Source organism: Vibrio sp. CB1-5 (genome assembly GCF_059412285.1).
In genome coordinates this window covers 57,341-102,122 of sequence record NZ_JBJHPB010000016.1, presented here as the reverse complement: position 1 = coordinate 102,122, position 44,782 = coordinate 57,341, and the positions used below count along the sequence as shown (strand labels likewise).

Genomic DNA, 44,782 nt, shown 5'->3' with positions numbered 1-44,782 from the left:
CACTCAGTAAATCAGAGTTAAATGATTAAGTTGAGCTATGTTGCCGTAAGCTCACTGTATACTGCAAAAATATAGTCGCTGAAATTTAGTTGGTGAGTGAGAGAGTACTTAAGACCTGTGAGTGAAATAACTTCCAGTTGTTCAAAGCGGCGATGAATGTTGGGGGCTGTCCATTTGCATCCATCGCTCTATCTCAATAAATTGCGGTCGCTATAGAAACTTACGCTTTAATGATACGAGCGCGGAAGTTACGCCCCTTCATCTTACCGTTAGTGATTTTACCCAGCGCTTTCTTAGCAATCGATGTTTCCACTGCAACATAAGCGCTCATTGGGAACATGTTGATCTTACCAATTTGGTTGCCTGACAGAGTTTTGTCACTCGTCAACGCGCCAAGAATATCGCCAGGGCGGAGTTTCTGCTTCTTACCACCTTGGATCTGAATCGTGGTCATCTTCGCTTGATAAGGGCGATTTGATGATGCTGGTGGCAGCGTACTTGGTTCAATAGGCATATCTAAGTACTCATCGATACGCGCCACACGATAGAACTCTTTCTCGCTGTAGAAGCTAAATGCCAAGCCTTTGTTCCCCGCACGACCAGTACGACCGATACGATGCACATGCACTTCAGGGTCACGTGATAGCTCGTAGTTGAATACGGCGTCTAGGTTGTCAACATCAAGGCCGCGTGCAGCAACATCGGTTGCGACTAGGATAGAGACACTCTTGTTAGCAAACTGAACCAGCGCTTGGTCTCGGTCGCGCTGCTCAAGGTCACCATGAATATCAATGACACTAAAGCCGCGATGGTGAAGCTCGTCCGCCACATTTTGCACTTCTTTCTTAGTGTTACAGAACACAACCGCAGATTCTGGTTGGTGTGTCAGTAATAGATTCTCTAGCGCGTTGTCACGCTCTTCTGTGGTATCCGTCTGATAGAAGAACTGCTTGATGCTTGAATGATCGTGCTTGCTCTCTACCTTCACGATTTCTGGCTGCTTCATAACCGTTGATGCAATAGTTTTAATTTGCTCAGGGAATGTCGCGCTAAACAGAAGCGTTTGACGATCGCGTGGTGCTTCACCAATGATGGCATCAAGCGCGTCTTTAAAGCCCATTTCTAGCATGCGATCGGCTTCATCCAACACCAATGTATTGAGCTCTTCAAGGTTGATGCGACCTTTCTCAAGGTGATCAAGGATACGACCGGGCGTACCAACGAGAATGTGTGCACCGTGCTCCAGAGAGCCAATTTGCGGCCCCATTGGCATACCACCACAAAGCGTTAGCACTTTAATGTTGTGGATACCACGAGCTAGGGTACGGATTTCTTTTGCAACCTGGTCAGCAAGCTCACGCGTTGGGCAAAGTACCAATGACTGAACGCGAAAACGCTTTACGTTTAGGTTGGCAAGTAGGCCAAGTGAGAACGCCGCTGTTTTACCTGAACCGGTTTTACCTTGACCGATGATGTCTTTACCATCAAGGATTTTTGGTAGTGAGTCTGCTTGAATTGGTGTCATTTTGGTGTAGCCAAGGCTATCCAAAGTGCTCAGTAATTCAGAAGGTAGATTTAGTGTGGAAAATGCCGGAGTGGTCACAAGGTATCCTCAGTCAGCGTTAGGGAGCGAGTATTATCAACATTATGGTCGATGTTACCAGCAAAAACATGGCTGACTGAGGACATTTATCCAGCGGAGTGGTTGGGATAGCGAGACGGTTAAGCTGGGAGCGCTGTTCTCATCCAATCGCGGTACTCATCAGCACCGTCTTCACCTTCAGCAGGTGACCAAGGTGCGAAATCTTCTTGAGGCGTTGGAATGTATGCCCCTTCTTTGATTTCGAGGCCGACAGTGCCAGACTCCATACATGCATAACCGTGCCAAGTGCCTGGTGGGATCTCGATAGCGCGGTTGGTTTCTGGAGATAGGCTGTGACGCTGAGTTACATTACCTTCATCATCGAAAATAAGCAGATCGAGTTGGCCTTTGAGTACCAAAAACAGCTCCCACTTGTGCTCTTCACTGTGACGGTGTGGGCGCATATAAGTTTCTGGCTCAGTTGAGATGAATAGGCGTTGTACACCTGCGTCCAATTGTTCGTGTAGATTATGGTGGCTACGCTTGCGCGGTGCTTGTTTCGCGTTTTCAGAAAACGTGTCGAAGTCTTGGTTACTGATGATTTTCAACATTGCTTTTACTTTATTGGTTGGTGTGCCGTTATTGTACAGTGGCAACAAAAAAGTTCAGTACAAAAATAGCGCTATCGTCCGAGTGGCGTTAAGTTTTAGAAAAAACCATGAAAAACGTAGGTAAAATGTGACTGCAGTTCCAGAGGTGACTAAAAAAGCTGTACGATCTGATCAGGATGGTATGATGCCAAAGCATCGGAGTGTCTTAAACGTAAGGTGGAACAGCAGTGGAAGCAGTGATCAGCCAATTAAAAAAAGACTTTTACGCGCATCTTCAATCTTCAAATGGTGCTAGCGCATCGAGTAACTCGAAAACCATGTCTTTGCTAACAAAAGAAGAATTGGCAGAGCTGGAAAACGTTTGGGTACAGCTTGCAGTATGGAAGCAAAAGCAAGCATAATCAGCGTATTAACTCCAAAAAATTCTAAGCCCTGAGTGATTCACTCGGGGCTTTTTTCATTTTACAAAAGCACTAAATGTTATAATATAACATTTTTCTTGGTGATCTTATTGTTGAAAAGTGCGGTATTAGCCCCCATAGTTCCCATATTGGAGAAACAGACTATGGCTGAGATAAGCTCACTGATAGCCTCAGAAAATCTAGTAGGAAATACGATGGCGGAAGTACGTGCCAGAATACAATTAAAAGTCGGTGCAAAAAGCGACATCGATGCGGAAATGCTCTCTTTTCGCGGCTTAGAGACCGACAAAGAACACGTTGCTATTATCTTTAAAGCAGCAGACAAAGACCAAGCGCTACCTCTAGTGCGAATGCACTCCGAATGTTTGACGGGGGATGTATTCCACTCGTCGCGATGTGACTGTGGTGAACAGCTTGAAGAGACCATCCAAAAGATGGGGTGTGAAGGCGGCATCATTTTATACTTGCGCCAAGAGGGGCGTGGTATTGGTTTGTACAACAAGCTAGATGCCTACAAGCTTCAGTCTGAAGGTATGAACACATACGAAGCGAATAATCATCTTGGGTTTGGTGACGATTTACGTGATTTCACCGAAGCGGCACAAATGCTCAAAGCATTAGACATTTACTCAATTCGCTTAGTGACCAACAATCCAAAGAAAATCCGTGAGCTGCGCGAGCATGGCATCAATATCGAAGATGTCGTTAACACCAGTGCTCACGTGAAAGATGGCAATGAAAATTACTTAAAGGCCAAAGTGTCACACGGTAAGCATCATCTTGAGTTGTAGAACAGATTGTTAAGTACTTGAATAAAAAACCTCACTTATGTGAGGTTTTTTTGTATTCGTTGTTGAAAAGAAATTGTAACCAGGTATTATCGCGGTTGATAGCGCTAATGATAACGATTCGCACTAAATAATAAGAATTAAGCTCAACAAGGATACTTTCATGAATGTAACAACCGCAGTGAAGGGCGCCATTGCCGCCTCGTTTCTTATCACCTCTACTTCTGCTTTTTCAGCAGTCACTAAAGATCAAGTTGTTGAACACTACGCTGATCTTGCTCATGCCGTGTTTACTGATGCGCGTATTACCGCGCAAGAGCTAGACACATCAATTAACACATTTTTGGCTTCGCCATCGGAAAAAGGCCTTGCTGACGTGAAACAAGCTTGGCTTGCTTCACGCGTGCCATACCAGCAAACAGAAGTGTTCCGTTTTGGTAACGCGATTGTTGATGACTGGGAAGGTCAGCTTAATGCTTGGCCTCTTGATGAGGGACTTATCGACTACGTTAGTAGTGACTATCAATACGAACTCGGCAATGAAGGCGCACAGGCGAACATCGTTGCTAACAAAACGCTTAAGATCGGTGCAACGACATTAGATGTTGCAAGTATTACTCCTCAATCGATTGCTGATCTTAACGAAGTCGGCGGCTCAGAAGCCAATGTGGCGTCTGGTTATCACGCCATTGAGTTTCTTTTGTGGGGGCAAGACCTGAACGGCACTAGTGCTGGAGCTGGTGAGCGTCCTTACACGGATTACGTTGTTGGTGAAGGCTGTACAAATGGTAACTGTGATCGTCGTGCTGAGTACCTAAAATCGGCTTCTGCCCTTCTGATTCAAGATCTTGAGTGGATGGAAAAGCAATGGTCTGCATCTGAAAAAGGCAATTACCGTTCTGAGCTTCTTGCTGACAAAGCGGACAACGGTCTGCGTAAAATGCTATTTGGTATGGGCTCGCTATCGCTGGGTGAATTGGCAGGTGAACGTATGAAGGTGGCACTAGAGGCAAACTCTACTGAAGATGAGCATGATTGTTTCTCTGATAACACTCATAACTCTCACTATTATAACGAGCAAGGTATCTACAACGTCTATACCGGTACTTATGTCCGCGTTGACGGCACTTTCGTGGATGGTCCAAGCATTGCTAACCTAGTTGAGCAAAAAGACAAAACGGCAGCGAAAGAGATCCAAAAACAGTTTGATTTAGCTCGCGCTCAAGTAGGCAAACTTGTCACTTCTGCAGAAAAAGACAACCAGTACTTTGACCAACTGATCGCTTCAAACAATCCACAAGGCAACAAACTTGTGAACGAGACGATTATTGCACTTGTTGCTCAAACAGGTTCAATCGAACGCGCTGCGGGTATTGTAGGCATTGATAGCCTTAGCCCAGACACAGCTGACCACGAGTTCTAATCATAATAAAAATCTATGAAATGGGGGCACTTGCCCCCTTAGTTGTTCTATTTGTGAGTGCTGTATGTCTAGATCAAACACCATTTGGGTTACGCTTTTAGCGTTAATCTCTACTTCCGTTATTGCTGAGTCCACACCGAGCCGACTTTCTGGTGGCAAGACCACTGTCAAAAAAGACGGTGCCAACGCTTTTTCCATGCCAGCGGCTAACTTGCCGATGAGCAAGCGTCTCGATTTTAGTGTTGGAAACAGTTCCTTTCGAAATCCTTGGGTTCAAGCACCAGCGTCAACCGATGCTCGTGATGGTCTTGGTCCTCTATTTAATACCAACGGATGCCAAAACTGCCACATTAAAGATGGTCGTGGACATCCCCCAGAAGAAAACGACCAGCATGCAGTATCGATGTTAGTTCGTTTGAGTATCCCTGCGAAGACAGAGGCACAAAAACAAGCGGTTAAAACGTCAGGTGTTATCCCTGAGCCGACCTATGGTGGTCAACTCCAAGACTTCGCACTTCCAGATATGGCGCCTGAAGGTCAAATAAACATCACATACGATGACGTCGCAGTACAATTTGAAGATGGTACTGCGGTCATGCTTCGCAAACCAAACTTAAAGATCGTTGAACTTGCTTATGGAGACATGCATCCAGATGTCATGATGTCAGCGCGTGTCGCTCCCCCAATGATTGGCCTTGGATTACTTGAGTCGATCCCTGAATCGACCATCCTAGAGTTTTCAAAGCAGCAGCAACAAGACACAACGTCTGTTGCCGGAATTCCTAACTATGTGCTCGATGTTCGAACCAAAGAGATGACCTTAGGCCGATTTGGCTGGAAAGCAGGACAGCCAAATCTAATGCAGCAAAATGCCGCAGCATTTAACGGTGATGTTGGCTTAACGAGTGCATTGTTCACCGAAGAAAACTGTACCGATAAACAAGATTTGTGTACCGAGAGCCTTAGTGGCGGCAATCCAGAGGTGAGCGACAACATTCTGAACTTTGTCGAGTTCTATACACAGCACCTTGCCGTTCCCCAGCGTCGCAACATTGATAACCCAGAGGTGCTGGCCGGCGAAGCCCTGTTTAAAAAGGTGGGCTGTGATAACTGCCATCGAACCAATATCCAAACAGCGCAACGCGATGGCTTACCTGCTTTGTCGAATCAGACAATCCATCCCTATACAGACATGTTATTGCACGATATGGGAGAGGGGCTTGCTGATGGTCGTCCGGAATACGCTGCATCTGGCTCGCATTGGCGAACGCCACCACTATGGGGTATTGGATATACCCAAGAAGTGAATGGTCACACCTATTTTCTTCATGATGGCCGTGCTCGTAACCTAACCGAGGCGATTTTGTGGCACGGGGGTGAAGCCCAAGCTTCAAGAAATCATGTGCTAGCAATGAGCAAGAAAGAGCGTGAAGCGCTGATTGCATTCTTAAATTCTCTATAGGGCGCGACGATGTACTATCAAAAATCAGTAGCCATTGCCGCTTTTGCTATGCTGGCCGGGTGTCAAGCATCTACCCATGCCGAGAAACCGCGTCCGTCGCCGAGCAATCAACAAAGCCAAAGCGTGTATGAGATTCAATTTAAATCAGCCCAGCGCTTTAGTGATTCGATGCTAAAACTTCGCGATCAATCTGTACGTTATTGCGATTCTCAAAGCAGTCTAGAAGATGTGAAAATTGCTTGGCAGCAAGGCATGGAGAGCTGGATGCATCTACAAGGGCAGGAGCGTGGTCCCTCAGAAGCGCTTGAACAAAACTGGAACATACAGTTTTGGCCCGATAAGAAAAATACCACAGGCCGTAAAATGGCTACGGCGGTCAAAACCAAGACTTGGGATATGACGTCGATACAGTCTCAGAGTGTGACTGTGCAAGGACTGGGCTCTGTTGAGTGGCTGTTGTACGACAGGTCATCGACCATCAGTAAAGGTGAGCGTGTGGATTGTGTTCTGCTTTTGGCGATCACAGACTCTTTGGTTGACCGATCTGATACTGTTTTTCAGGCTTGGAGCACCAATCCTTGGATTGAGCTAGATACGGCGAGTTGGCATGGAGAGTACTTGGCTCTACTTACTAATCAACTTGATTACAGCATGAAAAAACTGTCCCGTCCGCTTGCTAAAATAGGGGCGCCACGTCCGTATTTCGTGGAATCTTGGCGTGCTAAAAGGTCTTTGTCGAACCTGAAAGAAAACCTAGAGGCAATGCAAGCCTTGTATTTGGCTCAAGGAAACGGTCTTGACGCCATATTACGAGTCAACGGTGAAGAAACGCTCGCAGATGATATAGCTCAGCAGTTCCAGGACACGCTAGAAACATGGCCACAAGAGTCAAGCCTATTTGATATGTTGCAAAGCAAAGCGGGTTATCGAACTGCGCTAGCACAGTTCAATAAACTGGAGCAGCTCAAATACTTGATCGGTGAAGAAGCCGCGATCAAACTGGGTGTAGTAATAGGGTTTAACGCAACTGATGGCGATTGATAGAGCTAAGCGCAATCTCGCTAAAGCATTAGCAATGGGGACGCTGTCGCCCTCATTGCTTGCTGGCTGTGCAACGAGTAAAACCGCTCCGAAAGCGCTCTCGATATCGGGGCACGTAAGTGGCGATCAAGTTCTAGTTGGTGGCGCCATTCGACGCCAAGGTCAGTTTGAAGCCGTGGTGTATTCACAGCAGGGTCAACATCATATCCCATTACCAGCAAGGGGGCATGGCGTTGCGATAGCAACATCGAGGCACCATGCAGTCATGTTTGCTCGTCGCCCGGGCAACTATGCGATGGTTTTTGATTATCGCGATGAGGAAGTAAAGGCGCTAATTCCGGCGGCACACAATCGTCATTTTTACGGGCATGGTGTGTATTCAAATGATGGGCGTTGGTTATACGCCACGCAAGGCGAACGTGCGACGAGCCTTGGGATTATCGGCGTTTACGATGCTGATAACAACTACAGCAAGGTTGCAGAGTTTTCTGGGTTTGGAGTTGGGCCCCATGAAATCATCACCATGTCGGATGATCGGTTAGTTGTGGGTGTTGGCGGGGTTCAGACCAATGGGAGAACACCGGTGAACCTAGAAACCATGACCCCAAGTCTTAGCTATTTGTCAGCTGATGGTGAGCTATTGGACCAAGCGACATTGTCAGATCGCCACAAAAGTATTCGTCACTTAGCCCATGACGGTGAACAGGCCGTATTGTGCGGCCAGCAATATCGGGGTGAGCCCGACGATTATGTACCATTAGTCGCCATGCATCGAATGGGTGAGCCCCTTATTGAGTTGGGTGGCGAGCCTGAACAGTGGGCGCGCTTTCACCATTATATTGCAAGTATTGCCACAACGGACTCCCATATTTTAGCGACCTCACCAAGAGGAAACTGTTATGGTATTTGGGACAAATCATCTCTCGAACTTATAGAGATCGATGTATTACCAGACGCATCCGGAGTGGTGGTCAAAAATGGCGAGTTTTTTGTCAGCTCCGGAGCTGGAAAGATCGTAAAAATAAATGCAGAGCTCGCCAAACAAGCCTTTGCTTCGGGTATTCAATGGGATAACCATTGGAGTGCTATCACATAAATGAGACGTTAACGGGTTTACACTAAAATAGCACTTTCCGAAGTGTGATTTCTGCCATACTTAAGATCCGGTCTAAGGAGGTGGGTAAATGCGAAACTGGTTAGTATTGCTGAGCGTATTGGTCTCGGCATTGTCAAGCTCAGTCGCCGTCACAGCGGCGCCCGATCAGCTCGTCTCGGATTCTAGCGAGCTTACCTCTTATTCTGTTAAACATATTGAACCAATCCTCAAGCCAACTGCACTAGAGGCACATAAGCAAGGCGAGCTCACACCTGCAACAGAGAGTGTTTTTCTCTATCCTCAGCTCGTTGAATATGTCTATTCCCGACTGGAGCGCGCGACACTCTGGGCGGATCTAGAGCTCAATGGTCAAGTTAACTTGCAGCTTGATGTGGTAAGACTGGCTGGCTTCAGCCCGGTGTTTGAACGCCGTGTCGAGTTAATGCAAGCCGCTTATCAAAAACAAGACTTAGCCCTGTACGATAAGCTCACAACCGACACATTTCTTCTCTATATGAGTTACGTCGCTGCTTCCGCAGACAAAGGTAAAGAGTGGTATTTCATCTCTGATTTAAATGAGGTCATGCCAAGACCTTCTGCGACGGAAGTGGACTTGCTAGTCTCCGCTTTTGAAACAGGAAAACAGGCGGAATACGTGAAAAGTCTCGCCTCACCAATGCTGAAACAGCCGGGATTTGAAAATGTGTATATTGATTTGGTAGTTAAGTCGCAATTGGACATGCCGCTATACGAACAAGCTGGATTTTTGCGCAAGGGCGATGTGTTATTACCACAACAATATGCGTTGTTGGTAGAGCGGCTGCAAGCAGCGGATGTTGAGGTCTTGGTTCGCGAAGATTATCTCTTTGATAAATCGCTCGATTTCTCCGTGCGCGAGTTTCAGCGTCTCTACGGGCTCAATGATGATGGCATTATAGGGCCAAACACCATCGAATGGCTTAACAAGTCTGCCAATGACAAGTTAAGGATTTTAGCCTTGAACTCAGAGCGCTCACGTTTGTGGCCAGAGCAGCGTCAGAATATCATTTTGGTCAATGTGCCTAGCTTTCAGCTCAAGTATTGGGATGAAGGAGAAACGCGTTTCGAGACTCGAGTCATCGTTGGAAAAACCAGTCGCCAGACGCCGATCTTTGAAACCAAAATGGATTCATTGATCCTTAACCCAACATGGAATGTGCCTTGGAAGATTATGGTCAAAGACATCATTCCAAAAGTGAAACGCGACCCAACCTACTTATTCTCGCAGCGCTTCGAGATATTGGAAGGGTGGGCAAGCCAAAACCGTATTGACCCGACCATGATCAATTGGAGCGAAGTGAATGCGAAACGCTTTCCTTACCGCATGCGCCAAAAGGCAGGTGAGTTAAATGCGCTAGGGCAATACAAGTTCAACACGCCGAATGCTCAAGCGATATTCCTCCATGACACACCAAGTAAGCACTTGTTCGATGAAAGCTTGCGCGCCTTTAGTTCAGGTTGCGTCAGGGTAGAGCATGCTGATCAGTTTGCAGAGGTGCTATTAGAGGTACAAGGAAAAAGCTTAGAGGATGTTGCTTCATCGATGCCTAATAAAGCCATCGCGTTCAAAGAGCGCGTTCCTGTGCACATCATCTACCAGACTGCTTGGTTGGTTGATGGCAAAGCACATTTTCGAGGCGATGTGTATCGTTACGACGATAAGCGTGACCCAGCAGAAGAGGCTGCGTTATCAAGTAATCGATAGAATACACACTTTAGCAAAGCCACTGTGGAGATTAGGTCACGGTGGCTTTTTTATTTTTAGAAGCTTGTGTTTCTAGAGAATAGCGTTGTATCTATAACCTAGAGTTTTCACTGCTTTGAATTTCATTGTGTGGCGTGAGTCAGAGACTTGTTATTCTTCTGGGACAGTGTCATAGTCGCCACAGTTTACAAAATATAGGGTTTATCATGAGTCTTAAGTATCAAATCGTACCGGTCACTACCTTCGCGCAGAACTGTTCTATTGTATGGTGTGACGAAACTATGAAAGGTATTGTGGTTGATCCAGGCGGCGACGTAAAACAGTTGTTAGCTTTGGTTGAACAGCTTGGCGTAACGGTTGAAAAATTGGTATTAACTCACGGTCACCTTGACCATGTCGGTGGTACGGTAGAAATGTCTGAGTCTCTCAAGGTTGACATTATCGGCCCTCATAAAGCCGACAACTTCTGGCTGCAAGGTTTGGAAGGGCAGAGCCAGATGTTTGGCTGGCCACTAACGGAGGCGTTTGAGCCAACTGAGTGGCTAGATGAAGGCGAGGTTGTCACTTTCGGTAATCAATCACTGAGCGTATACCACACGCCAGGTCATACACCGGGCCACGTTTGCTTGTTCAATGATGACGCTAAGGTCGCATTTGTGGGTGATGTGCTGTTTAATGGCAGCATCGGTCGTACGGATTTCCCACAAGGTGATCATGCAACATTAATCAACTCGATCAAAACCAAGCTGTGGCCACTAGGTAATGATGTGAAATTTGTACCTGGTCATGGTCCAGAGTCGACGTTTGGTCGTGAGCGTGTCTCCAATCCGTACGTTGCTGACGAGATGCCACTTTACTAAAGTTTTACATAGTCAAAAATATAATCTAGTCATCCCCATATTTTCGTCATCCCCTTGAAAAAGGGGATCTCATGCGACGAGTGACTCACCTAATTTGAGCACAATACTCGCCGACAAAGATCCTCACTTTCGCGAGGATGACGGGGCTATTGCATTGGCGTAGTACATCGAATCTCGTCGATATACATTATCGAGCCTCCACGTTTCGGCATGCTAAACCTCACTCCGGCTTGCAGCTGCCTGATAACGTCGAGCCAGTCCCACAAAATCTTCTCCCGCTCTATCTAAATCGGCTTCGCCGATGAACACGTCGTATCCGTAGAACTCTCTTTGATGCTTCATACGATTGGCAAGCATGGCCAGCAGGCCTTTGTATTCGATGCCGCGCTCATCGATAAAGGGTTCGGCGTCAAGAACAATGTCTTCAAAGCTCTTGGTCGGTGAGGTTTGCTGTACGCCGATATAAAGTAGTGCTCGTTGGCTGAGCAGAATATCGGTGGCAATTCGCGGACAGATGGCATCTAAATAAGGGCCGTACTCCTTAATCCTAAGACCAATCCAGGGTAGAGGTTTGTGCCAGCCCTCTTGATGTTGAGTGCAGATCCCAATTCTTTCAACATTCGCCCAGCGCAGCACCCAACCGCCTTTAAACAAATGCTGCTGAAGATGAGTACTGGTTAGGGTAAACGTGACGCGACTTTTTTGTAGCATAAGGTAAGCAAAGCCCGACACGCCCGCAAAAATGCCAATGAACAGCCACGCATGCTCCCAAGACGGCGAGAGCAATAAAAAGCAGAAACAGACCAACGCACCCACGCCGGCCAGCATTCTGACGGTAGGGGAGTCCCAAGTATAGTGGTGATTGCTAAGATGTAATGTGTCCATAATCGGTGCCATCAATGAATACTGACCTCACTTTATACTGGTGAAACAACCACAAAGTTTATTGTATAAATAATAGTCATTGTTGGCTCGGGACGGCATTTTTGTCTCGAGTTTGTGTCAAGACCCTACAAAAGCATTCAAAATTTTGGTATAAAACGCGCTTCAAATTTTGACCACTGCCTTGATGCAGTGAATTGGAGAGAAAACTCGATGAGACTTGCTCATAAGCGCAAAGTGCAAGCAAAATTGCAAAAGCGTATTAAAGCGGTAGTTGCCAACACAGCCGCTGCAACAAAAACAGCAAAGCCTGTTGTAGCAAAAGCACCTGTAGTTGAAACCGCAACTGCGACAAAAAAAGTTGATGTAGCCCTAACTCCTAAACAGCAACAGGTGCTAGACATCGTTGCTAACAACGCTGAAGGCATCAACCCGAAAGGTATCGGCCTTGCTGCTGGCCAAGAAGATGCGAAAGCAGCCTCTTGGGCAACTGGCGCTCTAAAGAAACTTCTTGAAGAAGGTTTGGTAGCGAAAGAGCAGCTAGCGGGCAACAAAGTGATCTACAAAGCGCTGTAAGCGTTCACTTTACCCAATTTCAAAAGAACCCCTCTCGAGGGGTTTTTTTGATCTTGTCGTCTGGCTAAACGGTAGATGTTAGCGACAGATGTCACAAAAGTAGCCACTGTGTAATATCTTGCTGATAATAAATGCGTACGTGTTTATCTCATCCCTATCAACTTCCCATTGCCTGTAACTCTTTGAATTAATAAGTCCTGCTTTTAGCTTGAGCTAATAGCCTACGTATTAATACTTAATACCAAGGTCTAAAGGGTTCTATTGATAGTTATAACTCTGCGTGCTCGTACTAATACACCTTGCTGGGTTTTCCATCCATAGTTATCTGGAATGTGAAACTTGGAGTCAGTTACTGGCTTCAAAAAGGAACCTACTCAAGGAACTGGATAATGAGTCTAATCAAGAAATCAGTATCACGTGTCATGAAGAGCACGGCCATCGTAGCTGCAACCTGCCTAGCGTTTGTTGCCGGCAATGCCAGCGCTGACGATAAAGTCTATCGCCTCAAACTTGCAGAAACTTGGGGACCAAACTTCCCAATTTTCGGTGATGCGACCAAGAACATGGCGAAAATGGCTGAGGAAATGTCTAACGGTCGTCTGCAAATCCGAATAGATTCATCCAACAAACACAAAGCGCCATTCGGTGTGTTTGATATGGTGAAATCTGGCCAGTACGACATGGGTCACTCTGCGTCTTACTACTGGAAAGGCAAGGTGCCAAATACCCTCTACTTTACGACGATGCCTTTTGGTATGACGGCACCTGAGCAGTATGCGTGGTTCTACCACGGTGGTGGTATGCAGTTGATGGAAAAAGTGTATGACCCACATAATTTGCTGTCTTTCCCTGGTGGTAACACTGACGTACAGATGGGTGGTTGGTTCCAGAAAGAGATCAACAGCGTAGAGGACCTACAAGGTCTGAAGATGCGTATCCCTGGCTTCGCGGGCGAAATCCTAGCTGAAGTTGGCGCTAAACCAACGAATATTGCATCGGGTGAATTGTATACATCGCTAGAACGTCGCACGATTGACGCGCTAGAGTGGGTAGGCCCTTCACTTGATCTTCGTATGGGCTTTCACAAAATCGCACCCTACTACTACACAGGTTGGCATGAGCCAGCAACAGAGCTTCAGTTCCTCGTTAACAAACGTACTTGGAACAAACTTCCGGATGATCTGAAAGCGATTCTGCAAATTGCAATGAAGACAGCCGCGTACGACATGTACATTCAATCGACTCACGAAAGTGGTAAAAACTGGGCGACTATCCAAACGGATTACCCTGACGTGAAAGTGAAAGACTTCCCGAAAGAAGTGTTGGATGCGCTTCGTGATGCCAACGATAAACTGCTTAAGCAACACGCTGACAAAGATGAAATGGCGAAAGAGATCCAAGCATCACAAGCCGCTTACCTAGAGCAAGTACGTTCGTGGACTGATATCGCGTCGAAAGCTTACCTAAACAAGTTCGACGACTAACCCCCAGCTCAAGTGGCGTAGCTCCTGCGCCACTTTCTTTTTATACCCATTGTCGTACGCCCTAATCATAATTATTAACGAATCACGGCGGATAGGCGGAAAGTTGTATGCGTAGTTTAATTTATATCGAAAGACTGTTTAACAAGATAGCCGATGCGCTCGGGTGGCTATCCAGTGTTCTTTTTCTTCTTCTGTTAGCAAACGTGGTTTATGACGTTGTCATGCGCTACGTCTTTAATGATGTGTCGATTGCCTTCCAAGAAATGGAGTGGCACCTGTTTTCAGCGGTGTTCTTATTAGGTGTGCCTTATGCCATTAAAGCGGGCGGCCACGTTCGTGTGGATGTGTTCTATGAGCGTTTATCTATGAAGGCGCAGGCCATTATCGATTTACTCGGCACCTTTATCTTTTTGTTCCCATTTTGCCTATTGGTCGCTTGGTACGGTATCGACTTTGCGAAAGAAAGTTTTGAGCTTGGTGAAACTTCCGGTGACCCAGGTGGCTTACCTTATCGTTGGGTGATTAAAGCGATGATCCCATTGTCCTTCTCATTTATGGCGATTGCTGGCTGCGGATTGGTGCTTCACTCATTGAACAAATTGTTTAATCCGCATTTGATGTACGCAAAGTCTTCCGACGCTAAAGAATAAGGACGTTCTCATGATCGGTATTGTGATGTTTTTTGTAGCCTTGTTCGCGCTACTACTTGGTTTCCCTGTCGCCTTCACCTTTGGTGGCATTGCATTAATTTTTGGTGTTTGGGCTGAAGGCATGGAGATGTTTGCCTTTATGCCATATCGAATTCAATCCATCATGGAGAATACGGTACTCATGGCGGTGCCTCTGTTTGTCTTCATGGGGTTGGTGCTTCAAAAGACGCGCTTAGCAGAGCAGCTTTTGGAGTCAATGGGACGCTTATTTGGTGGTGTGCGAGGCGGAATTGCTATCTCTACGGTGCTGGTGGGTGCATTGCTGGCCGCATCAACGGGTGTGGTTGGTGCTTCTGTTGTAGCAATGGGTCTTATCTCTCTGCCTGTCATGCTTAAGTACAATTACGACAAAGGGCTTGCCTGCGGTACGATTTGCGCATCGGGTACCCTTGGACAAATCATTCCACCTTCTATCGTACTCATCTTGCTTGGTGATGTGTTGGGTGTGCCGGTTGGCGATCTATTCCAAGCGGCGCTGTGGCCAGGGTTTGTTCTAGTTGGTGCCTACGTACTCTATATTCTTATCTATGCCAAGCTGAACCCAGAGAGCGCGCAGCCAATCCCACGTGATGAGTCTATTTCACGCTCAGAAGAGGTGAAAACGGCCCTTAAAGCTATAATTCCACCTTTAGCGTTGATTGTAGTCGTACTGGGCTCGATATTCGCCGGTATTGCGACGCCAACAGAGTCTGCAGCACTGGGCGGCGCTGGTGCGATTGTGTTGGCTGTGCTTTATCGTCAATTTAGCTGGAGCATGCTTTACGATGCGTCCAAAGAAACGGTAAAAGTGACGGCGATGGTGTTCGCAATCTTGCTTGGTGCGACCGCTTTCTCAATGGCGTTTACCTACACTGGCGGCGATATGCTGGTGGAAGAGTGGATGCTAGAAATTCCAGGTGAAAAATGGGGCTTCTTGATCATCACTATGCTGGTTATCTTGATCCTTGGTTTCTTCATCGACTTCGTTGAAATCTGCTTCATCATCGTACCTATGATTGCGCCAGTCGCCGAGCTGATGGGTATCAACATGACGTGGTTTGCTATCTTGATTGCGATGAACCTACAGACCTCGTTCTTAACACCACCATTTGGATTTAGCCTGTTTTATCTTAAGGGAGTGGCGCCAAATGGAGTCACGACACGTGATATCTATCGAGGCGTGATGCCATTCATCGCGATACAGATAGTGGTGCTAGCTTCTCTTCTCATCTTCCCAGAGTTCTATGGAATGTGATCGCCTTGGCGTAAGCTCAGCATAGCGTTTCATTTCACCGCCACTCGTTGGTAAGGTTAGTAAAGCTGCATTTAGTGCAGCTTTACTCGTAAGTGCAAAGGTGAATGCAGTTAAGGGGCGAATATAGCAAAAGGCGAATTTAGGAAAGGATTTCTATGCCGTTAAAAGCCAAACTGATTCTACTGACGTTGATCCCGCTGGTCATTGTAACCGCGAGCGTCAGTTGGATTACTCTCTACCAAGCTAAAGCGTTAGGCGAAAAGGAAATCAGTATCTTTCGCGAGAGTTTGATTCGCACGAAAGAAGCGGCATTGAAAGACAGTGTTGAATTAGCTTTTGATGCCATCGAACAAGCGTATCTAGACCCCACGCTGTCCGAACAAGAGGCGAAAGCCGAGGTGAGAGCTATTTTGAATCGTCTTCGTTATGGCACAGACGGGTATTTCTTTGCTTACGACAAGGAAGGCACCAATTTAGTTCATCCCATCATTCCCGAATTAGTCGGACGCAACCTGCTAAAACTCCAAGATCAAGATGGCGATTACTTGATAGAAGCGCTGCTGTTTCAAGCGCAAGCGGGAGGCGGTTTTCACCAGTATTTGTGGCAAAAACCGTCAACAGGCGAAACGGTCACCAAGTTGAGCTACGCCGCATGGCTCGATAAATGGGAGTGGATGATTGGTACAGGCTTGTATATTGAAGATGTCGCCCAAGAAGTGGCGGTGCTGCGCGCAGCCATCGACAACAATATCGAAACTACCATGTTTTCTATTGTTACCATTTTTGCCGTCACGGTGGCGGTGATCATTGTATTGACGCTGGCGATCAATTGGCACGAACACAAGCTTGCCGATAAGAACCTGAAAGAACTGGCACATAAGACGGTAATGTTTCAAGAAGATGAGCGCAAGCATTTAGCAAGGGAACTTCACGATGGCGTAAATCAGTTGCTCGTATCGAGTAAGTGTCACTTGGAGTTGATGGACACGGGTAGTGTCGATGACCGCTCTATGGATCATCTCAAACAATCTCAATCCTCGTTGTCAGAAGCGATTATGGAAGTAAGACGCATATCTCATCATCTAAGGCCAAGCGCGTTGGATGATATTGGACTTGAAGCAGCGATTACCACCTTGCTGCAAGACTTTAAAAATTACTCGATGGCGGATACAAACCTGGTGCTTGACGCCAATACGCCCAAACTGAAATCGGAAGTAGCGACTACACTGTATCGAGTCGTGCAGGAGTCGTTAAACAACATTGAAAAGCATGCTAGTGCGACCGAAGTGACGGTGTTTCTCAAGCAGTTTGGTGAAGTACTGCAACTTATTGTGTCTGACAATGGTGTTGGCTTTGATGTCAGTAGCGCGATGAATAGCCGTGGTATAGGTCTGCGTAATATGCGCGAGCGAGTCGAATTTATCGGTGGTGAGTTTGAGCTGATTAGTGAGTATGGCAAAGGAACGGAAATAACTGTGTTGTTGACGGTAGAAGGAGCGGTGTGATGGACGACCGAATTAGTGTAGTGATTGTCGATGATCATCAAGTAGTGCTTGAAGGATTTATGGCGCGTTTAGAGCGCGAACCCGATATTGATGTGGTGGCAACAGCTAGTAATGGTGTGGAAGCGGTTGAAGTTATCAAACAGTCGATGCCAGATGTAGTATTGATGGACGTCAGTATGCCAATTATGAACGGCATCGAGGCGACCGAAGTGTTAAAAGCGGAATTGCCTAATGTTCGCGTATTAATGCTGACTATGCATGACAACCGTGAGTACATTATGAAGGTGATGCAGGCTGGGGCAGTGGGCTACATGCTTAAAGAGATCTCAGCCGAGAAAATGGTGCAAGCGATTAAGACTGTCCATCAAGGTTCGACCTATTTTTGCGAGTCGGTGACTCAAACATTGTTTTCTCAAGACATCACTCCAACGGCGGTTAAATCGAATCCGTTGAGTCGCCGAGAAGAGTCTGTTTTGACTTTGGTCGCTCAAGGGTGCAGTAGTAAGAAGATCGCTCAACTGTTGAGTATTTCTTATCGAACCGTAGAGACGCATCGTCAGAATATTAAGCATAAGTTGGATTTGCATTCTACGGCAGAATTAGCGAAGTATGCGTTGGAGAATGGTCTGTCCTAGTGTTTTAGGAATGTGATCCCACATGATTTTTATCAAATTTCCCACGCATCAACAGAGAAGTTCTGTTATAAAGTGCCCGCAATATCAGTGAACGTTTGGAATGAGTTTTGGAAAAACACGAAGAAGTCTTAGTAGCGTTGCGTCAGATCATTCGAGCTATCGATCTACATTCGAAGAAGCTTAAGAAAGAGTGTGGTTTGACTGGCCCGCAATTGATCCTCATGAATACCATTCGAGATATGGGGGATGTGACTATTCGTGAGTTGTCGAATTCCACTAATATTAGTCAGGCGACCGCGACGACGATTATTGACCGTCTCGAAGCGCAGGAATACGTCAAGCGTGTACGTAGCCAACAAGACAAACGCAAAGTCCACGCGGTATTGACTGAAAAAGGTCAAGAGGTACTGAAGAATTCGCCACCGCCACTACAAGATAATTTCGTGAATAAGTTTCAAGCGCTGGAGAGTTGGGAGCAGACGTTGCTTCTGTCGTCCATCCAGCGCATTTCATTGATGATGAACGCAGACGATCTTGATGCAGCACCCGTTTTGCAGCTTGATAGCAATATATCGAAAAACTAAAATACTATCCGGGCCTGGTGGTTTTTCGTGCTGTTATCAAGCCCGGTTTTCTCTTTCCTCTCACCGTCATATCGTTTTTTACATCTCTACTCTGTGCTTTTAAGCATCATACTCCTTCGAGTACTAATCTTTTTTATATCCAAGCTATTTGTTTAAAATATCGCCATAAAAATCACATATTGTGAAATTACACTTATAATTTGGTAGAGTACTGCGCTGAAAAGTAGATTAATGCGTGTTCTCTGCGATTTTTGTATGCCAAAGTCGCCGTTATATAGAACATTAAATGCTTTGAGTTGGAAGCAATTTGGTCATAGAGAGGATTCATGACAAAGGGTATTGATAAGTACAGTATTGATAGTACTGACTACACCATTGGACAGGATAATGTCCAGAAGTGGGGGTTTGATGTTCATAACCCTGTATTCGGGATCAGTGCAGGTTTTATTGCGCTTCTCCTAGTAATGACCGTGATTGTTGATGCCGAGACGGCAAAAAGTGCACTTGATGGAATCAAGTGGAGCATCATCGATAAGTTTGACTGGCTATTCATGTGGTCCGGCAATATTTTCGTTGTTTTTTGTTTGGTGTTGATTGTGACGCCTTTCGGTAAAATCCGTCTAGGTGGTACTGATGCGGTTGCCGACTACTCATTCATGTCTTGGCTGGCGATGCTGTTTGCTGCAGGTATGGGTATCGGTCTAATGTTTTGGAGTGTGGCTGAGCCGGTCGCTTACTTTACGGGGTGGTACGAAACACCGCTTGGTGTAGAAGCGAATACAGAACAGGCGAAAGAGCTGGCGATGGGTGCCGTGATGTTCCACTGGGGTCTTCACCCTTGGGCGATTTACGGCGTGGTAGCGCTATCACTGGCGTTTTTTGCGTACAACAAAGGTTTGCCGCTTTCAATGCGTTCAGTCTTCTATCCAATTTTAGGTGATAGAGCTTGGGGCTGGGCAGGTCACGTAGTCGATATCCTAGCTGTACTGGCGACCCTATTTGGTCTTGCAACGTCATTGGGTTTAGGCGCACAGCAAGCGGCTAGCGGTATTCAGCACGTATTCGGTATTGAAGCGGGTATGACGCTACAAGTTATTGTTATTGCGGTTGTGACGCTGCTAGCGGTGGTATCGGTGCTTCGTGGTATTGATGGCGGCGTAAAAGTCATCAGTAATATCAACATGATTGTCGCTTTCTTACTACTGATCTTGGTGGCGATTATTGGTTATGCGGTCACATTCGCAGCAATTCCAGACACCTTATTCGCTTACCTAAAGAACATCATTCCACTAAGTAACCCTCATGGTCGCGAAGACGAAGCTTGGATGCATGGTTGGACTGTATTCTACTGGGCTTGGTGGATTTCATGGTCCCCATTCGTAGGTATGTTTATCGCACGTGTATCGAAAGGTCGTACCGTTCGTGAGTTTATTACCGCAGTACTGATTGTCCCAACGACGGTGACTGTGATCTGGATGTCTGTGTTCGGCGGTTTGGCTATTGATCAAGTTGTGAACCAAGTAGGTACGCTTGGTGCTAACGGTCTACGTGATGTGCCGCTGGCGATGTTCGAAATGTTCGATGCGCTGCCAATGGGTACGCTACTTTCGATCATTGCTGTCGTTCTGGTGCTGGTATTCTTTATTACCTCGTCAGACTCTGGCTCTTTGGTTATAGATAGCATTACGGCTGGTGGTAAAGTCGATGCGCCCGTTATTCAGCGTGTATTCTGGGCATTCATGGAAGGTGCTATTGCGGTTGCGCTTCTTTGGATTGGTGGCACAGAGGCGATTGCTGCTCTGCAAGCCGGTGCTATTTCATCAGCACTACCATTCACTGTTATCTTGCTTATGATGTGTGTGAGCTTGCTAATGGGTATGAAGACAGAGCGTTATTAACGAATCTAATACCAAAACTAGGGCAGCTTGTTAGCTGCCCTTTTTTATGCCGAAACTTTGATGGTTGTCAGAATGTTGACGCTATTTATCTGTGAAAAGCCAATATATTACCGCTCGATCTTATGAACAAATGTGTATATTATTCGACCGCAATCCGCTAATTCATAATTATAATGAATAGCCAATAAATCCTATAAATAACAGAATAATAACTTATGAACTTATCATTAAGACAAAAGCTCATTGCCGCTACCTTGAGCGCAGTGATCATTATGGCTTTGGCTTTGACCATCCTTTCTGCCAATCAACTTTCTTCACAAACCAATGCTGCCATCACCGCTCGTGCTAACAACGTATCCTCTGCGGCCGTTGAAGGCATTAAAAACTGGATTGATATTCGCAAAGACATTGCTAGCGCGTTTAATGGCTTCGCTGATCAAGAAAACAAAGTGCCTTATTTGCAGCAGGCTCGTATCGCTGGTGGGTTCGATGACATCTTCTTTGGTACCCCAGAAGGGGAGATGCACCGTTCTCATCCAGAACGTAATCGTGCCGATTACGATCCAAGAACCCGACCTTGGTATCAAGATGCGCAAGCTGCTAACAAACAGATCATCACAGAGGCGTATCAAGATGCGATCACCAATGCATTATTGGTGACGATAGCGGAGCCGGTTCGTGTGAACGGCAAGTTCGCGGGTATCGTAGGTGCCGATGTATTGATTGATCAACTGGTCAACGATGTTATTAGCCTAAATGTCGGTAACAATGCCAGTGCTATGCTGATAGACCTGACCAATGGTACATTTCTCGCGCATCCGAAGAAGTCACTGTTGCTTGAGCCTGTGACTGCACTTGGTCAAAACTTCACGACTCGCACCATTGAACAAAAAGTAGCAGATCGCTCAATTTTGGAGTTCACTCTAAACGGTTCAGAAAAGCTTATGTTGTTCTCACAAGTCCCGGGCACCAACTGGGTGTTTGCTATCGAGTTAGACAAAGCGACTGAACTGGCTGGTCACCAAACAGCACTAACGCAACTGATTGTAACGTCGTTGATTATTTTAGTGTTAGTCGCAGTCGTGGCTTCTTGGCTAATGAGTTTCTTAGTCACAGACCTGGCTCGCGTATCAAAAGCGCTTAAAGAAATAGCGTCTGGTGAGGGGGACCTTACGCAGCGTTTGGAGCCGAGAAGTAAAGACGAAGTCGGACAGCTCGCACGTAACTTCAATACGTTTGTTAGTTATATGCATGAAACAGTCATGCACTTGAAAGATGTCTCTATTGCACTGTCTGAGCAAGCCAAAGATACGGCAACACATGCGCGAGTAAGAAGTCAGCGTATTCAAACGCAGCAAGATGAAATTAACATGGTGGCGACAGCTATTAATGAAATGGCTGCTGCGACACAAGAGATTGCCAATAATGCTGACATGACAGCCTCAAACTCATCTGAGGCAGTTGGAGCAAGTACGCATGGCGCAGGCCAAGTATCACAAACTCAAGGCTCGATTCAGAATCTGGCTGCAGAAGTGGATGTAGCAACTGCGGTAATCCAAGAGCTTGAAGTGCATGGCAACAGCATCAATACCATTCTGTCGACGATTCAAGATATCGCTGAGCAAACCAATTTGTTGGCTTTGAATGCCGCCATTGAAGCCGCTCGTGCCGGAGAGCAAGGCCGCGGGTTTGCAGTCGTGGCTGATGAAGTTCGTGTGTTGAGTCAGCGTACTCATGCCTCGACTCAAGAGATCCAAAGCACAATTGAAACGTTACAAAGCACAACTGCGAAGGCGGTCGGTATCATGGGTGACAGCAAAATGCTGGCCGAAACAAGTGTTGATGATGCCAATAGCGCAGCAACGAGCTTGACGCAGATCCATGCCGCAGTGGAGCAAATCAGTGATATGGCGGCACAGATTGCTACGGCTGCTGAAGAGCAAGCTTCAGTAACATCTGAAATTACCCGCAATACGCAAGGCATTCGCGATGTTTCTGATGAGCTTGCAGAAGAAGCGCAAGAAGCGGCTCAGCAAGCAGTAGAGCTGTCGGACTTATCGCAGAAGCTAGAAAGTGAGATTGGTCGATTCAAGATCTAATCAACAGTAGATCTCACCAACCGTAGTTCTAAACACGGCTTTTAGAAAATCACGGCCTGTGTCAGTACCCTACTGGCACAAGCCGTTTGTTAGGAGTATGCTGAGCTCTAGTGAAAATGGATCGTAACGGAGTTACCGAACATGGTTAATCGCTGCCCTTGGCTGGATGAAACGAAACAAGACTATGTAGAATATCACGATCAAGAGTGGGGCGTGCCCGTTCGTGATGATAAAACCTTGTTTGAATTTCTGGTGTTAGAATCTGCTCAGGCAGGATTAAGTTGGTACACCATACTTAAAAGACGCGAAGGGTATCGATGTGCGTTTGCCAATTTTGATGTCGAGAAAGTGGCCGCCTTTACTAAAGAGGATGAGCTGCGCTTACAGCAAGATACTGGCATCATTCGTAACAAGCTAAAAATAAGCTCAACGATTACCAACGCTCAATACTTTATAGAGATCCAAAAAGAGTTTGGTAGCTTTAGCGACTATCTATGGTCGTTTACTAGTCATAAGGTGTTAGTCAGCACTTATAAGGCACTTGAGGACTATCCTGCGACCTCGAAAGTATCAGATGCGCTCAGTAAAGATCTTAAAAAACGTGGCTTTAAGTTTGTTGGCTCGACTATCATCTATGCGTTTCTCCAAGCCGCAGGGCTTGTCAACGACCACAGCCTCGACTGCTATCGACGCCAAGAGGTCATAGATAGCTACCAAGCGTTAGGTTTACAATACGAGTTAGTTTGATTGTTCAGTTAGTAATGGAAAGTTATGGAAAAGTTTGATTCGATTTATGCGAGAGCAGCAGAGCGAAAAGGGGGAGAACAGGGGCTTGAGTCTATTGTTTCTAAGCCTCTTACGCGAGATGAAATTGCCGCCATTCCAGAGGATCGTTGGTTGTCTGCTTTTTCGATGAAGGTGTTTCAAAGTGGTATCTCATGGAAAGTAGTAAGAAACAAATGGCCAAACTTTGAAGAGCACTTTTTCCAATTTCGCGTTGACCCATTGCTCATGCTCTCTGAAGAACAGTGGGAGCAAAAAGCGCAAGATCCCAAGATTATTCGTCATATGACCAAGGTGATGTCGATTCCTGCCAATGCAGCGATGATTCAGCGAGCACGCTTCGAACATGACTCTTTCGCTCAAATGGTGGCAGATTGGCCGAAGGAGACGATAACGGATTTATGGGCACATCTTAAAAAACACGGCGCTCGTCTGGGGGGCAATACCGGCCCTTATGCGTTACGTCAATTGGGTGTAGATACCTTTATTTTGTCCAATGATGTGGAAGGGTATCTTCGTAATACCAACATCATTGATTCTGGGAGAGGCACCAAACGTGCTATGACTGCTGCAAACAAAGCCTTCATGGAATGGCACCAGCAATCCGGTCGTTCGCTGTCTGAGATAAGCCAAATCATCGCTTATGGGTTTGGAGACAATCGCGTTTAGTGAGTTTGAAACCAAACAAAAAGGGCAAACACTGTTTGCCCTTTTTTCAATTGAAGCGAATTAGTCCGCTACGACTCAAGAATCACACGAGTATCTTCACTCAACGCTTCAAGTTCACTCGCCACGTCTTCTATTTGCATCGCAGGTGGGATTTTCAATGCCATGTTGGCGGTAAATAGGCTAGACCCGATACCGCCGCCGCCAGCGAGAAACACGCGGTGACAATCCATATCTAAAATACGAATATTTTGTCCATCTAAGAATTGAGTGATTTCATTGACGATACCTGCTCTGTCATTGGCGTCGAGTCTTAACTGGAAAACCGTCTCTTGCTCATGACGATGCGGGTCAGTATCTGAAATCTGAACGAGCAAACCTTGTTGATTGTTGAAGGCATCTTTGACAACTTGCGCATTGTCACTCGGAAGCTCGACTTTAATGACAGCGGCAACGTTGTCTTCAATAAAGTTCACTTTACTCACCAGCCATTTCCCCCCGTTTTCGTGGGTCACTGATGCGAGGTTTTTAATGGTGGCTGGGGTCGCTTGGCCAACAAAGTTGACAATAAAGGTACTACTGCTCATACATTTCCCTCCACAGGTACAAAACCAATAACTAATTGATTAGTTGCTTCTAGTTTAGATCCAAAAGCGATTGGGCGCATGACCGACTTCAAGGATTGCACGTAAACCTAGCGACTGAGTGCTCTAAATGTAGGTAGGGGCACAAAACGTGTTAATACAGAGGCCTATTGCTATTTCTCAAACTCATGTCATTCTAGAGAAAAACGAATAAGGAGAGAACATGCCTAAAATAGCGATGCTGAGTACTGGAGAAGAGGTTCTATATGGTGACATTGTGGACACCAATGCCGCTTGGCTCAGTCGTGTCTTTTATGAGCATGGGTTTTCTATGTACAAACGCTCGACGGTTGGCGATCAAAGAGCGTCTTTACTGCAAGAGTTGGTGATGCTGAGTCTCAATCTCGACGTAGTTATTGTGAATGGTGGTTTAGGCCCTACATCGGATGACTTGAGCGCTGAAGTAGCGGCGGAAGCAGCGGATGAGCCTTTGGTATTGAATCAAGACTGGCTAGATAACTTAAAATCCTTCTATGCGAAACGCGGTAAACTCATGCCAGAGAGCAACATCAAACAGGCAATGTTGCCCGCTAATGCCTCGGTAGTGGATAACCCTATCGGTACCGCTTGCGGATTCAAAATGATGATCAACGACTGCTTGTTTTACTTTACTCCCGGCGTGCCGAGCGAGTTTAAGAAGATGACTGTCGAACAGATCATCCCTGACCTAAAAGCTGAGTTCCCAAATCAAAAGGGTCGAGTATGTCGACGTATTTATACCTTCGGTTTGTCTGAGTCTGGTATTGCTGACACGCTTTCGAATTTACAGCTTCCCGCTGATTATGAACTTGGTTATCGCTCTTACTTACCGTTCATTGAAGTAAAGCTGTTTGGCCCGTCTGACGACCTAGAAACCGGTGCTCGCGTACTTGCTATGATTGAGAAACTGCTACACAGCAATGTGGTCAGTGTCGATGAACCAATGTTGGAGCGCATTGGACACCTAGTCGAAGTGCACAAGCCGACCATCGCCATCTCGGAGCATTCCACCAAAGGGTGTTTAGCATCATGGTTACAAGATAGTGAGAAGGTATCTCAGTGCTGTGGAGCGACGTGGATCTTAGGTTCCAAAACTGCATCTCCGTTAGATCGTGATAGCGAGCAGTTAGGTGCAACATTGGCACTGGCAGGAGCAACGAAAGGAAACTGTTCGGCCGATATCGCTATCTCGACAGGTAAACTAGAAAACGAGCAGTTCTCTGTTGCGATCTCAACACCAAAAGGAGAGTGGGGGCAAACGCTCAAACTGCAAAGGAGCTACAACGAAAAGAGTGTCAAAACTGTGATCAGTACCGTTGCTGGCGACATGCTGCGACGATACCTAGACAATCAACCGATGTTTCCTGATTATGGCTTTTTGACTAGAACTCAAGACATATTCTTGCCGCTTGATAAGTTATCATGATCTGTTGGGTTTGAAGTGTGTGTTGTTGAATATTCTGTTTAGTTATTTATATATGAAAATTGGATCTAGTTCACAATAAGCTGATCTCTAAAGGGAATTTCAAATTCTCATTTTTGAGAGTAGTTGTTTTTCTCCAAACGATTATAATGATTGCTCACCCCAAAACAGTGGTGTGTAGGAGGGGGAGATATGATCCAGCAATCTAAAATAAGAGTGTTTTATCAAGTGGCGAACGAACAGATCATGCTTGGTGAAGCGTTCAGTAGAAAGTGCGGTGATATAGCAGCTATGTGGTTGAAGGCTCCTATGGAAGAGATCCTGTCTGACGACGGTTTTCGAATCTCACTTTATGACGATGGTGGTCGTCATGTTGCCGATAAGTGCGTATCTATGGGTACCGCCGATTCAATTTTGTCGACAGTAGATTGAACCAAATATTCATTCCTTTTGGGCTGACCTAAGCGTCAGCCCTTTCTTTTTGTACCACATTATTCACGTAGCTCTTAACGGACTTCACGTAGCTCTTAACGGATTTTATTGAAACTGTGATCGCTTTGGTGCTTTTGCTCTAACGCTCGTCCAGACCGAGAAATCTGGTTCATACTTGTACAATCTATCACCACATTATGGGTGTTCGAGTATGGAACTCTCGTCAATTCAGCAAATTAAAACCTTAATCGATGAGACTGGGCGTCCGTTGCAGGGTTATCTCACCTCAATACCAGAGCAGCTCGATGTAGAGAGTTTTCGCTACTTCTCAACCATGGATAAACAGCGCAGTGCGGTTGCCAAGTATTTCCATTACAAACAGTTCCAGTTCATTAGCGTATTTACACCCGACTATGTCATCGGATTCGCGATTGCCGATATACGTTATGTAGGCAATAGCTTTTGCTACCTTTACGACATCAATCGAAATGAACTCCTTGAACAAAGTTGGCTTCGACCATTGGGGCTTGGTTACTCTATGACGCCGTCACCTTGGCAAGGGAAAGCTGCGTTTAACGGCGGTGCACTTGAGCTGAAAATCGAAGAAGGCGTTTGGAGTGCAATGGTTAAGTCCAAGCACTTCTCTATGGATATAACACTCATCCCACCGAGCCATGACAGCGCACCGATTATGGTTAGTTCGCCGACGGGTTATTCGGGCTGGACCTACACTCAAAAGCACAATGCGCTTAATGTCTCAGGCAGTTTGAACGTCGATGGTAAGTCGGTTTTGCTCAACAATGCGCGGGCAGGCTATGACTTTTCAGCAGGGTTTATGCGCCGTGAGACAAGTTGGCGCTGGGCGAGCATCAGTGCAGACTCTAACGGCACCCGAATAGGGTTAAACCTTGCGTCAGGCGTCAATGAAACAGGCGTTAGCGAGAATGCTTTGTGGATAGATGGGCAAAGAATACTTCTTCCTGCTGTACTGTTTGAATTTGATCGACACGATCCCGATTCTGCTTGGAGAATTTACGACTCTAATGGGCAGATTGATCTTCGTTTTATCCCTAAGAATGTGCGCAAGGAGCGACTCAACCTTTGGTTGCTTAAAAGTAACTTTCGTCAGTTTGTAGGTACCTTTTCTGGGACTATCTCACTATCGAATGGACGTACCTATCCGTTGGAGGATTTACTGGGTTTGACAGAAGATCATTACGCCAAATGGTAAGCATTGATCAAAGAGAATAGAAACAAGGATAAGTATGGAAACCCTCGCCGATAGACCTGAACTGTTATTAATTGCGTTAGCGCCCATTTTTCTGCTCATGATGGGGTTGGAATATTGGTTTGGGCAAAGACGCAACAGATTACCTGCGTCGGCTCGATACTCTTTTAAGGAGCTGGTCTGTAACTTTTCTCTAGCGGGGCTGCATCAACTGTCTGATTTATTAGCAGGTTTGTTCATCGCTAAGCTTTATCTGCTCGTGTTTGGGTGGAAGCTGTTTAACATAGAGATGTCGCTTTCCATGTTTCTGCTGCTGATGGTACTGCAAGATTTCTTTTATTACTGGTTCCACCGCGCCAGTCATCGGGTGCGTTGGATGTGGGCGGCACACGTTGTTCACCATAGCTCAGAGAACATGAATTTCAGCACTGCATTTCGCCAAAGCCTGATGTACCCGCTGTCAGGTATGTGGGTGTTTTGGATGCCCCTCGTCATTATTGGTTTTGAGCCCAAATGGGTGGTGTTCGTGGTTTTACTCAACTTAGGGCTTCAGTTCTTTGTGCATACCCAGTGGATTCGCAAGCTTGGTCCATTGGAATGGGTGTTTAACACACCTTCTCATCACCGTGTGCATCATGGGGTCAATGCCCAGTATATCGATAAGAACTACGCTGGAGTGCTGATCGTGTGGGATAGGTTGTTTGGTACCTTTGAGCCTGAGGTGGAGATAGTGCGGTATGGTATTAGTAAGCCGGTTGATAGCTTTCATCCACTGATTGTGACCTTTGCTGAATGGCGAGATCTTATTGGAGCGATGAAAAAAGAAACCAATTGGTATGAGCGGGCGAAAGTCGCTTTGAGACCTCCTTCAGATGATAAGTTCTGAAGATACAAAAAACGGCTCATGGGAGCCGTTTTTTTAGTTAGGAAAGAGCATTCTTTGAATTAAGGCTACGCTCGCTTCTTTATTTGATGCGCAATATTGTCGAGCTCAATGTCAGTTTTCGCTCGACAAATACACGGCAAAATCTCGTTTGCCTGCGTGTAAGCCATCGCAAACCCTACATATTCCACTTCACCTGAGACCAGAGTGCAGCGACACGCACCGCAGTGACCATCTCGACAGTTATACTCTGGCTCTAACCCTGCTTGTTCCATCGTCTCTAGGACAGTGTTGGATGGGTTAGACTTGATCGTGGTGATAGAGTTTATTTTGATGGTTGGCATTAAAGTTCGAAGCCCTCAAAGTCGTCTGCGCTTACTTCGTTGTCGATCTGACCGACTAGGTAAGAACTGATTTCTGCTTCTTGCGGTGCAACCTGTACGTTGTCTGAAGACAACCAAGCGTTGATCCAAGGAATTGGGTTCGATGTTGCGTCTGGGTAAGCGGTATCAAGACCAACCGCCTGCATACGAACGTTGGTGATGTACTCAACGTATTGGCACAGGATGTCTTTGTTTAGACCAATCATAGAGCCATCTTTGAATAGGTATTCTGCCCACTCTTTTTCTTGCTCTGCCGCTTCTTTGAATAGGTCGAAACAGTCTTGCTTACATTCTTCAGCGATTTGCATGAATGAGAAATCGTCTTGACCGTTACGAAGCAGGTTAATCATGTGCTGAGTACCGGTTAGGTGCAGTGCTTCATCACGAGCGATTAGCTTGATGATTTTTGCATTACCTTCCATTAGCTCACGCTCAGCAAATGCGAATGAACAAGCAAAACTTACGTAGAAACGAATCGCTTCTAGTGCGTTCACTGACATCAGACATAGGTACAGCTTCTTCTTCAGCTCATACAAGTTAACTTTAATTTCTTCGCCGTTGAGGTTGTGTGTACCTTCACCGAAGCGGTGGTAGTCGTTTGTCGCTTGAATCAGGTCATCGTAGTAGTGTGCGATGTCTTTCGCACGCTTAAGGATGTGCTCGTTTTCAACGATATCGTCAAAAACCACACCCGGATCGTTCACGATGTTACGGATGATGTGCGTGTAAGAACGAGAGTGGATAGTTTCAGAGAACGACCATGTCTCGATCCACGTTTCTAGTTCCGGAAGCGACACAAGCGGCAGTAGAGCAACGTTAGGGCTACGACCTTGAATCGAGTCTAGAAGCGTTTGGTACTTCAGGTTACTGATGAAGATGTGCTTTTCATGCTCTGGAAGCTTGTTGTAGTCGATGCGGTCGCTTGACACGTCTACTTCTTCTGGACGCCAGAAGAACGAAAGCTGCTTTTCGATCAGCTTTTCAAAAATCTCAAATTTTTGTTGGTCGTAACGCGCAACGTTGACTGGTTGACCCAGAAACATGGGTTCTTTAAGCGCGTTATTTTTAGTTTGGGTAAAAGTACTGTAAGCCATGATGCTGCAATCCTTTTTAAGCCCCTCCTTCACAAGGAAGGGCAGAGAAATCTAATCTTAAATGCTGTATTGATTGTGTGCTTCGCACATTAGATCTTACAGCCACCGCCTGCACAATCGTCGTCTTGCTCAACCACTGCTGCTTTGTCGTTCTGGTCGTCTTTCGCGCCGTCACGAGTATTATGGTAGTAAAGTGTCTTCACACCAAACTTATACGCAGTGAGCAGGTCCTGAAGCAGTTTCTTCATTGGTACTTTGCCACTATCGTAGACGCTAGGGTCGTAGTTAGTGTTGGCAGAGATAGCTTGGTCAACAAACTTCTGCATAATGCCAACAAGGTGCAAGTAACCATCGTTACCGCCGATGTTCCAAAGCAGCTCGTAGCTCTCTTTTAGGTTGGCAAAATCTGGGACAACCTGCTTCAGGATACCGTCTTTCGACGCTTTCACTGAAACGTAACCACGTGGTGGCTCAATACCGTTGGTTGCGTTAGAGATCTGTGAAGAAGTCTCTGAAGGCATAAGCGCAGTCAGTGTTGAGTTGCGTAGACCGAACTCCATGATTTCTGCACGTAGCTCATCCCAATCGTAGTGAAGTGCTTCGTCACAAACTCGGTCGATGTCTTTTTTGTACGTATCGATTGGCAGTAGGCCCTTCGCGTAGTTCGTCTCGTGGAACGATGGGCAGCGACCTTGCTCTTTTGCAAGCTCAACAGACGCTTTCAGTAGGTAGTACTGAATCGCTTCGAACGTGCGGTGAGTAAGATTGTTTGCAGAACCGTCCGAGTACTTAACACCGTTTTTCGCTAGGTAGTATGCGTAGTTGATGACACCAACACCCAGAGTACGGCGGTTCATTGTAGAACGGTATGCCGCTGGTAGTGGGTAGTCTTGGTAATCAAGCAGTGCATCAAGCGCACGAACGACTAAGTCAGACAGATCTTTCAGGTCGTCAAGCTCGTTAATCGCCCCCAAGTTGAATGCAGATAGCGTACAAAGCGCAATCTCACCCGATTCGTCTTCCACGTTTTTCAGTGGCTTAGTTGGCAGTGCAATCTCAAGACATAGGTTAGATTGACGAACCGGCGCAACCTTCGAGTCAAACGGGCTGTGAGTGTTACAGTGGTCGACGTTCTGGATGTAGATACGACCGGTAGACGCACGCTCTTGCATTAGTAGCGAGAATAGCTCAACCGCTTTCACCGTCTCCTTCTTGATCGACGGATCGTTTTCGTATTGAACGTATAGACGCTCGAACTCGTCTTGGTCTTCGAAGAATGCATCGTAAAGACCCGGAACATCTGATGGTGAGAACAGAGTAATGTGGCCGCCTTGAACAAGACGTGCGTACATCAGCTTGTTCAACTGAACGCCGTAGTCCATGTGACGTACACGGTTCTCTTCAACACCACGGTTGTTCTTAAGCACCATCAGTGATTGTACTTCGCCGTGCCACATTGGGTAGAACACAGTCGCTGCACCGCCACGCACACCACCTTGAGAACAGCACTTAACCGCTGTTTGGAAGTATTTGTAGAATGGAATACAGCCAGTGTGGAACGCTTCGCCGCCACGGATTTCAGAACCCAAGGCACGGATACGACCTGCGTTGATACCGATACCCGCACGTTGTGACACGTAGCGTACGATAGAGCTTGCCGTCGCGTTGATAGAATCTAGGCTGTCGCCACACTCAATCAGAACACAAGAGCTAAACTGACGAGTAGGAGTACGTACACCAGACATGATTGGTGTAGGTAGAGAAATCTTGAATGTCGATGTCGCATCGTAGAAACGTTTGATGAAGTCAAGACGCGTCTCTTTTGGGTACTTGGCAAATAGACAAGCTGCAACAAGGATGTATAGGAACTGAGCACTTTCGTAGATTTGGCCGCTTACACGGTTCTGTACGAAGTACTTACCTTCCAGCTGTTTAACCGCAGCGTAAGAGAAGTCGTGATCGCGAGTGTGGTCGATGTAATCGTCCAGCTCTTCAAGCTCAGCTTTTGTATAGTCTTCAAGAAGGTGCGCGTCATACTTACCCATTTCAACCATTTTAGAAACATGGTCGAACAGTGCTGGTGGCTCATACTGACCGTACGCTTTTTTGCGTAGGTGGAAGATAGCCAAGCGAGCAGCTAGGTATTGGTAGTCTGGTGCGTCTTCAGAGATAAGGTCTGCTGCAGACTTGATGATAGTTTCATGGATGTCAGACGTTGTAATGCCATCATAAAACTGGATGTGAGCCTTAAGTTCCACCTGCGAAACAGAAACGTTGTCTAGGCCTTCAGCAGCCCATGCGATAACGCGGTGGATTTTTTCGAGATCAATACTTTCTTTGCGGCCATTACGTTTAGTAACGGAAAGTTGCTGGTTCATTCTGAGGTGTTCCCTAACAAAACAATATGAAACCTCGCTTTTATGAAATTTTGTTGAGTCTTAGCGAAGGCTTCGTGATCAATGTCACCCTATAAAAAGTTGCTTCCAACACAAGATATAGGGGTCATTTAGTTTACGGGTTACAAGATAGTGCTATAGAGCGAGATTTTCAAGTTCGGCGATTTGAGGAAACTGTGGATAACTAGGGGAAAGAAAAAAATACGTTAGTGGATACTTACCATTGAGATTAGACCTGACTTAGTTGTATAAAAATACGTACTAGGAGATCGGTTTCGTTTTAAACAATCCGAAAAAAAAATCCTTGATCTTTGGCAAGTTTTGTCAGTAATTAACTAGATAATTAAAAGTGCGATTTCAGTATACAAAATCGACGAAAGTGTCTTGTTTTTGTAAACGATTTGTGGCGTAGAATTAACGTAATCTGTAGCACCAATTTTGCGTTCAAACTCGAAGCGGCAAAATTGGTGCTGATACTATATATTGGTGCTGATACTATATGTTGTGCTTTATTAGCAGAAGCACATACAGTGTTACAGTGGCTTTTCGGTATAGACGATGTAATTCACGTCGACACGTTTGCCAAGCTTATAGCTATCCGTGAGTGGGTTATAAGAGAGGCCAGTGATGCCTTTCTCGACTAACTCAGTAGCGTCAATCATCTTAATAAGCTCAGACGGCTTAATGAACCTGTCGTGGCTATGGGTGCCGTCTGGAACGATTTTTAGCAGCTTTTCAGCACCGACAATCGCAAATAAGTAGGACTGAATATTGCGGTTAAGGGTAGAGAAGAACACTTGACCACCCGGCTTGACGAGTTTGGCGCAAGAAGCAATCACAGAGGCAGGGTCTGGCACGTGCTCAAGCATCTCCATACAGGTCACAACGTCATATTTCCCCGCGTTTTCAGCGGCATGATCTTCAACGGTGCTTTGAACGTAGTCGAGCTTGGTGCCCGTTTCTAACGCATGCAGGCGTGCCACTTCTAATGGCTCTTTGCCCATATCTAAACCGGTGACGTTCGCGCCTTGTTTCGCCATGCTCTCTGCCAAGATACCGCCACCACAACCTACATCAAGAACCTTTTTGCCAAACAAACCGTTTGCATTATCCAGTACATAGTTGAGACGAAGTGGGTTGATTTGGTGCAGAGGTTTGAACTCACCCTCGAGATCCCACCAACGACTTGCCATATCTTCAAATTTTTTGATTTCGTCTAAATCGACGTTCTGCTGCTTGTCCATCTATGCCAATTCTCTGTTCCGACAATTCAATGTTCCGGGAATATTAGTTCCGGTCTTTCTCTACTCCGGCCTTTTTCTAATCCGGTATGCGGCGCAAGTATACCGTAATTTCAACTTGGAAAACCTATCCAGTGAGCATAATTGGTGCATTTGTGGCTTTCGACTTACTTAGCGCGATTGTTTTGAGTGTTTTTTCGCCATATTTCAGAGCCATAGATTCAAAATGTGCAAATTGTGGACGTTTGAATCACAACCAAGGTCACAACCTGATAAAAGGGCAGGGAAAGTGATGCCGAACCCACTATTCTTGTGTTATATTTTGTCACCTTATACGTATCAATATACGATCAAAATATAGAGGGATATTGGCTCTATGAGCGATCTAGCTAAAGAGATCACGCCCGTAAACATTGAAGATGAGCTGAGAGGCTCATATCTCGACTACGCGATGTCAGTCATCGTGGGTCGTGCTCTTCCAGATGTGCGTGATGGCCTAAAACCTGTACACCGCCGCGTTCTGTTCGCGATGAATGTACTAGGTAATGATTGGAATAAACCATATAAAAAGTCTGCCCGTGTTGTCGGCGACGTAATCGGTAAATATCACCCACACGGTGATAGTGCTGTCTACGACACTATTGTTCGTATGGCTCAGCCGTTCTCGCTTCGCTACATGTTGGTAGATGGTCAAGGTAACTTCGGTTCCATTGACGGCGATTCAGCGGCGGCAATGCGTTATACCGAAGTCCGCATGGCTAAAATCGCTCATGAGCTGTTAGCAGACCTAGACAAAGAAACCGTTGACTATGTTCCTAACTATGACGGAACAGAGCAAATCCCAGCGGTTCTGCCAACGAAGATTCCTAACCTACTAGTAAACGGTTCCTCTGGTATCGCTGTAGGTATGGCAACTAACATTCCACCGCATAACTTGACGGAAGTTATCGATGGCTGTTTGGCTTTCATTAAAAATGAAGACATCACGATTGATGAGCTCATGGATTACATTCCGGGCCCAGACTTCCCAACAGCGGCACTGATCAGTGGCCGTAAAGGCATCATCGATGCTTATAAAACGGGTCGTGGTAAGGTCTATATGCGTTCGAAAGCTGAGATCGAAGAAGACAAGAATGGTAGAGAAACCATTATTGTTTCTGAAATCCCTTATCAAGTGAACAAAGCTCGCCTAATCGAGAAGATTGCTGAGCTGGTTAAAGATAAGAAAGTAGAAGGCATCAGCGCACTACGTGATGAGTCTGATAAAGACGGTATGCGCATTGTTATCGAATGTAAGCGTGATGCAGTCGGTGAAGTGGTTCTAAACAACCTGTACTCACAGACTCAGCTGCAAACTACGTTCGGCATCAACATGGTTGCCCTAAACAACGGTCAGCCACAGCTGTTCAACCTTAAGGACATGCTGAAGTGCTTCGTTGATCACCGCCGTGAGGTAGTGACTCGTCGTACTATCTTCGAACTTCGTAAAGCACGAGATCGCGCTCACATCCTTGAGGCTCTATCTCTAGCACTAGCGAACATCGATGAAGTTATCGAACTTATCAAAAACGCACCAACACCAGCAGAAGCAAAAGTTGGTCTGGTTTCTCGTGGTTGGGAACTAGGCAGCGTAGCATCAATGCTAGAGCGTGCGGGTACTGATGCAGCTCGCCCAGACTGGCTAGAAGACGAATACGGCATCCGTGACGGTCTGTACTACCTAACTGAGCAACAAGCTCAAGCGATTCTAGAACTTCGCCTACACCGCCTAACCGGTCTAGAGCACGAGAAGATCCTAGATGAGTACAAGGCACTTCTAGAAGAGATTGCAGAATTAATGCACATCCTTGCAAGCACAGAGCGCTTGATGGAAGTGATCACCGAAGAGCTAGAAGAAGTTCAAGCGACTTACGGTGACGAGCGTCGCAGTGAAATTACTGCCGCTGTTCATGACATTGATATGGAAGAGCTGATCGCTCGTGAAGACGTTGTAGTTACGCTGTCTCATGAAGGTTACGTTAAGTATCAATACCTAAGCGACTACGAAGCTCAGCGTCGTGGTGGTAAAGGTAAGAGTGCAACTAAGATGAAGGAAGAGGATTACATCGAGCGTCTGCTTGTTGCGAATACTCACGACAACATCCTGTGCTTCTCAACTCGCGGTAAGACTTACCGTCTGAAAGTATATCAATTGCCACAAGCGAGCCGTACAGCGCGTGGTAAGCCTATCGTTAACATTCTTCCACTAGAAGAAGGTGAGCGTATCACGGCTATCCTGCCAGTGTCTGAGTTCAGCGCTGACAAGTACATCTTTATGGCAACTGGTGACGGTACTGTGAAGAAGACATCACTAGACCAGTTCTCTAACGTACGTGCTAACGGCCTAATTGCTGTGAACCTACGTGACGATGACTCGCTAATCGGTGTTGATATTACCAATGGCGACAGCGACGTGATGCTGTTCTCGAAGCAGGGCAAAGTGGTTCGCTTTAGCGAAGACAAAGTCCGTGCAATGGGACGTACAGCGGCAGGTGTTCGCGGTATGAAGCTAGCAGATGATGACCAAGTTGTGTCTCTGATTGTTCCTGCAAACGAAGGCGACATTCTAACCGTGACGCAAAACGGTTACGGTAAGCGTACTGAGCTTGAAGAGTACCCAACTAAGGGTCGTGCAACGCAAGGTGTGGTTTCAATCAAAGTCTCTGAGCGAAACGGTCCAGTTGTTGGCGCAGTCCAAGTTGAAGAAGGCGACGAGATGATGATGATCACCGATGCAGGTACGTTAGTACGTACTCGCGTTGCAGAGGTGAGCCAAGTCGGTCGTAACACTCAAGGCGTAACGCTAATCCGCACTGCTTCTGATGAGTCTGTAGTCGGTCTACAGCGCATCGATGAAGTGGAAGAGTTAGCGGAAGTTGAAGGTGAAGAGGGTACCGAAGGCGCGGTAGCAGATGCTGCAGCAACCGATACTCCTGACGCACCGGCAGCGGACGACGCTTCTGAAGAGTAATCTTATACTCGAATGATAGAAAACCTGCTATCTGGCAGGTTTTTTTTCGCCTATATTTCTTTGTGCAAATCACTTAAGAGTCAGAAGCTAACGTTTTTGAAGACATAACTAGAGTGAAGAGCTTTAAAAGTGGTTTGATATTAGACAACCTACGGTTGATAATCATGTCATAGAGTTCATATATAGATATTTGTTTACTCAATTCGAAAGTGAAAGGTGGTTAAATGGATTTACCAGTTCAAGCCTACTTATTGATGGGATTCTTTGGTGCTGTGCTAATTGCTGTGAGTGTTGGATACGCGATTCTAAAACTTCGCAGATAGATCGTGAGAGATAAAATGACCGAATTCGAAAAGATGCTTGCTGGCGAAGAATTTGATGGAGGCTCAGAGAGCATTGACCAAATCCGTCAAAACGCAGCGGATCTACTCAGGAACATCAATCAAAATACTAATGATGGGCAACGTGCCGAGCTATTCCAGCAACTGATGGGAAGTATGGATGCTTCGAGTATTATTCGCTCCCCATTCTATTGTGAGTTTGGTAAAACCATTTCGATTGGAAAGAAAACCTTCCTCAACATGAATGTCACCATGCTCGATGGCGCAAAAATTACCATTGGCAATAACGTGTTGATTGGCCCCAATACGCAGTTTTATTGCGCTAGTCACGATTTAAACTACCTAAAGCGTCGCGAATGGGCGACACAGTGCTCACCGATTACCGTCGAAGATGATGTGTGGATTGGTGGTAATGTGGTAATCAACCAAGGTGTCACAATTGGTGCACGTTCGGTGATTGCGGCAAACTCAGTTGTTAATGGTGACGTACCGCCTGATTCGCTCTATGGTGGCACACCCGCTAAGCTGATTAGAAGGATCCACGAGAACGAGCAAGAGAATTAGAGTACCTTGTCTATAGAAAAAGGGCTCAAACGAGCCCCTTCTGAATCTTCATCGAAGAAGTTTTAGCTCACCTTAAACTTCCCAATCGTCTTCTTAAGCTCTTCCACCATTTCAAGTTGCTTGTCGATTTTGCTTAGCATCTTGCTTGTGTCTGCGACGCTGTCTTCGGCCAGCTGATCCACAGATACGGTCTGCTGACTGATTTCACCGGAAGCAATGGCTTGCTCATTCACCATCGATGCGATTTCTTGAGATTGAGAGTCGATCATTTCCATCGTTTGATGAATTTCACGGAGCTTATTGTCGACTTCAGCAATCATATCCACACCTTGCTCGGTTTTTGAGCGGCCAATGCGCAATGAATCTACCGCGTTAGCCGCAGAGTTTTGCAGTGTGGCGATGATGCCTTCAATATCCACAGTCGACTCTTGAGTGCGCTGGGCTAGGGTGCGAACTTCGTCAGCAACGACCGCAAACCCACGCCCTTGTTCACCTGCACGAGCGGCTTCAATCGCGGCGTTGAGCGCGAGTAGGTTTGTCTGCTCCGCGACACCTTTAATCACTTCAAGCACACTGGTAATGGCGGTAGCATTGTCATTAAGAACGGCAACCACTTCTTCTGACTTCGAGACATCTTGGTAGATGTCATTCATCAGATTGCTTGCATCAAAAGTCAGTGTTTGGCTCTGCTGAGAATTTGTTGACGCATCTGAAGCATGTTGTTGCGCTGTCTGGGCATTGTCCGCAATGCCACTGATCGTTTGTGACATCTCTGTCGAAGCGGTGGCGATTTGCTCAATGTAGCTCTTTTGACGGCCAATGGTGTTGCCAAAGTGCTCAGCGATACGATGCAGTTCAATCGCATCGTTAGTGACTTGCTCAGTGGTTCGAAGGCTAAGCTGTGTGGTTTGCTGGATATCGTTGACAAAGATGTTAAACGAGCGACTCAGTTTGCCTAGCTCATCATCGTGTTGGTATTCCAAACGTTGTGTTAGATCGCCTTCGCCTACAGCGATATTGTCCATCGCGGTGACAACATTGTTTAAAGGCTTAGTTAAGAAACGATTAATGATGAGCAACATGGCGATGCCGCTGATGATCAGCACCAATAGAATCACCGTGACTGTTCCCCAGAAAGTGGCTTGAATTGGCTCGGTAATTAAGCTTTCTGGCACCATGAAGCCAACACGCCAATCAAGTTCGAGACTTGGATCAGTAACGGCTTCCACAAATACCAGGTGCGGCTTACCGTTAAATGATACAGAGCCAATGGTTTGTAGTTGGCGGCTGACTTGATTTTGAAGTTCGGCAAATCCAGAGGTATTGGCAAACACTTTGTCAATGTCGGCTAGAGTTGGCAGTGTCGACATGTCAATACGGTTTTGCGTATCGTTAAATGCGATAATGCCACCATCAGAAGCAATTAAAAAGCCAGTACCAACGCCTTGATAGCGCATTTTATCTATCAAGCCTTGCTTGATTTCTGTCCCTAGAATATCAATTCCCAACACACCAATAAGTTGCTGCTTATTATCTTTCACCGTAGTTTTAATTGAAGTAACAATACTTTTATCGTTAGCATCAATTTGTGGTTTTGTAATGAAAAGACGGTCTTTTTCTAGTGCTTCAAACCACCAAGGTCGCTTGGTAGTGTAATAGTCAAGGTTGTTATAACGGCCGTTGAGATCGAAGTATTCATGAGTATTGGCTGGGGCGTAAAATACCGATTTTATCAGCGGATCGTGTTTGGAAATAGACTGAAAGGTATCAACAATGGACTGATAGGTAGGGTCGCTATCTATGTTAGAGCCCCGCTGAGTATAGTTGGCAAACCAGTTGTTAATAAACGGGTTTTCTGCCAAGGTTGTGACCACGCGTGAGCGCTCGCGAAAGAACTCGTGAATGGAGCGTACGGTTTTTTCAGTGACTAACTGAACTTCCTGAGTCACTTGACTTTCTACAGAAGCGGAGCGCTGATTAACAATAAAATAGGAAGCGAATATCGATATCGTTACCATAATAGTGGCGATCGCCAGCACTAGCTTCTTAGCGATCGAATCCATCAATCTCATAAATACTCCTTAAATTTAGAAGATTGCACGTATATTTTTTTGGGGGGGATCCTAGAGGATTGGCGGCTATTTTTACACAGACATGAAATATTTAAAACAAATTATGAAGTGGAATAACCAAAGCTGGCATAACTGTCATGGGAATGATGAGTGTTATTAATGATGTCATTAGTAAAGGTAAATGGAACTAATGACATCATCGGAATTGGATTACATATTACTTACGTTTTTTTCTCTAGGCTGTCACCTTTCGATTCACTTAGCAGATTTGCGTATAGCCCATTAAATTCGATGAGTTGCTGGTGATTTCCACGTTCGACAATTTCGCCCTTGTCGAGTACAAGAATAATGTCAGAGTGTTTAATGGTACTCAGGCGATGCGCAATGGCGATGACGGTTTTGTCTTGATACAAACGCCCCATCGCTTTTTGGATTAAATCTTCTGTAATGGAATCGACTGAGCTGGTTGCCTCATCAAGCATCATGATTTGCCCACCTTGCGCGATAGCCCGGGCAAACGATATTAACTGCGTTTGTCCAACTGAAAGGTTTGCGGCATTTTTGTCGAGTTTGAAGTCGTAATTATTTGGGAGTTGATCAATAAAGCGATCGGCATACACGTAGCGTGCTGCCTCGATGACTTGCTCGCGGTCAACGCCTTGTTTCCCAAGTGCAATATTGAAATCGATGCTCTGCTCAAACAGGTGAACATCCTGCATCATCATCGAGAACAGGTGCGCACAGTCTTCTGCCGCGATATGTGATAGCTCAATACCATTAAGCAAAATGCTGCCTTCATAGTCGCGATAGGTCTTAGTGATCAAACGCATGATGGTTGATTTACCAGAACCTGTAGAGCCCACCAGTGCAACCTGATGGCCTTTACTGAGGGTAAAAGACACCTCGTTGAGCACATACGGCCCATCCTGTTTGTACCTAAAGCTGACATTGCGAAACTCTAAGCTTTGGAACTCTGCGAGCTTTGGCTTGATCTCATCACTTGGTCGCAGTGTATGTCCTTCTTCTTCAAGCGGTTCTACAAAAAGCTCCTCAATATGGTCAAAAGCGGCAAAAGAGCTTTGGATAGAGGCGATCTGCGAGGTGAAATCACGAATTGGAATGAACACTTTCTCAAGGGTATTGATAAACGCAATCAACACGCCCAATGTCAGCGAGGCTTCAAGTACTTGCCCAGAGCCAAACCAAATCATCAAGGCGATGGTTATTGAGGTGACGCCGGAGATAAACGCAAACAGGATCGCGTCGTATTTGTTGACTTTCATCTGCGCGGCCAAAAACTCATCGGTGTAGCTTTGGTACTTGGTCTCGACTTCCTTTTCGGCGCGATACAGTTGCACCGTTTTCACTCCGAGTAGTACTTCTTGTAAGTATCCAATACCTCTTGCGAGGGCAGAGCGCGTAATCTGATGCATTTGACGCAGGCGATTACGTACATAGACCGTCAAGTAAATCACAGGTGGCATCACCACCAATACCACCATCGTCAGCTTCCAATCGATAATCAGCATCATGATCAACAGTGCGATGGTATTTAAGCTGTCTCTGACGAGTCCCACCACGGCCTGAACAAACGAATCACCAATGGTCTCCAGATCGCTGGTTAATCGTGACAGCGTGATACCAATTGGCGTGATATCGAAATAACTGCGTGGCAGTTTAAGCACTCGAGATACCAACACAGAGCGTATATCGGCAATGGTGTATTGACCGGTTTTACGCAAGTTGTAGGCATAGGTGGTATCGACGATGTAGCTGACAATCAGCACGGCGACCAGATAGAGGATAGGGGTGATCAATCCATCAACATTACCGTGGGATAGGTAGCCATCGATCACTTGGATAATCAGCCAAGGAAACAGCAAACTGCAGGCGATGGAAAGCGGCAGCATAGCCACACCGATCCATGCCGTGCGTCGATAAGGTTGAGCAAATTGAAAGAAGTGCTTGAGGTATTTTACATCTAACCCTTTTAGCATGGGGTTGCCTCCGTTTCCGTTTGCTGCAATAGCCAAGTCTCTTTGTAGTAATCACAGGTTTTCAAAAGTGTTGCATGGTCACCTTTGGCGAGCACTTTACCTTGGTTAAGCACGATGATCTCATCCATATATTCCAAGGCATTCACGCGATGAGAGACTACAAGTACTGATTGGTGCTCCAAGCGAGCAAACAGACCTTCGAGTATTTTTCTTTCTGTTTCGTAATCCACGGCCGAGAGCACATTGTCCATAATAAGTAGATCACAAGGCTCTAGCAGCGCCCTTGCAATACTCAAGCGCTGCTTCTGCCCACCGGAGAGCATGACGCCTTTTTCGCCCACCACGGTTTGCGCTTTTTGCTCAAAGCGCTCAACGTCGCCAGCGAGTTGACTCAGATCCAAAACGTCTTGAACGTCTTGGTCGCTGATGGTGTTATTTCCGCTACCGAACTTGATGTTTTCGGTGATGGTTGCCGAGAACAAATACGGATCTTGAGTAATGGTTTTTACAAAGCGCCTTAAATCATTTCGTGAGAAACCGGTGATGTCGCGTTCCCCGAGGAATACTGAGTTAGTAGGCACATCCAGATGGTGATTAAGACAGTTCACCAAGGTGGTTTTGCCAGCGCCAATACTGCCTAACACACCGACTTTTTTACCCGGCGGAATGTCGAAACTAATATCATCAAGGATGGGCGCATCATTTTCCGAATAACGGTAGGTGAGATTGCGAACCGAGAAGGTTTGTCCTTTGAGTGTATTAAGTGTTTCTGCTGGCAAAGCTTGGGTATCAACTTCGGGCACTTCAGCGTTTAAGATGGTTTGACAGCTGGTGATACCAACCATGCCACGCTGATAAATTGTCGCAATACGCCCCAGTGCCATTAGGGGAATTGAGAGCAGGACAGAGTAGGTGAGAAATGCGGTGATTTTGCCTAGAGTCAGCTCTTGCTGCATCAACATATAACCACCAAGACCTAAAATAAGGATCTTCATGACGCTGTTGGCGTAATCCAATACGGGCATGTAGAACACTTGAATGCGGGTTAGCTTCATTTGGCAATTAAGCAGCTTTTTGTTCAATGCATCGGTTTCAGCTTGAACCCAAGTCCCCATCTGCTGACTCTTGATCAAATCAATCGCAGATAGGTAGCTCATAAGCTCCGAAGAATACTTTTGTAGGCGGCGCATCTGTTCCATATGCAGGTCTTTCATCTTGGTAAAGCCGATACGAAAAATCACAAAAGCAACGATAATTGGAATCACAGAATACAAGGTCAGTTCAGGTGAAATGCGCCACATCCATAGTGGGGTTAATGACAGCGCTAATAGGGTATTAAACAGCTGTAAGAATCCCACGCCAAACATCAGTCGAATCCCCATCAAGTCATTATTAACGATAGAGATAAGGTGTCCCGAGGCAAACTTGCTGTGAAATTCATGGGGGAGACGATTGAGTTTTTTAAGAAGAATGTTCTTGAGCTCTGCTTCGGTAATTCGCCCCGGATTGAGGCCATATATACGCGAGAGGATACGCGTAATGATCATCGCAATGGCCATTACCACAACTATGGAGACGTAATACTGCAACTGGCCGTAGCTTTCGTTGTTGATGCCATCAAGTAGATCGATCGCTAACTGAATGTAGCGAGGGATCTCAACTTGCAACCAATTAACGAGGAAAATGAATACAATCGCGAGCAAATAAGAGGTGCGATTCAAACGCAAAAAATGCGCAATAAACTGGGTTTTGGTCATTAGACGCTTTCTTGTTGGTGAAACGGTTAGGAGAAGAAATAATCTGACTCATCAAATAATAGACGTGAATAAGTGTATACATGACACAACGATAAAACAGCAAATACACGACTGATGCGCTAAGAGAATTAATGATTAGCTAGAAGTATCCAGTGCACGTACCTGTGACACGGTGACCTCAGGACGCTGGTAGTCGATGGGTAACTCTAGAATGTTGTTTCCTTTCGACAAGAATAGTGAAGGAAAGCTGTTGCCGCCGATGCTGCGGGCGAAAGCAATCTCTTCTAGCAAGCCTTGATGTGTTTCCGCGGAAGTGAGATCTCTCTCGAAGCGATCAACATCTAGACCAACGTTGGTCGCGACTTCTACAAGTACAGAATTATCACTCGGGTTTTTCGCTTCAAGGTAGTAGGCCTTCTGTATAGCCTCGTTCATCGCTAATTCAGCACCTTGAGCGCGTGCTGCGATAATAGCTCGGCATGCCGGGTAGGTAGCGCGTCTCGGTTCGTTGAGTGTCCAAAAGTCATGATTAAATTCGGTACCTAAGTAGCTCTCGATTTTACGCCAATACTCGGCGATTTGAGTTCGCATCGGAATAGGCATAGGTACATCTGTATCTTCCGCCAACCCACCTAATACATAACGGACTTCCACTTTGTCGCTCAGCGATGTGCGGATGGCCTCCCAAGTCGGCTTGTAGCCCCAACACCACGAACACATTGGGTCGTAAACATAATAGAGAATGGGGGATGGGGAGTTCATAGCGAGTATCCTAAACGACGAGTCCATATCTGATTTATTACCTTAGCATGGATGGAATTGAGCTCAAAGGCGTGTTGTTTGATGCAGATTATAGATTTGTCTCGATGATGATGTAAATTGTTCGCATTATCAAGAGGGTGGAAAATGAAAACAATTGTGATTTTTGGCGTCACTTTGCCAACAGCTTATAACCTGCGATGCAACAGAGTTCGATGCAGTAGAAAAAGCCGTTTCCCAACTACCAAAGGATGCGAGTATTGGGGAAATCTATCAATGTGTTGACCCAACTGTGAACTATTACTAATGAAAAAAGGCAGAAGAAACTCTGCCTTTTGAGCTTTTCAAAATAAGGTTAGTCTACGCGCGTGTTGTTCAGTGCATAGTTCCAAACGCGATAGAAATAGAAAATGTAGCCAATACCTAACGTCAGTATCGAAATCACAAACCACAATAGCACGTGGCCTAGGTCGCTGAATAAATCAATATCGCAA

38 protein-coding genes (1 of these 38 only partly in view) are annotated in these 44,782 nt (G+C 46.0%); 25 read left to right on the top strand and 13 right to left on the bottom strand.

Translation table 11 applies throughout. The features are described from left to right. Nucleotides 1-220: 220 nt before the first annotated feature. A complete protein-coding gene (gene dbpA, locus ACJB0T_RS13010; protein WP_479289543.1) occupies nt 221-1,603 on the bottom strand; it encodes an ATP-dependent RNA helicase DbpA in 1,383 nt (460 codons plus the stop codon). Nucleotides 1,604-1,722: 119 nt separating this feature from the next. Next, nucleotides 1,723-2,193, bottom strand: coding sequence for a WbuC family cupin fold metalloprotein (locus ACJB0T_RS13005; protein ID WP_479289545.1), 471 nt, complete (start codon nt 2,191-2,193; stop codon nt 1,723-1,725). Between the two features lie 227 nt (nt 2,194-2,420). Here ACJB0T_RS13005 and ACJB0T_RS13000 point away from each other — a divergent pair, with 227 nt between their 5' ends. The 8 genes from ACJB0T_RS13000 (at nt 2,421) to ACJB0T_RS12965 (ending at nt 11,029) form a co-directional block, all read left to right on the top strand. Beyond that, entirely contained in the window at nt 2,421-2,594 is a 174-nt protein-coding gene (locus ACJB0T_RS13000) for a hypothetical protein (RefSeq protein ID WP_479289547.1), read from the top strand. 164 nt (nt 2,595-2,758) lie between these two features. Continuing rightward, a complete protein-coding gene (locus tag ACJB0T_RS12995) occupies nt 2,759-3,406 on the top strand; it encodes a GTP cyclohydrolase II (protein ID WP_479289549.1) in 648 nt (215 codons plus the stop codon). Nucleotides 3,407-3,566: 160 nt separating this feature from the next. After that, nucleotides 3,567-4,826: an imelysin family protein gene (locus ACJB0T_RS12990; RefSeq protein ID WP_479289551.1), complete on the top strand. Its 1,260-nt coding sequence runs from the start codon at nt 3,567-3,569 to the stop codon at nt 4,824-4,826. A gap of 64 nt (nt 4,827-4,890) precedes the next feature. Next, entirely contained in the window at nt 4,891-6,288 is a 1,398-nt protein-coding gene (locus ACJB0T_RS12985; protein WP_479289553.1) for a di-heme oxidoreductase family protein, read from the top strand. 9 nt (nt 6,289-6,297) lie between these two features. After that, nucleotides 6,298-7,329, top strand: coding sequence for an imelysin family protein (locus ACJB0T_RS12980; RefSeq protein ID WP_479289555.1), 1,032 nt, complete (start codon nt 6,298-6,300; stop codon nt 7,327-7,329). Then, complete coding sequence (locus ACJB0T_RS12975) at nt 7,319-8,425, top strand: DUF1513 domain-containing protein (protein ID WP_479289556.1); 1,107 nt, start codon at nt 7,319-7,321, stop codon at nt 8,423-8,425. Before ACJB0T_RS12980 ends, ACJB0T_RS12975 begins: the two co-directional genes overlap by 11 nt. 88 nt (nt 8,426-8,513) lie before the next feature. After that, entirely contained in the window at nt 8,514-10,169 is a 1,656-nt protein-coding gene (locus ACJB0T_RS12970) for a L,D-transpeptidase family protein (RefSeq protein ID WP_479289558.1), read from the top strand. A 206-nt stretch (nt 10,170-10,375) separates the two neighbouring features. Continuing rightward, nucleotides 10,376-11,029 (top strand): MBL fold metallo-hydrolase, encoded by a 654-nt coding sequence (locus tag ACJB0T_RS12965; RefSeq protein WP_479289559.1) that lies wholly within the window; start codon nt 10,376-10,378, stop codon nt 11,027-11,029. A 213-nt stretch (nt 11,030-11,242) separates the two neighbouring features. On the opposite strand, the gene ACJB0T_RS12960 is transcribed toward ACJB0T_RS12965, so the two are convergent. After that, nucleotides 11,243-11,914, bottom strand: coding sequence for a DUF2982 domain-containing protein (locus ACJB0T_RS12960; protein WP_479289561.1), 672 nt, complete (start codon nt 11,912-11,914; stop codon nt 11,243-11,245). Between the two features lie 210 nt (nt 11,915-12,124). Between ACJB0T_RS12960 and ACJB0T_RS12955 the strand changes: the two genes are divergently transcribed. The 11 genes from ACJB0T_RS12955 to ACJB0T_RS12905 all read left to right on the top strand — a co-directional run bounded on the left by ACJB0T_RS12955 (nt 12,125) and on the right by ACJB0T_RS12905 (nt 24,088). Beyond that, nucleotides 12,125-12,487: a MarR family transcriptional regulator gene (locus ACJB0T_RS12955; RefSeq protein ID WP_112461504.1), complete on the top strand. Its 363-nt coding sequence runs from the start codon at nt 12,125-12,127 to the stop codon at nt 12,485-12,487. A 389-nt stretch (nt 12,488-12,876) separates the two neighbouring features. After that, the gene (locus ACJB0T_RS12950; RefSeq protein WP_479289564.1) at nt 12,877-13,971 is read left to right on the top strand and encodes a TRAP transporter substrate-binding protein; all 1,095 of its coding nucleotides are present in this window, start codon (nt 12,877-12,879) and stop codon (nt 13,969-13,971) included. A gap of 107 nt (nt 13,972-14,078) precedes the next feature. Further along, nucleotides 14,079-14,621 (top strand): TRAP transporter small permease subunit, encoded by a 543-nt coding sequence (locus tag ACJB0T_RS12945; RefSeq protein WP_479289566.1) that lies wholly within the window; start codon nt 14,079-14,081, stop codon nt 14,619-14,621. Nucleotides 14,622-14,631: 10 nt separating this feature from the next. Then, nucleotides 14,632-15,915: a TRAP transporter large permease gene (locus tag ACJB0T_RS12940; RefSeq protein WP_353498438.1), complete on the top strand. Its 1,284-nt coding sequence runs from the start codon at nt 14,632-14,634 to the stop codon at nt 15,913-15,915. 155 nt (nt 15,916-16,070) lie between these two features. Continuing rightward, nucleotides 16,071-17,420, top strand: a complete 1,350-nt coding sequence (locus ACJB0T_RS12935; protein WP_479289568.1) for a cache domain-containing protein — start codon at nt 16,071-16,073, stop codon at nt 17,418-17,420. After that, complete coding sequence (locus ACJB0T_RS12930) at nt 17,420-18,055, top strand: response regulator (RefSeq protein WP_479289570.1); 636 nt, start codon at nt 17,420-17,422, stop codon at nt 18,053-18,055. Before ACJB0T_RS12935 ends, ACJB0T_RS12930 begins: the two co-directional genes overlap by 1 nt. Nucleotides 18,056-18,162: 107 nt before the next feature. Continuing rightward, on the top strand, nt 18,163-18,639 hold the full coding sequence (locus ACJB0T_RS12925; protein ID WP_042498081.1) for a MarR family winged helix-turn-helix transcriptional regulator: 477 nt from the start codon (nt 18,163-18,165) through the stop codon (nt 18,637-18,639). Nucleotides 18,640-18,965: 326 nt separating this feature from the next. Next, nucleotides 18,966-20,537 (top strand): BCCT family transporter, encoded by a 1,572-nt coding sequence (locus ACJB0T_RS12920; protein ID WP_479289572.1) that lies wholly within the window; start codon nt 18,966-18,968, stop codon nt 20,535-20,537. Between the two features lie 215 nt (nt 20,538-20,752). Then, the gene (locus ACJB0T_RS12915) at nt 20,753-22,636 is read left to right on the top strand and encodes a methyl-accepting chemotaxis protein (protein WP_479289574.1); all 1,884 of its coding nucleotides are present in this window, start codon (nt 20,753-20,755) and stop codon (nt 22,634-22,636) included. 141 nt (nt 22,637-22,777) lie between these two features. Then, complete coding sequence (locus ACJB0T_RS12910) at nt 22,778-23,383, top strand: DNA-3-methyladenine glycosylase I (protein ID WP_479289576.1); 606 nt, start codon at nt 22,778-22,780, stop codon at nt 23,381-23,383. A gap of 24 nt (nt 23,384-23,407) precedes the next feature. Then, nucleotides 23,408-24,088 (top strand): DNA-3-methyladenine glycosylase I, encoded by a 681-nt coding sequence (locus tag ACJB0T_RS12905; RefSeq protein ID WP_479289578.1) that lies wholly within the window; start codon nt 23,408-23,410, stop codon nt 24,086-24,088. Nucleotides 24,089-24,156: 68 nt separating this feature from the next. On the opposite strand, the gene ACJB0T_RS12900 is transcribed toward ACJB0T_RS12905, so the two are convergent. Beyond that, nucleotides 24,157-24,672 (bottom strand): glycine cleavage system transcriptional repressor, encoded by a 516-nt coding sequence (locus ACJB0T_RS12900; protein WP_479289579.1) that lies wholly within the window; start codon nt 24,670-24,672, stop codon nt 24,157-24,159. A 220-nt stretch (nt 24,673-24,892) separates the two neighbouring features. Between ACJB0T_RS12900 and ACJB0T_RS12895 the strand changes: the two genes are divergently transcribed. From ACJB0T_RS12895 to ACJB0T_RS12880, 4 genes are all read left to right on the top strand, one after another. Next, nucleotides 24,893-26,134 (top strand): CinA family nicotinamide mononucleotide deamidase-related protein, encoded by a 1,242-nt coding sequence (locus tag ACJB0T_RS12895; RefSeq protein WP_479289581.1) that lies wholly within the window; start codon nt 24,893-24,895, stop codon nt 26,132-26,134. 189 nt (nt 26,135-26,323) lie between these two features. Beyond that, complete coding sequence (locus ACJB0T_RS12890; protein WP_479289583.1) at nt 26,324-26,563, top strand: hypothetical protein; 240 nt, start codon at nt 26,324-26,326, stop codon at nt 26,561-26,563. Between the two features lie 211 nt (nt 26,564-26,774). Further along, nucleotides 26,775-27,794, top strand: a complete 1,020-nt coding sequence (locus tag ACJB0T_RS12885; protein WP_479289586.1) for a DUF2804 domain-containing protein — start codon at nt 26,775-26,777, stop codon at nt 27,792-27,794. A 34-nt stretch (nt 27,795-27,828) separates the two neighbouring features. Next, entirely contained in the window at nt 27,829-28,677 is an 849-nt protein-coding gene (locus ACJB0T_RS12880) for a sterol desaturase family protein (protein WP_479289588.1), read from the top strand. Nucleotides 28,678-28,742: 65 nt separating this feature from the next. On the opposite strand, the gene yfaE is transcribed toward ACJB0T_RS12880, so the two are convergent. The 4 genes from yfaE to ubiG all read right to left on the bottom strand — a co-directional run bounded on the left by yfaE (nt 28,743) and on the right by ubiG (nt 33,791). Then, a complete protein-coding gene (yfaE, locus tag ACJB0T_RS12875; RefSeq protein WP_479289590.1) occupies nt 28,743-29,018 on the bottom strand; it encodes a class I ribonucleotide reductase maintenance protein YfaE in 276 nt (91 codons plus the stop codon). After that, complete coding sequence (nrdB, locus tag ACJB0T_RS12870) at nt 29,018-30,151, bottom strand: class Ia ribonucleoside-diphosphate reductase subunit beta (RefSeq protein ID WP_479289592.1); 1,134 nt, start codon at nt 30,149-30,151, stop codon at nt 29,018-29,020. The genes yfaE and nrdB overlap by 1 nt, the downstream gene beginning before the upstream one ends. Before the next feature lie 89 nt (nt 30,152-30,240). Beyond that, nucleotides 30,241-32,529 (bottom strand): class 1a ribonucleoside-diphosphate reductase subunit alpha, encoded by a 2,289-nt coding sequence (gene nrdA / locus ACJB0T_RS12865; RefSeq protein WP_479289594.1) that lies wholly within the window; start codon nt 32,527-32,529, stop codon nt 30,241-30,243. A 551-nt stretch (nt 32,530-33,080) separates the two neighbouring features. Next, nucleotides 33,081-33,791: a bifunctional 2-polyprenyl-6-hydroxyphenol methylase/3-demethylubiquinol 3-O-methyltransferase UbiG gene (gene ubiG, locus ACJB0T_RS12860; RefSeq protein ID WP_479289595.1), complete on the bottom strand. Its 711-nt coding sequence runs from the start codon at nt 33,789-33,791 to the stop codon at nt 33,081-33,083. Between the two features lie 373 nt (nt 33,792-34,164). Here ubiG and gyrA point away from each other — a divergent pair, with 373 nt between their 5' ends. Beyond that, nucleotides 34,165-36,798, top strand: coding sequence for a DNA topoisomerase (ATP-hydrolyzing) subunit A (gene gyrA, locus ACJB0T_RS12855; protein WP_479289597.1), 2,634 nt, complete (start codon nt 34,165-34,167; stop codon nt 36,796-36,798). A 338-nt stretch (nt 36,799-37,136) separates the two neighbouring features. Then, a complete protein-coding gene (locus ACJB0T_RS12850; RefSeq protein ID WP_479289599.1) occupies nt 37,137-37,703 on the top strand; it encodes a sugar O-acetyltransferase in 567 nt (188 codons plus the stop codon). Nucleotides 37,704-37,765: 62 nt separating this feature from the next. On the opposite strand, the gene ACJB0T_RS12845 is transcribed toward ACJB0T_RS12850, so the two are convergent. The 5 genes from ACJB0T_RS12845 to ACJB0T_RS12825 all read right to left on the bottom strand — a co-directional run. Next, the gene (locus ACJB0T_RS12845; RefSeq protein WP_479289601.1) at nt 37,766-39,775 is read right to left on the bottom strand and encodes a methyl-accepting chemotaxis protein; all 2,010 of its coding nucleotides are present in this window, start codon (nt 39,773-39,775) and stop codon (nt 37,766-37,768) included. 221 nt (nt 39,776-39,996) lie between these two features. Then, on the bottom strand, nt 39,997-41,772 hold the full coding sequence (locus ACJB0T_RS12840) for an ABC transporter ATP-binding protein (protein ID WP_479289603.1): 1,776 nt from the start codon (nt 41,770-41,772) through the stop codon (nt 39,997-39,999). After that, entirely contained in the window at nt 41,766-43,529 is a 1,764-nt protein-coding gene (locus ACJB0T_RS12835) for an ABC transporter ATP-binding protein (RefSeq protein WP_479289604.1), read from the bottom strand. The genes ACJB0T_RS12840 and ACJB0T_RS12835 overlap by 7 nt, the downstream gene beginning before the upstream one ends. A gap of 135 nt (nt 43,530-43,664) precedes the next feature. Beyond that, a complete protein-coding gene (locus ACJB0T_RS12830; RefSeq protein WP_479289607.1) occupies nt 43,665-44,291 on the bottom strand; it encodes a DsbA family protein in 627 nt (208 codons plus the stop codon). A gap of 352 nt (nt 44,292-44,643) precedes the next feature. Further along, nucleotides 44,644-44,782, bottom strand: partial view of a DUF6693 family protein gene (locus ACJB0T_RS12825; RefSeq protein ID WP_479289608.1) — the 3' portion only. It continues 176 nt past the right edge of the window; 139 of the gene's 315 nt are visible here — the last part of the coding sequence; its start codon lies off the right edge, out of view; it ends in the stop codon at nt 44,644-44,646.

Excerpts from the sequence above, each read along its gene's own strand:
- ACJB0T_RS12845 (WP_479289601.1), bottom strand. The coding sequence starts at position 39,775 with ATGAGATTGATGGATTCGATCGCTAAGAAGCTAGTGCTGGCGATCGCC.
- ACJB0T_RS12915 (WP_479289574.1), top strand. The coding sequence starts at position 20,753 with ATGAACTTATCATTAAGACAAAAGCTCATTGCCGCTACCTTGAGCGCA.
- ACJB0T_RS12980 (WP_479289555.1), top strand. The coding sequence starts at position 6,298 with ATGTACTATCAAAAATCAGTAGCCATTGCCGCTTTTGCTATGCTGGCC.
- ACJB0T_RS12885 (WP_479289586.1), top strand. The coding sequence starts at position 26,775 with ATGGAACTCTCGTCAATTCAGCAAATTAAAACCTTAATCGATGAGACT.
- ACJB0T_RS12935 (WP_479289568.1), top strand. The coding sequence starts at position 16,071 with ATGCCGTTAAAAGCCAAACTGATTCTACTGACGTTGATCCCGCTGGTC.
- ACJB0T_RS12965 (WP_479289559.1), top strand. The coding sequence starts at position 10,376 with ATGAGTCTTAAGTATCAAATCGTACCGGTCACTACCTTCGCGCAGAAC.
- ACJB0T_RS12905 (WP_479289578.1), top strand. The coding sequence starts at position 23,408 with ATGGAAAAGTTTGATTCGATTTATGCGAGAGCAGCAGAGCGAAAAGGG.
- ACJB0T_RS12830 (WP_479289607.1), bottom strand. The coding sequence starts at position 44,291 with ATGAACTCCCCATCCCCCATTCTCTATTATGTTTACGACCCAATGTGT.
- ACJB0T_RS12975 (WP_479289556.1), top strand. The coding sequence starts at position 7,319 with ATGGCGATTGATAGAGCTAAGCGCAATCTCGCTAAAGCATTAGCAATG.
- ACJB0T_RS12960 (WP_479289561.1), bottom strand. The coding sequence starts at position 11,914 with ATGGACACATTACATCTTAGCAATCACCACTATACTTGGGACTCCCCT.
- ACJB0T_RS12890 (WP_479289583.1), top strand. The coding sequence starts at position 26,324 with ATGATCCAGCAATCTAAAATAAGAGTGTTTTATCAAGTGGCGAACGAA.
- ACJB0T_RS12985 (WP_479289553.1), top strand. The coding sequence starts at position 4,891 with ATGTCTAGATCAAACACCATTTGGGTTACGCTTTTAGCGTTAATCTCT.
- ACJB0T_RS12880 (WP_479289588.1), top strand. The coding sequence starts at position 27,829 with ATGGAAACCCTCGCCGATAGACCTGAACTGTTATTAATTGCGTTAGCG.
- nrdB (WP_479289592.1), bottom strand. The coding sequence starts at position 30,151 with ATGGCTTACAGTACTTTTACCCAAACTAAAAATAACGCGCTTAAAGAA.
- ACJB0T_RS12920 (WP_479289572.1), top strand. The coding sequence starts at position 18,966 with ATGACAAAGGGTATTGATAAGTACAGTATTGATAGTACTGACTACACC.
- ACJB0T_RS12990 (WP_479289551.1), top strand. The coding sequence starts at position 3,567 with ATGAATGTAACAACCGCAGTGAAGGGCGCCATTGCCGCCTCGTTTCTT.
- ACJB0T_RS12840 (WP_479289603.1), bottom strand. The coding sequence starts at position 41,772 with ATGCTAAAAGGGTTAGATGTAAAATACCTCAAGCACTTCTTTCAATTT.
- ACJB0T_RS12895 (WP_479289581.1), top strand. The coding sequence starts at position 24,893 with ATGCCTAAAATAGCGATGCTGAGTACTGGAGAAGAGGTTCTATATGGT.
- gyrA (WP_479289597.1), top strand. The coding sequence starts at position 34,165 with ATGAGCGATCTAGCTAAAGAGATCACGCCCGTAAACATTGAAGATGAG.
- ubiG (WP_479289595.1), bottom strand. The coding sequence starts at position 33,791 with ATGGACAAGCAGCAGAACGTCGATTTAGACGAAATCAAAAAATTTGAA.
- nrdA (WP_479289594.1), bottom strand. The coding sequence starts at position 32,529 with ATGAACCAGCAACTTTCCGTTACTAAACGTAATGGCCGCAAAGAAAGT.
- ACJB0T_RS12930 (WP_479289570.1), top strand. The coding sequence starts at position 17,420 with ATGGACGACCGAATTAGTGTAGTGATTGTCGATGATCATCAAGTAGTG.
- ACJB0T_RS12940 (WP_353498438.1), top strand. The coding sequence starts at position 14,632 with ATGATCGGTATTGTGATGTTTTTTGTAGCCTTGTTCGCGCTACTACTT.
- ACJB0T_RS12950 (WP_479289564.1), top strand. The coding sequence starts at position 12,877 with ATGAGTCTAATCAAGAAATCAGTATCACGTGTCATGAAGAGCACGGCC.
- ACJB0T_RS12970 (WP_479289558.1), top strand. The coding sequence starts at position 8,514 with ATGCGAAACTGGTTAGTATTGCTGAGCGTATTGGTCTCGGCATTGTCA.
- ACJB0T_RS12910 (WP_479289576.1), top strand. The coding sequence starts at position 22,778 with ATGGTTAATCGCTGCCCTTGGCTGGATGAAACGAAACAAGACTATGTA.
- ACJB0T_RS12835 (WP_479289604.1), bottom strand. The coding sequence starts at position 43,529 with ATGACCAAAACCCAGTTTATTGCGCATTTTTTGCGTTTGAATCGCACC.
- ACJB0T_RS12995 (WP_479289549.1), top strand. The coding sequence starts at position 2,759 with ATGGCTGAGATAAGCTCACTGATAGCCTCAGAAAATCTAGTAGGAAAT.
- ACJB0T_RS13005 (WP_479289545.1), bottom strand. The coding sequence starts at position 2,193 with ATGTTGAAAATCATCAGTAACCAAGACTTCGACACGTTTTCTGAAAAC.
- ACJB0T_RS12945 (WP_479289566.1), top strand. The coding sequence starts at position 14,079 with ATGCGTAGTTTAATTTATATCGAAAGACTGTTTAACAAGATAGCCGAT.
- ACJB0T_RS12900 (WP_479289579.1), bottom strand. The coding sequence starts at position 24,672 with ATGAGCAGTAGTACCTTTATTGTCAACTTTGTTGGCCAAGCGACCCCA.
- ACJB0T_RS12850 (WP_479289599.1), top strand. The coding sequence starts at position 37,137 with ATGACCGAATTCGAAAAGATGCTTGCTGGCGAAGAATTTGATGGAGGC.
- yfaE (WP_479289590.1), bottom strand. The coding sequence starts at position 29,018 with ATGCCAACCATCAAAATAAACTCTATCACCACGATCAAGTCTAACCCA.
- ACJB0T_RS12955 (WP_112461504.1), top strand. The coding sequence starts at position 12,125 with ATGAGACTTGCTCATAAGCGCAAAGTGCAAGCAAAATTGCAAAAGCGT.